The sequence below is a fragment of the Cytobacillus sp. FSL W7-1323 genome (assembly GCF_038595015.1).
Lineage (GTDB): Bacteria > Bacillota > Bacilli > Bacillales > Cytobacillaceae > Cytobacillus > Cytobacillus kochii.
The window spans coordinates 807,400-865,070 of record NZ_CP151998.1; the positions used below are offsets into that span (position 1 = coordinate 807,400).

The 57,671-nt window shown below is 37.1% G+C and carries 59 protein-coding genes (1 of these 59 running past the window's edge); 44 read left to right on the top strand and 15 right to left on the bottom strand.

Annotated elements, in window-relative coordinates; translation table 11 throughout:
• A protein-coding gene (locus MKX67_RS04220) for an acyl-CoA thioesterase/bile acid-CoA:amino acid N-acyltransferase family protein (protein ID WP_341054334.1) crosses the window boundary here: on the top strand, nt 1-548 show its 3' end. It extends 745 nt beyond the left edge of the window; the window shows 548 of its 1,293 coding nt (coding positions 746-1,293); its start codon lies off the left edge, out of view; it ends in the stop codon at nt 546-548.
• Nucleotides 549-895: 347 nt separating this feature from the next.
• On the opposite strand, the gene MKX67_RS04225 is transcribed toward MKX67_RS04220, so the two are convergent.
• Nucleotides 896-2,244, bottom strand: a protein-coding gene (locus MKX67_RS04225; RefSeq protein ID WP_224935613.1) for an IS3 family transposase whose coding sequence is annotated in 2 segments (ribosomal slippage) — nt 896-1,800 and nt 1,800-2,244 — 1,350 coding nt in all. Because the reading frame shifts where the segments join, the coding sequence is not laid out codon by codon here.
• Nucleotides 2,245-2,663: 419 nt separating this feature from the next.
• Between MKX67_RS04225 and MKX67_RS04230 the strand changes: the two genes are divergently transcribed.
• From MKX67_RS04230 to MKX67_RS04245, 4 genes are all read left to right on the top strand, one after another.
• Entirely contained in the window at nt 2,664-3,137 is a 474-nt protein-coding gene (locus MKX67_RS04230; protein ID WP_095370516.1) for a DUF2975 domain-containing protein, read from the top strand.
• Between the two features lie 9 nt (nt 3,138-3,146).
• Nucleotides 3,147-3,374 (top strand): helix-turn-helix transcriptional regulator, encoded by a 228-nt coding sequence (locus tag MKX67_RS04235; protein ID WP_095370515.1) that lies wholly within the window; start codon nt 3,147-3,149, stop codon nt 3,372-3,374.
• Between the two features lie 120 nt (nt 3,375-3,494).
• Nucleotides 3,495-3,707: a helix-turn-helix transcriptional regulator gene (locus MKX67_RS04240; RefSeq protein WP_095370514.1), complete on the top strand. Its 213-nt coding sequence runs from the start codon at nt 3,495-3,497 to the stop codon at nt 3,705-3,707.
• Nucleotide 3,708: 1 nt separating this feature from the next.
• Complete coding sequence (locus MKX67_RS04245) at nt 3,709-4,083, top strand: permease (protein ID WP_307314954.1); 375 nt, start codon at nt 3,709-3,711, stop codon at nt 4,081-4,083.
• 146 nt (nt 4,084-4,229) lie between these two features.
• Here the strand turns inward: MKX67_RS04245 and MKX67_RS04250 are convergent, their stop codons facing one another.
• A complete protein-coding gene (locus tag MKX67_RS04250) occupies nt 4,230-4,673 on the bottom strand; it encodes a hypothetical protein (RefSeq protein WP_342488902.1) in 444 nt (147 codons plus the stop codon).
• Nucleotides 4,670-5,590, bottom strand: a complete 921-nt coding sequence (locus tag MKX67_RS04255; protein WP_342488903.1) for a hypothetical protein — start codon at nt 5,588-5,590, stop codon at nt 4,670-4,672. Before MKX67_RS04255 ends, MKX67_RS04250 begins: the two co-directional genes overlap by 4 nt.
• A 697-nt stretch (nt 5,591-6,287) precedes the next feature.
• On the opposite strand from MKX67_RS04255, the gene MKX67_RS04260 reads away from it, so the two are divergent.
• Together MKX67_RS04260 and MKX67_RS04265 are read left to right on the top strand one after the other, a co-directional pair.
• A complete protein-coding gene (locus MKX67_RS04260) occupies nt 6,288-6,836 on the top strand; it encodes a GNAT family protein (protein ID WP_322910110.1) in 549 nt (182 codons plus the stop codon).
• Nucleotide 6,837: 1 nt separating this feature from the next.
• Nucleotides 6,838-7,683: a GNAT family N-acetyltransferase gene (locus MKX67_RS04265; RefSeq protein WP_342488904.1), complete on the top strand. Its 846-nt coding sequence runs from the start codon at nt 6,838-6,840 to the stop codon at nt 7,681-7,683.
• 10 nt (nt 7,684-7,693) lie between these two features.
• On the opposite strand, the gene MKX67_RS04270 is transcribed toward MKX67_RS04265, so the two are convergent.
• Together MKX67_RS04270 and MKX67_RS04275 are read right to left on the bottom strand one after the other, a co-directional pair.
• A complete protein-coding gene (locus MKX67_RS04270) occupies nt 7,694-7,825 on the bottom strand; it encodes a hypothetical protein (protein ID WP_267892255.1) in 132 nt (43 codons plus the stop codon).
• An 80-nt stretch (nt 7,826-7,905) separates the two neighbouring features.
• Nucleotides 7,906-8,520, bottom strand: a complete 615-nt coding sequence (locus MKX67_RS04275) for a TetR/AcrR family transcriptional regulator (RefSeq protein ID WP_095370507.1) — start codon at nt 8,518-8,520, stop codon at nt 7,906-7,908.
• Nucleotides 8,521-8,679: 159 nt separating this feature from the next.
• Between MKX67_RS04275 and MKX67_RS04280 the strand changes: the two genes are divergently transcribed.
• Entirely contained in the window at nt 8,680-9,840 is a 1,161-nt protein-coding gene (locus tag MKX67_RS04280; RefSeq protein WP_307315371.1) for an ABC transporter permease, read from the top strand.
• 18 nt (nt 9,841-9,858) lie between these two features.
• A complete protein-coding gene (locus tag MKX67_RS04285; protein WP_342488905.1) occupies nt 9,859-11,352 on the top strand; it encodes an FAD-dependent monooxygenase in 1,494 nt (497 codons plus the stop codon).
• Nucleotides 11,353-11,441: 89 nt separating this feature from the next.
• Here MKX67_RS04285 and MKX67_RS04290 read toward each other — a convergent pair whose 3' ends face one another.
• Complete coding sequence (locus tag MKX67_RS04290; protein WP_095370505.1) at nt 11,442-11,747, bottom strand: antibiotic biosynthesis monooxygenase; 306 nt, start codon at nt 11,745-11,747, stop codon at nt 11,442-11,444.
• Nucleotides 11,748-12,394: 647 nt separating this feature from the next.
• Here MKX67_RS04290 and MKX67_RS04295 point away from each other — a divergent pair.
• The 15 genes from MKX67_RS04295 (at nt 12,395) to MKX67_RS04365 (ending at nt 27,152) form a co-directional block, all read left to right on the top strand.
• Nucleotides 12,395-14,041, top strand: a complete 1,647-nt coding sequence (locus tag MKX67_RS04295; protein WP_328198440.1) for an ABC transporter substrate-binding protein — start codon at nt 12,395-12,397, stop codon at nt 14,039-14,041.
• A 15-nt stretch (nt 14,042-14,056) separates the two neighbouring features.
• Nucleotides 14,057-15,070: an ABC transporter permease gene (locus tag MKX67_RS04300; RefSeq protein ID WP_342488906.1), complete on the top strand. Its 1,014-nt coding sequence runs from the start codon at nt 14,057-14,059 to the stop codon at nt 15,068-15,070.
• On the top strand, nt 15,063-16,751 hold the full coding sequence (locus tag MKX67_RS04305) for a dipeptide/oligopeptide/nickel ABC transporter permease/ATP-binding protein (RefSeq protein ID WP_342488907.1): 1,689 nt from the start codon (nt 15,063-15,065) through the stop codon (nt 16,749-16,751). Before MKX67_RS04300 ends, MKX67_RS04305 begins: the two co-directional genes overlap by 8 nt.
• On the top strand, nt 16,748-17,542 hold the full coding sequence (locus tag MKX67_RS04310; protein ID WP_328198443.1) for an ABC transporter ATP-binding protein: 795 nt from the start codon (nt 16,748-16,750) through the stop codon (nt 17,540-17,542). The genes MKX67_RS04305 and MKX67_RS04310 overlap by 4 nt, the downstream gene beginning before the upstream one ends.
• Nucleotides 17,543-17,545: 3 nt before the next feature.
• Nucleotides 17,546-18,181 carry a phosphate starvation-inducible protein PhoH gene (locus MKX67_RS04315; protein ID WP_342488908.1) on the top strand — a complete coding sequence of 212 codons (636 nt, stop codon included), beginning with the start codon at nt 17,546-17,548 and terminating at the stop codon, nt 18,179-18,181.
• Nucleotides 18,178-18,786 (top strand): hypothetical protein, encoded by a 609-nt coding sequence (locus MKX67_RS04320; RefSeq protein WP_095370501.1) that lies wholly within the window; start codon nt 18,178-18,180, stop codon nt 18,784-18,786. Before MKX67_RS04315 ends, MKX67_RS04320 begins: the two co-directional genes overlap by 4 nt.
• Nucleotides 18,787-18,788: 2 nt before the next feature.
• Nucleotides 18,789-19,436 carry an ABC transporter ATP-binding protein gene (locus MKX67_RS04325; RefSeq protein WP_342488909.1) on the top strand — a complete coding sequence of 216 codons (648 nt, stop codon included), beginning with the start codon at nt 18,789-18,791 and terminating at the stop codon, nt 19,434-19,436.
• The gene (locus tag MKX67_RS04330; protein ID WP_328198446.1) at nt 19,426-20,301 is read left to right on the top strand and encodes a permease-like cell division protein FtsX; all 876 of its coding nucleotides are present in this window, start codon (nt 19,426-19,428) and stop codon (nt 20,299-20,301) included. Before MKX67_RS04325 ends, MKX67_RS04330 begins: the two co-directional genes overlap by 11 nt.
• Nucleotides 20,294-21,244, top strand: coding sequence for a hypothetical protein (locus MKX67_RS04335; RefSeq protein ID WP_095370498.1), 951 nt, complete (start codon nt 20,294-20,296; stop codon nt 21,242-21,244). The genes MKX67_RS04330 and MKX67_RS04335 overlap by 8 nt, the downstream gene beginning before the upstream one ends.
• Before the next feature lie 13 nt (nt 21,245-21,257).
• On the top strand, nt 21,258-22,136 hold the full coding sequence (locus MKX67_RS04340; protein ID WP_322910102.1) for a hypothetical protein: 879 nt from the start codon (nt 21,258-21,260) through the stop codon (nt 22,134-22,136).
• Nucleotides 22,137-22,639: 503 nt separating this feature from the next.
• On the top strand, nt 22,640-23,041 hold the full coding sequence (locus MKX67_RS04345; RefSeq protein WP_342488910.1) for a hypothetical protein: 402 nt from the start codon (nt 22,640-22,642) through the stop codon (nt 23,039-23,041).
• A gap of 6 nt (nt 23,042-23,047) precedes the next feature.
• Complete coding sequence (locus tag MKX67_RS04350) at nt 23,048-23,296, top strand: hypothetical protein (RefSeq protein WP_322910100.1); 249 nt, start codon at nt 23,048-23,050, stop codon at nt 23,294-23,296.
• 175 nt (nt 23,297-23,471) lie between these two features.
• The gene (locus tag MKX67_RS04355; protein ID WP_322910099.1) at nt 23,472-24,572 is read left to right on the top strand and encodes an endospore germination permease; all 1,101 of its coding nucleotides are present in this window, start codon (nt 23,472-23,474) and stop codon (nt 24,570-24,572) included.
• Entirely contained in the window at nt 24,550-25,992 is a 1,443-nt protein-coding gene (locus MKX67_RS04360) for a spore germination protein (protein WP_095370493.1), read from the top strand. Before MKX67_RS04355 ends, MKX67_RS04360 begins: the two co-directional genes overlap by 23 nt.
• Nucleotides 25,989-27,152, top strand: a complete 1,164-nt coding sequence (locus tag MKX67_RS04365; RefSeq protein WP_322910098.1) for a Ger(x)C family spore germination protein — start codon at nt 25,989-25,991, stop codon at nt 27,150-27,152. The genes MKX67_RS04360 and MKX67_RS04365 overlap by 4 nt, the downstream gene beginning before the upstream one ends.
• A gap of 152 nt (nt 27,153-27,304) precedes the next feature.
• Here the strand turns inward: MKX67_RS04365 and MKX67_RS04370 are convergent, their stop codons facing one another.
• Nucleotides 27,305-28,177 (bottom strand): glucosaminidase domain-containing protein, encoded by an 873-nt coding sequence (locus tag MKX67_RS04370; protein WP_224934533.1) that lies wholly within the window; start codon nt 28,175-28,177, stop codon nt 27,305-27,307.
• Between the two features lie 225 nt (nt 28,178-28,402).
• Between MKX67_RS04370 and MKX67_RS04375 the strand changes: the two genes are divergently transcribed.
• From MKX67_RS04375 to MKX67_RS04410, 8 genes are all read left to right on the top strand, one after another.
• Nucleotides 28,403-30,415: a methyl-accepting chemotaxis protein gene (locus MKX67_RS04375; RefSeq protein WP_095370489.1), complete on the top strand. Its 2,013-nt coding sequence runs from the start codon at nt 28,403-28,405 to the stop codon at nt 30,413-30,415.
• A gap of 569 nt (nt 30,416-30,984) precedes the next feature.
• Nucleotides 30,985-31,380 carry a hypothetical protein gene (locus MKX67_RS04380; RefSeq protein WP_342488911.1) on the top strand — a complete coding sequence of 132 codons (396 nt, stop codon included), beginning with the start codon at nt 30,985-30,987 and terminating at the stop codon, nt 31,378-31,380.
• Between the two features lie 31 nt (nt 31,381-31,411).
• Nucleotides 31,412-33,079, top strand: coding sequence for an FAD-binding dehydrogenase (locus MKX67_RS04385; protein WP_342488912.1), 1,668 nt, complete (start codon nt 31,412-31,414; stop codon nt 33,077-33,079).
• A 157-nt stretch (nt 33,080-33,236) separates the two neighbouring features.
• The gene (locus MKX67_RS04390) at nt 33,237-33,566 is read left to right on the top strand and encodes a GNAT family N-acetyltransferase (RefSeq protein WP_342489256.1); all 330 of its coding nucleotides are present in this window, start codon (nt 33,237-33,239) and stop codon (nt 33,564-33,566) included.
• Between the two features lie 503 nt (nt 33,567-34,069).
• The gene (locus MKX67_RS04395) at nt 34,070-34,702 is read left to right on the top strand and encodes an HNH endonuclease family protein (RefSeq protein WP_307314891.1); all 633 of its coding nucleotides are present in this window, start codon (nt 34,070-34,072) and stop codon (nt 34,700-34,702) included.
• 29 nt (nt 34,703-34,731) lie between these two features.
• Complete coding sequence (locus MKX67_RS04400) at nt 34,732-34,974, top strand: hypothetical protein (RefSeq protein ID WP_095370485.1); 243 nt, start codon at nt 34,732-34,734, stop codon at nt 34,972-34,974.
• Between the two features lie 109 nt (nt 34,975-35,083).
• Nucleotides 35,084-35,779: a hypothetical protein gene (locus tag MKX67_RS04405; protein ID WP_341098609.1), complete on the top strand. Its 696-nt coding sequence runs from the start codon at nt 35,084-35,086 to the stop codon at nt 35,777-35,779.
• A 50-nt stretch (nt 35,780-35,829) separates the two neighbouring features.
• Nucleotides 35,830-36,207, top strand: coding sequence for a hypothetical protein (locus tag MKX67_RS04410; RefSeq protein ID WP_322910092.1), 378 nt, complete (start codon nt 35,830-35,832; stop codon nt 36,205-36,207).
• Nucleotides 36,208-36,900: 693 nt separating this feature from the next.
• On the opposite strand, the gene MKX67_RS04415 is transcribed toward MKX67_RS04410, so the two are convergent.
• From MKX67_RS04415 to MKX67_RS04425, 3 genes are all read right to left on the bottom strand, one after another.
• A complete protein-coding gene (locus MKX67_RS04415) occupies nt 36,901-38,025 on the bottom strand; it encodes an MFS transporter (RefSeq protein WP_342488913.1) in 1,125 nt (374 codons plus the stop codon).
• 67 nt (nt 38,026-38,092) lie between these two features.
• Complete coding sequence (locus MKX67_RS04420; RefSeq protein ID WP_322910090.1) at nt 38,093-38,623, bottom strand: TetR/AcrR family transcriptional regulator; 531 nt, start codon at nt 38,621-38,623, stop codon at nt 38,093-38,095.
• Nucleotides 38,624-39,041: 418 nt separating this feature from the next.
• Nucleotides 39,042-39,455, bottom strand: coding sequence for a VOC family protein (locus MKX67_RS04425; protein ID WP_095370479.1), 414 nt, complete (start codon nt 39,453-39,455; stop codon nt 39,042-39,044).
• A gap of 174 nt (nt 39,456-39,629) precedes the next feature.
• Between MKX67_RS04425 and MKX67_RS04430 the strand changes: the two genes are divergently transcribed.
• Nucleotides 39,630-40,154: a dihydrofolate reductase family protein gene (locus tag MKX67_RS04430; protein ID WP_307314872.1), complete on the top strand. Its 525-nt coding sequence runs from the start codon at nt 39,630-39,632 to the stop codon at nt 40,152-40,154.
• 32 nt (nt 40,155-40,186) lie between these two features.
• On the opposite strand, the gene MKX67_RS04435 is transcribed toward MKX67_RS04430, so the two are convergent.
• Nucleotides 40,187-40,570, bottom strand: coding sequence for a nuclear transport factor 2 family protein (locus MKX67_RS04435; RefSeq protein WP_307314869.1), 384 nt, complete (start codon nt 40,568-40,570; stop codon nt 40,187-40,189).
• A 390-nt stretch (nt 40,571-40,960) separates the two neighbouring features.
• Between MKX67_RS04435 and MKX67_RS04440 the strand changes: the two genes are divergently transcribed.
• The 3 genes from MKX67_RS04440 to MKX67_RS04450 all read left to right on the top strand — a co-directional run bounded on the left by MKX67_RS04440 (nt 40,961) and on the right by MKX67_RS04450 (nt 44,529).
• Complete coding sequence (locus MKX67_RS04440; RefSeq protein WP_307314868.1) at nt 40,961-42,424, top strand: Msr family ABC-F type ribosomal protection protein; 1,464 nt, start codon at nt 40,961-40,963, stop codon at nt 42,422-42,424.
• Nucleotides 42,425-42,437: 13 nt separating this feature from the next.
• Nucleotides 42,438-43,355, top strand: a complete 918-nt coding sequence (locus MKX67_RS04445; RefSeq protein WP_328198463.1) for a macrolide 2'-phosphotransferase — start codon at nt 42,438-42,440, stop codon at nt 43,353-43,355.
• A 229-nt stretch (nt 43,356-43,584) separates the two neighbouring features.
• Nucleotides 43,585-44,529 carry a hypothetical protein gene (locus MKX67_RS04450; protein ID WP_157733787.1) on the top strand — a complete coding sequence of 315 codons (945 nt, stop codon included), beginning with the start codon at nt 43,585-43,587 and terminating at the stop codon, nt 44,527-44,529.
• Nucleotides 44,530-44,726: 197 nt separating this feature from the next.
• Here MKX67_RS04450 and MKX67_RS04455 read toward each other — a convergent pair whose 3' ends face one another.
• Entirely contained in the window at nt 44,727-45,431 is a 705-nt protein-coding gene (locus MKX67_RS04455) for a polysaccharide deacetylase family protein (RefSeq protein WP_342488917.1), read from the bottom strand.
• A gap of 130 nt (nt 45,432-45,561) precedes the next feature.
• Between MKX67_RS04455 and MKX67_RS04460 the strand changes: the two genes are divergently transcribed.
• Nucleotides 45,562-47,244 carry a hypothetical protein gene (locus MKX67_RS04460; protein ID WP_095370472.1) on the top strand — a complete coding sequence of 561 codons (1,683 nt, stop codon included), beginning with the start codon at nt 45,562-45,564 and terminating at the stop codon, nt 47,242-47,244.
• A 390-nt stretch (nt 47,245-47,634) separates the two neighbouring features.
• Nucleotides 47,635-48,396 (top strand): TerC family protein, encoded by a 762-nt coding sequence (locus MKX67_RS04465; RefSeq protein ID WP_095370471.1) that lies wholly within the window; start codon nt 47,635-47,637, stop codon nt 48,394-48,396.
• Between the two features lie 94 nt (nt 48,397-48,490).
• Here MKX67_RS04465 and MKX67_RS04470 read toward each other — a convergent pair whose 3' ends face one another.
• Together MKX67_RS04470 and MKX67_RS04475 are read right to left on the bottom strand one after the other, a co-directional pair.
• Complete coding sequence (locus MKX67_RS04470) at nt 48,491-50,194, bottom strand: HAMP domain-containing sensor histidine kinase (RefSeq protein WP_342488921.1); 1,704 nt, start codon at nt 50,192-50,194, stop codon at nt 48,491-48,493.
• The gene (locus MKX67_RS04475; RefSeq protein WP_095370469.1) at nt 50,191-50,898 is read right to left on the bottom strand and encodes a response regulator transcription factor; all 708 of its coding nucleotides are present in this window, start codon (nt 50,896-50,898) and stop codon (nt 50,191-50,193) included. Before MKX67_RS04475 ends, MKX67_RS04470 begins: the two co-directional genes overlap by 4 nt.
• Nucleotides 50,899-51,043: 145 nt before the next feature.
• Here MKX67_RS04475 and MKX67_RS04480 point away from each other — a divergent pair, with 145 nt between their 5' ends.
• From MKX67_RS04480 to MKX67_RS04505, 6 genes are all read left to right on the top strand, one after another.
• Nucleotides 51,044-51,721 carry an ABC transporter permease subunit gene (locus tag MKX67_RS04480; protein WP_095370468.1) on the top strand — a complete coding sequence of 226 codons (678 nt, stop codon included), beginning with the start codon at nt 51,044-51,046 and terminating at the stop codon, nt 51,719-51,721.
• A complete protein-coding gene (locus MKX67_RS04485; protein WP_289432908.1) occupies nt 51,722-52,627 on the top strand; it encodes an ABC transporter ATP-binding protein in 906 nt (301 codons plus the stop codon).
• 239 nt (nt 52,628-52,866) lie between these two features.
• The gene (locus tag MKX67_RS04490) at nt 52,867-54,177 is read left to right on the top strand and encodes an NtaA/DmoA family FMN-dependent monooxygenase (RefSeq protein WP_095370466.1); all 1,311 of its coding nucleotides are present in this window, start codon (nt 52,867-52,869) and stop codon (nt 54,175-54,177) included.
• Nucleotides 54,178-54,192: 15 nt separating this feature from the next.
• Nucleotides 54,193-55,176 (top strand): ABC transporter substrate-binding protein, encoded by a 984-nt coding sequence (locus tag MKX67_RS04495; protein WP_095370465.1) that lies wholly within the window; start codon nt 54,193-54,195, stop codon nt 55,174-55,176.
• A 281-nt stretch (nt 55,177-55,457) separates the two neighbouring features.
• Nucleotides 55,458-56,225 carry a hypothetical protein gene (locus tag MKX67_RS04500; RefSeq protein ID WP_322910084.1) on the top strand — a complete coding sequence of 256 codons (768 nt, stop codon included), beginning with the start codon at nt 55,458-55,460 and terminating at the stop codon, nt 56,223-56,225.
• Nucleotides 56,168-56,845 (top strand): hypothetical protein, encoded by a 678-nt coding sequence (locus tag MKX67_RS04505; protein ID WP_322910083.1) that lies wholly within the window; start codon nt 56,168-56,170, stop codon nt 56,843-56,845. Before MKX67_RS04500 ends, MKX67_RS04505 begins: the two co-directional genes overlap by 58 nt.
• Nucleotides 56,846-57,155: 310 nt before the next feature.
• Here MKX67_RS04505 and MKX67_RS04510 read toward each other — a convergent pair whose 3' ends face one another.
• Nucleotides 57,156-57,401, bottom strand: coding sequence for a ferredoxin (locus tag MKX67_RS04510; RefSeq protein WP_095370463.1), 246 nt, complete (start codon nt 57,399-57,401; stop codon nt 57,156-57,158).
• Nucleotides 57,402-57,671 lie beyond the last annotated feature (270 nt).

The following is a 57,671-nucleotide window of genomic DNA, read 5'->3' on the forward strand; positions in this document are numbered from 1 at the left end:
CACCTAGTGCTTATGTAACTGCGGGTATGAAAAATGGGATTTTTGCACCGATACCCTCATGGACAATGGAAAAACGGCCATTACCATATATAAGGTTTAAATATCGCTTTTCCACCATGTTCACTTTACTTAAAAACTGGATATTAAAACAACCCATTTCCTATCTTTCGATTTGGGATAATACGTTGAATGAAGAGGGTGGGATTAGGGAATCAAGAATTCCCGTTGAGAATATAAAAGCCCCTGTAATGTTCATTTCAGGGGAAGATGATCAACTATGGCCATCAGCAAGGTATGTAAAAATGATGGAAGAGAAGTTAAAGCACGCTAAAAATAATTCTAGTCAGAATCGTTATTTGTATTATAAGGGTGCAGGCCACTTTATATCTTTTCCGTACAGCTTCGTCAACCTTCCTGCCAATGTATTAATGAACGTTGGGGGAGGCATGACAATGACTTTTGGTGGTACTAAATCAACCAATGCAGCAGCCGCAAAAGATTCTTGGAGAAAAATATTAGATTTTCTCAATGAGTCTAAAGACGTTTAATACGATATACTTTAGTGACCAGAAGTTTAGAAAAACCTTGATGCTAATAATCCAGACATAAAAGAAAGTCACACCATCATGATTGGTTGCGTTATAAAATGATAGGGTGAAAGAGTATAAAAACAAAAAAGAGTTTATTTACTCATTTTTTAAGGATTATATAAACAGAAAAAAACTTTAACAAGGGGCTGGGACATAACGAAATGAGCTAACCTCAAAAACGAACAATAATTATGGTCTATAAGACATCATTTGCAAAAAATACGTTCCATTGTGCTACAGAGACTGGAGGTGTTGAGCCTCCTCAGCATTGCTGTAGTGACCCCTAAAAGTTAGACACAGTTATTTCATGAGGCAACTTGTTCAAAATGAGTTCGGTATTGTACCGGACTCATTTTCAATTTTCCCTTTAACCGTTTCCTATTATAGTATTCTATATATTTTTCTAATTCTAGTTTAAAGTGGTTCACACTTTCAAATTCCTTAAAATAAAGCAATTCTGACTTCAGTATCCCAAAGAAGTTTTCCATTACAGAGTTATCGTAACAGTTACCTTTACGTGACATACTCTGTTTAACCCCTTTTGCTTGAAGCAAGTTGCGATATTGGTTCATTTGATAATGCCATCCTTGGTCGGAATGCATGAGTAATTGATGCCTTTCTGGTAAGGATTCTAATGCTTTTTCTAACATGTCCGAAACTAATGAATACGTTGGTCGAGAACCGATGGTATACGTAATAATTTCACCATTAAATAAATCTAATACAGGCGATAGATACAGCTTTTCACCAAATAGCTTGAATTCTGTAATATCTGTTACCCATTTTTCATTCGGTGCGTCCGCACTAAATTGACGGTCTAAATGATTTGGCGCTATTTTACCGACTGTGCCTTTATAAGATTTATACCTTTTCATCCGCACTAGGCATCTTAAACCCAGCTCTTTCATGATTCGTTGAACCTTCTTATGATTTACTTTTTTCCCACGATTCACTAGCTCATCCCGAATACGACGGTAACCGTAACGACCTTCATGTTCTTCATAAATGGCTTGGATTTCTCCTTTTATATCGGTGTCTGGATCAAGTCGATTCATTCGTTTTACTAAATTATAATAGGTGCTGCGTGGAATGCCAGCGAGTTTTACGAGTGACTTCACCGAATACTTATGCCTTAACTCATAGACTACTTGTGCTTTGTCTTGTTTGGTGATTTTTCCTTGTTTTGAACTAAGGCATTCAACTTTTTTAAATACTCATTTTCCATTTCCAGTTGTTTTATTCGATTTTCTAGTGCTTCAAAAGAACGGTCAGTAGAACTTTGTTTATTTGAATCTTTTTTCATGGATAGACGCCCCTGTTCCTGTGACTGAAGGGCATCTATCCCTTGTGTTTCAAACTTTCTTTTCCATACAGCTAGAGTGGAATGCGCTGGGATATTAAAAATAGCTGCCGTTTCACATAGAGAAGTACCATTTTCAGTCATATATTGTAGTACTTCTAGTTTAAACATTTGTGTATAACTTGTACAACGTTTCACCAATGCCTCTGCACCATTGTAGTTGTATTGTCTTACCCATTTAACAATCGATTTGTGATCTATTCCAATAGATTCTCCAATTTCTCTGTAACTTTCTTTTCCGCTTAAATAGCGAGTCACGGCTTGTAGCTTCATTTCCGCAGTAAATTTGGACAAAAAAACTGCACCTCCAATAGTTGTAGATAGTGTCTAACAATTGGGGTGCAGTTCATGCCTGCGGGGCCTCAAGCTCTCCCTCTACTTCCCGCAGGAGTCGAGTGCCTTCCGTTTCATTCCACTATTACTTCACATAAAAGGATAAATTACAAAAACCTGAGTGATTAGATGTTGGATACTACTAGTTATTCGGATAATCCTTAGCTAGAATACTTATGTCCCAACCCCCTTATCCTTGTAACTCAAATTTAAACAACTTTATTATCTCGATACATTGAATACTTTTGCTTGCAATAGTGGATATTCATGTTTAGCTATTTCATATTCCAAAAACATAGGACGGTAAGGAATAAAAATTTATTGTTTTTCAATAAATAATAAGGTAAGATAGGCATAATTAGAATTAGTGAGGTGTGTTTATGAGACAAGGGAAAGTGCTCTTTTTAAAAGTGGTGATTGTGATTCTTGGCTTGATTGTGTTAGGGATCTGCATCGGCTTGCCTTTTTTAGCAAAAGAAACAGCAGAGCTGAATCCAGCATATGCTTATTTAAAATATCCCGTATTATTTGGAATGTACCTAACTGCAATCCCGTTCTATTTTACTTTGTATCAAGGATCTAAGCTGTTAAGATATATTAGTGTTAATGAAAGTTTTTCTGAGCATTCCGTAGCTGCACTAAGAGCTATTAAATATTCCTGTGCTAGTATTAGTGTAATCTATCTAATTGGTATGATATTTTTATTTACGCAAGATGCCCTTCATCCAGGAGTGGCTTTGATGGGATTTGCTATTATATTTGTAACAACGATTCTTTCGATTTTTTCCGCAGTCCTTCAAGAACTTTTATATAATGTATTAAAAATAAAGTCAGAAAATGATTTGACCATCTGAGGTGAGAATGTGGCCATTATCGTCAATATCGATGTAATGTTAGCAAAAAGAAAAATGAGTGTAACAGAATTATCAGAACGAGTAGGCATCACGATGGCGAATTTGTCCATTCTAAAAAATAGTAAAGCAAAAGCAGTAAGGTTCTCCACGTTAGAAGCAATTTGTAAAGCATTAGATTGCCAGCCTGGTGATATACTTGAATATCAAGAAGATAAACAGACCGATTCTGCTACATAACTCCACTATCACAAGCGACTTTTCTTAAGGAAAGTCGTTTTTTTAAAATAAGAAAATGTAAAGTTACCTTGACGTTAAGTTAGCTTTACTATAAAATGGCTATAATTAGGAGTGGTACATATGGAGAATCGTTTAATGCACTATAGAAAAGAGTTTGGTTATTCCCAAGATCGTTTAGCTTCCACTTTAGGCGTTTCAAGGCAAACAATTATTTCAATTGAAAAAGGAAAATATAACCCCTCCTTACCACTCGCCTTTGAAATTGCTCATTTATTTCAAGCAAAGATAGAAGATATTTTTATATATGAAAAGCCATTGAAAGGAGAGGAGTAAAATGGAAGGTTCAAGAAGAATATTTATTGTTATTGGATCTTTTCATCTCATCATTTCGCTATTTTTACTGACTGTATCGATTTTAGCGACAGAACTGACCATGACTTTCTTGATGCCCCTTGCGATCGCAATTATGTGCTATTGTTTAGGTTATTTATATCCAGAATGGAAGCAAAAGGATGAACGAATGCGTTTAATCCGGACAAAGGGGTTATCAGCTTCTTTTATCGCTCTTTTGCTATACTATTTTGTTTTTAGCGGATTATTGCAATTCAGTGTCATCAGTATAACAGCCATACAATTGTTAAACTTGCTAGGTGCCCTAATGATTATCACCGTTTTTCTAAGCTTTGTTATTTTTGCAAAAATCTATTAATCAATGAAAGTGGTGAAACGATGAATGTCTTTTTCCCGTTTCTCGTCTTTATGATTGCTTTCCTCTCAATTGCATTTTTAATTAGAAAAGATAAAAACGAGCAAAAGAAATTAACGAAGAGGGGATGGGTGAAATTCGGTTTATTATTAGCTGTTGTTTTTGTTCTTGTTGCTTCCTTTGTTCTTAAGTGAGTCACAAACCTCATTTGCGAGGCGCTCATTTTCTTTTCTCACCTTGAGAGACTCGCAAACCTCATTTGCGAAGCGGTCAGTTCCTTTTCTCTTACTGAGAGACTCGCAAACTTCATTTGCGAGGCGCTCATTCTCTTTTCTCATCTTAAGTGACTCACAAACTTCATTTGCGAGGCGCTCAGTTCCTTTTCTCTTACTGAGAGACTCACAAACTTCATTTGCGAGGCGCTCATTCTCTTTTCTCACCTTGAGAGACTCGCAAACCTCATTTGCGAAGCGCTCAGTTTCTTTTCTCCTACTGAGAGACTCGCAAACCTCATTTGCGAAGCGTTCATTCTCTTTTCTCATCTTGAGAGACTCACAAACCTCATTTGCGAAGCGCTCATTCTCTTTTCTCATCTTGAGTGCCTCACAAACTTCATTTGCGAGGCACTCAGTTCCTTTTCTCTTACTGAGCGCCTCACAAACTTATTTGCGAAGCGCTCATTCTCTTTTCTCACCTTGAGAGACTCGCAAACTTCATTTGCGAGGCGCTCAGTTCCTTTTCTCTTACTGAGAGACTCACAAACTTCATTTGCGAAGCGCTCATTCTCTTTTCTCACCTTGAGCGCCTCACAAACCTCATTTGCGAAGCGCTCATTCTCTTTTCTCATCTTGAGAGACTCGCAAACCTCATTTGCGAGGCGCTCATTCTCTTTTCTCATCTTGAGAGACTCACAAACCTCATTTGCGAAGCGCTCATTCTCTTTTCTCATCTTGAGAGACTCGCAAACCTCATTTGCGAAGCGGTCAGTTCCTTTTCTCTTACTGAGAGACTCGCAAACTTCATTTGCGAAGCGCTCATTCTCTTTTCTCATCTTAAGTGACTCACAAACTTCATTTACGAGGCGCTCAGTTCCTTTTCTCTTACTGAGAGACTCACAAACTTCATTTGCGAGGCGCTCATTCTCTTTTCTCACCTTGAGAGACTCGCAAACCTCATTTGCGAAGCGCTCAGTTTCTTTTCTCACCTTGAGAGACTCGCAAACCTCATTTGCGAAGCGGTCAGTTCCTTTTCTCTTACTGAGAGACTCGCAAACTTCATTTGCGAAGCGCTCATTCTCTTTTCTCATCTTAAGTGACTCACAAACTTCATTTGCGAGGCGCTCAGTTCCTTTTCTCTTACTGAGAGACTCACAAACTTCATTTGCGAGGCGCTCATTCTCTTTTCTCACCTTGAGAGACTCGCAAACCTCATTTGTGAAGCGCTCAGTTCCTTTTCTCTTACTGAGAGACTCACAAACTTCATTTGCGAAGCGCTCATTCTCTTTTCTCACCTTGAGAGACTCGCAAACTTCATTTGCGAAGCGGTCAGTTCCTTTTCTCAACTTGTTTCGAACTAAAGAAGTGTGACTGCCTTCTAAATGCTCAATGAAAACCTTAAATGGATGAAATAGATCAATTAGATAATTAGCAGCGATAAAAGATTTTTAGAAATTGGAGCCACAATCATTTTCATAGTGTACTATTATATTATTATTCGATATCAACTGGAGGTAAGAATGAAAAAACAGCGATTGTATGGTATCCGCAGTTCAGTGAATACGAATTAAGTGTGGTACAATCTGTGTTAATGCAAGGAAATAAACAGATTATTACTGTGGGAGTGAGCGAGGAACCGGTTCGAGGTGAAGCTGGATTAGTCTGTGTTCTGGATATATCTATTGTTTTAGAAGAAGAGCGGTTACTACAATTGATTAAAACAAGCTTTTTAAACATGACTATAAAATTGGGAGCATTTCAAGTTCTCCTCATTTATTGGCATCGGCAGGTGGGCTGAAGCGGAGAAATTATATAGTCGGTTTACCGCTTGAATATCTAGAAAATTCTGATGTGTTTAATGAAACGAAATTTATCGCAAACGGATTAATACAGGATGGGTCGTTATTAACGCCAAAGGCTCAAGTTTCAACACATGCGGTTTACTTTTCGGTTCTATGTTAGGTCTAACCTTTAATTAAAGGTGGTATGGTAATGGAAGGTTTTCCTGAATTAGAAACAAGTCGTTTAAAATTATTAGAAGTAAAAGAAGTATATGCTTGGGAATATTATGCGGTTTTATCGAATGAAAAAGTGACGAGATATTATGGTATGGATACTTTGACGGATTATAACCAAGCAGTAAATATGATTAAACTCATGAAGGAGACTTTTCAGAAGCAGCGGGGAATCAGATGGGCAATCGTACTGAAAGATTCTGAGAAACTAATTGGTACAGTTGGCCTTAACTTATTGAATAGAGGTCAGTCTAGAGCAGAAATCGGTTATGAGCTCCATCCAGATTTTTGGAGAAAAGGGATAGCAAGTGAGACTCTAGAAAAGGTATTACAATACACATTTGAAACATTACAATTAAATCGTGTTGGTGCAATTACTTTTCCTCAAAATAAAGCTTCGATTGAATTGCTTAATCGTTTCAGATTTCAGCAAGAAGGCATACTGAGACAATATCTCTATCAGAATGGAGAGTCACATGATGCTTGTATTTTTTCCTTATTAAAAAATGAATGGATGACAAGATAATATGAAACTACAAATGTTGACCCACCAAGACATTGATGGCATCATTCGACTATCACAATCTGTTGGCTGGGATTATGATCAAGCTGAAGTAACGACTATTTTAAATTCAAGTAAGGTTTTTGGACATAAAAATGAAGCTAATGAGGTAGTGTCGTCTGCAGCAATTATTCCATACGGGGAGAAGGCTGCTTCGATTGGTATGGTGATTGTTCATGAGGAGTACCGAGGAAAGGGGTTAGCAAGGGCCTTAATGAAGGAATGTATTGGCCAAGTAGATGAGCAAACAATCATTCAATTAATCGCAACTGCCAATGGGCGGCCGGTGTATGAAAAAATCGGTTTCCACATGGCAGGGGCAGTAAAGAAATTGATTGCGCCAACTCATTTTTTAAACAATCATAAGCTTATATCCTCGCCACAAGTGGTGCCATTTCAGCAAAAGGATTTTCAAGAAGTGGTTGCCCTAGATGAGAAAGCCTTTGGTGCTCATCGAACACAGTTCCTCTCGGAGAGAATTAGACAAAGTAAAGATTGCTTAATCCTTAAAAGTAAGGAAGGAAAGATAACCGGGTACGGTCTTTCAATTTTTGGTCCAGTTTATACGATTCTTGGCCCAATCGTTGCACCAGATACCCACTCAGCATTTCAAATCATCAGTCAGCTTAAGAAAAGAGAAGGAAATGGCGTAAGGATAGATATTTTATCACAACAAAACGAGCTGCAGGAATTGCTAGTAGCAGCCGGTTTTGAGTTGATTAATGAGCCACCAATGATGATGTTACATTCAAATAAGATACCAACAAGAACGGATCAACTATTTGCCATTGCCTCGCAGGCTTTTGGATAAATAATTTAGGTTATTCTTTCTTTTCCTTTTCCTTCAATAACGCAATCATTTCTTCATGCAATTCATTAGATTTAGCTAATTTACGTTCTATAGAAAATAAAGTAGCCATGACAAAGATAAACCCTATTACGGCAATGAACATATGGATTGCTCCTTTTTTACACCTATTTTATAATGGGACAGGTTTAGATATATAGTGAAAAAGGTAGGGTTTGTAAGGAGTTATTGCTTTTTAATCCCAGCAGCATAGAATGGTCCATTCAGGGTAATGGTGGATAATATATGAGCTATTTCTTCAGGTGTTTCATTCTTATCCCCAAGTAACCATTGTTGCAGGACACCAATATGTGCTGAAGCGATATAAGATATTAAGTATTCTCTTGGAACAAGTAGTTGATCTTCTTTAATCAGTGGCCCATTGGGGTCATCGAATAGCTTTTTGAACATAAATTTTTTTACCTTTGTTTGGAAAGAAAGATCACCTTTTGGTCCTAAAATGGCTTTCAGAAAGTCTTTATGGTGTTCAATGTATTGGAAAATACCTATGATTAGTGAAAACGAACCACCAGGGTATTGATTGACTTGTTCATATACTTTAGGGATGTTTTTCTGAGCAATCTCAGATAATCCAAGCATAATTTCTTCCTGACATTTATTCATCAAATCGTATTTATCCTCATAATGTGCATAAAAGGTTCCTCTATTGATTCCGGCTCTTGTTGTAATATCTTTCACTGTTACTGCTTCAAAACCCTTTTCTTCAATTAATTCCGCGATTGCTTTTCGAATAGCTTGTCTTGTGCGTGTTACCCGTAAATCTTGATTCTTGTTTGTCAAAAAAATCCCTCCATAAGCGACAGATTATAAGAATAGGTTCCATAAAGAACAGATTCTCTCTTTTTGATTATTGAATGGCCAACCTCTTGATATTTATAATTATAACCAACAACGTGTTGTTTAATATTATATCTTAAAAAGGAAGGCGACCATATGAAAATTTTTAAAGATAAATTAACATTGGCTACACCCATTCTCGCATTTGTTATAATGTTTATCTTTTCACTGACGTTATTTCCAACAGTTAATCCCACACCTGAAAACTTACCTGTTGCGATAGTCAATGAGGATGAAGGGATGGAAGTAAATAATCAAGGATCTATCAATATAGGGGAGACGATGGTTGAAAACATCAGGGAAGCGGGTAGTAGTACAGATGATGATGAAGCTGCAGTGAAGTGGGTCGAGGTTAAGAACAAGGAAAAAGTAGTAGAAGGTCTCGATAACCAAGAATATTATGCTGCTCTTGTCATACCAAAAGATTTCAGTGAAAAACAAGCTTCATTAAAAACAAATCATCCAGCAAATCCTGAAATCGATATCATCATTAATCAAGGGATGAATGCCGCTGCCTCCTCTATGGCTAATCAAATGCTTAATCAAATGGTTGATCAATTAAATCAGCAGTTACGTGCGCAAATTTTTGCGGAGTTAAAAACGGCAGATACAGCTGTTTCTGTTTCACAAGCAGAGGTGTTAGCTGAACCGATTGCAGTGAATCATCAGAACGTGAATGCGGTTGGAGAAAACAGCGCAAATGGTAATGCACCAGTCTCTTTATTCCAGCCACTTTGGATTGCAGTCATGGCAATTGCAGCAATTTTGTTTATTGCTGTGAACAAAATGACCGTACATTCACGTAAAGAAAATATTACTATAAAAGTGGGCCAAATTGTAATTGGTCTGTTTGCTTCTTTAATCATTGGATTTGGTCTGCCATGGTTAGCGGAAGACTTAGTTGGTATGAACATTCCATCATTTATGGACACGGCGTTATTTTTATCAGCTACATCCTTCTGTTTCTTTTTAATGATCTTAGCTGTTTTATCTTTGTTAGGCATTAAGGGTATTGCTATTTTCGCGCTTCTATTATTCTTTGGCGCCCCATTATTATCTATGGCCCCTGAGATGATGTCTTCATTCCATCAAACTTGGATCTATTCTTGGTTACCAATGAGATTTCTAGTAGAAGGATTGAGGGAGTTATTCTATTTTGGGCAATCGTTCTCATGGGATTTGATTTCCGTCCAGTTTTGGATTGGTTTAGTCAGTATAATAGTGATTTTCTTAACAGCACTAAAGTTGAAGCCCAAAAAATAGTGAGATGAGGGAGTACTTGTGAATAATCAAGTGTTAATTGTAGGCGCAGGTCCGACCGGGTTAGCTTTAGCATTAGGCCTTACTAAACAAAACATTCCATGTAAAATTATCGATAAGAATAAGGGCCCTGGTGAGGAATCGAGAGCAATGGTCGTTCAGGCAAGGATTCTTGAATTTTACGAACAACTTGGTATTGCTGATAATGTTATTGATAGAGGAATTAAAATTAAACATTTACAATTCTTCGAAAATTTCAAACGTAAAGCAAAATTAAATGTGGAAAACATGGGGGAAGGGCAAAGCCCCTTTCCATATATTTTAAGCTTGCCGCAAGATGAACATGAAAAGGTACTCATTGAGTTACTTGCTGAACATGGTGTGGAAGTAGAATGGCAAACCAAACTAGAATCTTTCACGGATGGTGAAAATGAGGTATGTACTCTTCTGAATAAGGAAGGACAGAAGTCAGATGAAGTGTTTCAATATGTTTGCGGTTGTGATGGCTCGCATAGTACAGTGCGAAAGGCTTTAGGTTTTGATTTTATTGGAGGTTCCTATGAACAACTCTTTTATGTGGCAGATGTCTATTGTGAATCAAATGAAATAAACGGTTTTCAGATGCGATTATTTGACGAAGGATTTTGTATTATTTTTCCTATTCGTACCACCGGTTCATTTCGTTTAATTGGTATTGTCCCAGAACTATTGAAAGAGAAGGACGGATTACAATTTTCCGATATAGCTCCGTATTTACAAGAAAAATTGTCTATGGTGATAACAAAAGTAAACTGGTTTTCCACTTACAAAGTCCATCATCGTATGAGTGAGCATTTTCGTAAAGGGAGGATATTTATTGCTGGTGATGCCGGTCATGTTCATAGCCCCGCAGGTGGACAGGGGATGAACACAGGTATTGGTGATGCGATCAATCTTTCATGGAAATTGGGTGCTGTCATTGATGGAAGAATGGATTCGTCTGTTCTTGACTCGTATGAAGAGGAGAGAATGGCTTTTGCGAAAACATTAGTCTCAACCACTGACCGCTTATTCTCCATCATGGTCGGAAAAGGCAGGTGGAATCAGATGATACGAAGTATTGTGCTACCTACGCTCATTCCTAAATTAACGAAGTTTACTACTGTTAGAAATATGTTATTCAAAGTGGTTTCACAAATACGGATTCATTATCGTGATTCTATGCTTTCAACTGGCAAAATTGGAAAAGTAGCTGCTGGGGACCGCCTACCATGGGTGGCATTTACTACTGGTACTAACTATGATCTGTTACATTCTTTTAACTGGCAAATTCATGTATATGGAGATGTAATATTTAACACAAAGTCTGTTGATATACCTATTACTTTTTTTCCATATTCAAAGATTGTGGAAAAAGCCGGTATAAAAGAGGGGACAATCCTTCTGATTCGTCCTGATGGTCATGTGGCAGTAGCTTGTGAAGAGGGAGTCAATGAAATCAACGCATACGTTAAAAAATGGCATGTGAGAATCTGATTCCTCGAGGTAAAGTTTTTATTGAAAATAGTATAGCCCCTAACGCTTTTAAAAGGTGAGGGGCTATAGTGAGTTTTGTTATATCATTGTTATACCCCTTTTCCAGCAACAAATTCAAAAGTGCTGACCACTTCTATATTTACAATAATTGGCTTCGCTCGCTTAATTAGGTTTTGAAAAACCTCTAGTGTAAGTGACTCTTCGTGGGCCTCTTTACTCGACCACACTTCATATACATAAACGATATTTTCTTCTTTTTTTGCCGTATTAATAAGATAAATTTGACAAGGCTGATGGCGTTCCATTTCTTCAGATGCTTGTAATAGAAGATTAACTAATACATCACCTTGGTTATCTTTCGTCATAAATTTCGTAAATTGGCTATACTGGTTCATGTATATCCCTCCTAATCGTCTCATACTTCATATAGTTCTGCCTTCATAAAACAAAACCCTTGAAAAGATTGGAAATATATTTGTATTTATCTTTGGGAATTCCTGAGGTTTATGTAGGTAAAAAAGAATCGGAGCCAATGGGGTATTCTTTCAGAAAATGAAACAGATTAAGAACTAATAAGCAAGGAAAGGAGAGGATGAGCAACGTAAAAGGAAAAATCGAAGCTAATAAGAAGTTAGACAATTAAAAAGAGGAACTTGAATCCTTGATTATGATAAAGAGTTTCAGTATCAGGTTTATCCACTAATCAAAAAACTTTCCTTTTATAATCATAGGACAATCCACTATTGCAATGCACCGCTACTTCAAGCAAATTCCCCCTAGATTCCTTCAATAAGAATTCCTTCTCTAAATAGTTTTAACAATATTTTGAATATTAACCAAAAAATTATAATGATAAAATTTCCAGTTGAGAATAGACTGAGAATATTTTTCTAAAACAAAGTCAATAAAACTCTATATTTAAAAGGTTTATTGAATATTATTCCATTTAAATGATATTGATAATCTTTCTCAACTATGATAATCTACTTATTGAAAAATGATATTAATATATTTTATATAAAAGAGAGGGGAAATAGGGAGGATGTTTAAGAAAGTATTAGGTCTTATTAGTCTTGCTGTACTAATGATTATCGCTGGATGCAGCTCTAGTGAGTCATCATCTGAAGGAAAGGCTAGTAGCGAGGATAAAAATAATGTAGAAGTAGAGGAATTGAAAATCGGGGTCCCAAGTGATGTAGGTCCCTTGAATATTTATACAGGAAACATGGATTGGTTAACAGATCTTGTGTACGATAAATTATTTTCTCCATCCCCTTATGTAGATGAGCCACAACCATGGTTAGCAGAATCAGCAGAGCAGTTAGATGATACAACTTGGCGTGTCAAAATTCGTTCTGGTATTAAGTGGCATGATGGAGAAGACTTTACGGCTGAAGATGTGAAGTTTACATATGAGTACTACCGTGATGGACCACCAAACCGTCACACGCACCATGTAAGTGAAGTGCCAAAGGTTGATACTATTGAGATTTTAGATGATGGGGAAACATTAGAATTCAAATGCGCTTATGCTTGTCCTTCAATGGCAACCATCACATTTGCCGACTTACCAATCTTACCAAAACATATTTGGGAAAATGTTGAGAATCCACGCAAACATACGGATTTAGCTATTGGAACAGGCCCTTTCAAATTAACGGCATATGAACCAGATCAATACTATCAATTCGAGGCAAATACTGATTATTTTATGGGTGCACCGACTGTGAACAAGTTGAGTATGCCAATCATTAAAGATTCAACAGCGATGTTCAATGCTTTGACATCTGGTGAGATTGATACAACGACAAGAACTGTACCAGCTGAATTACAAGAAACTTTACAAAAAACAGACTCTATGAAGTTGGCAAGTACATCGCCGCTATCAATCGTACAATTTGGATTGAATTATGAGATGGAACCATTTAACTCAGAGGAGTTCCGTCAAGCAATCTCTCTTGGCATTGATCGTGAGAGTATTGTCAGTACAGTTCTTTTAGGACAAGGAAGAGCGGGTGAAAAAGGGTATCCGCATCCAGATTCACCATGGACAAATCCCGAATTATCAACACCATTCAATGTAGAAGAAGCTAACAACATGCTAGATGAACTTGGATATGAAGATAGCAATAATGATGGCTATCGTGAAACACCAGAAGGAGAAAACTTAAAACTTGATATTAGTGTTTCTTCTGCAGAGCCATTATATATCCGTACAGCAGAAATGTTACAAACTCAAATGAAAGAAATCGGTATTCAGTTCGAAGTGAAAACAATGGATCCAACAACTTATACAGCGGCTGTATCTGAAGATGACTTTGATTCTTATGTAAGTTTAATTGGTCCTCATGGTGTAGCTGACCCGGATCAGTTCATTATGTCTCATCGATCTTCTTATCTTTGGACAAAAGATCTACCTTATCCAGAAATGGATGAGTTAGTATCGAACTGGATGAACGCGACTACAATCGAAGATCGTAAAGCAATCTCTTTTGATATGCAAACACTATATAATGAGCAACCAACTGCGATTGCCCTTTATTATCCAGAAGAAATCTATGCGTATAACGCCGATGTATATGATCAATATGTTGAGTCTTTAGGCTTTGGTATTATAAATAAATTCAGCTTTTTACCAGAAGAAGCACGTAAAGTTTCCTCCACTACACCAGTGCAAGTAGTAGAGTAAGGAAGTTAGATAGAAATGAAGCATTTGGCGAAGGTGAAAAACAAAATAGGTCAATATATATTAGTGATATTTGTTACTTTAACGATAAATTTTGCTTTGCCACGTCTCGCTCCGGGTGACCCGTTATTATATTTCTTTGGTGAAACAACAATCAATGAATTAACAGCAGAACAAAAACAAGAGGCCCTACATTCATTGGGCCTCGGTGGTTCTTTATGGGAGCAATATTGGACGTACTTAAAAGGCGTTTTCACTTTAGATTTTGGCACTTCAATAAAATATGGTGTCGCGGTAACAGAAGTGTTAGCAGAACGTATTCCATGGACATTATTGTTAGTAGGGACGGCTTTAATTCTTAGTCTTGTAATTGGTGTAAGTGCGGGAGCATATTCGGCATGGAACCGAGGGAAGAAACGTGATTTAACCATATTAACCGGCATGCTGACATTGGAATCTATTCCTGGATTTTGGATCGGGATGATGTTTCTATCGATATTCGCTGTCCAGCTTGGTTGGTTTCCTACTTTCGGAGCGGTTTCAATGGTACAGGATGGTACCACTTGGGGTTATATCAAGGATGTCGTCAGCCATGCCATATTACCAGTGATTACGATTACGTTAGCTACAGTCGGCTCTAATTATTTACTCACTCGCTCCAGTATGTTGGAATCATTAGGGCAAGATTATATGACCGTGGCTGAAGCGAAGGGAATTAAGAAACGAGCACTTGTGTTTAAGCATGCATTAAGAAATGCTTTGTTACCAATTTACACCCATTTCACATTAAGTGTGGGAACACTACTTGGTGGAGCGGTTGTCATTGAAACGGTCTATTCATACCCTGGGATTGGCCGCTTGTTGTATGAAAGCGTAACGGCTAGAGACTTCCCTATGCTACAAGGTGTCTTTTTACTTGTGACAATGGGTGTCATATTGGCCAATTTAATTGCCGATTTAACGTATCCATTATTTGATCCGCGTGTGCGGAATAGGAAGGAAGAGAAGGGAGAGGAGATCACTCATGCGTAAAACAACAAAGTGGATTGGCTTAACGGGTTTAGTTTTATTCTCAGCCATGTTGGTATTTGCCCTTTTTGGACCTATGCTTATTCCTTACGATGCCTATAAAGCATCTGGACCTCCCTTTCAATCTCCTAATCTTGAACATTTATTAGGTACAAATGATATGGGGCAAGATATATTGGCGGAGTTGGCTGTTGGCGCTAGGACTTCGCTCTTTATTGGTATTGCCTCTGCTATTCTAGCAGTTTTTATCGGTGGTTTAATAGGTGTGTTAGCTGGATATATAGGCGGTAGATTTGAAACAGTAGTATTACGAGTAATAGATATCGTTCTTACCTTACCTTTCCTGCCATTAATGATTGTTGTAGCAGTTTATATGGGAGCTGGGATTTTTACTTTAGTGTTTGTTATTACATTAGTTATGTGGGCAGGTAAAGCGAGACAAATTCGCGCACAAACCCTTTCTATCAAACATACTGGCCCTGTTTTAGCAGCAAAAACAATGGGCGCAAGCCACTTTTATATATTTTATAAACATATTTTACCTGGCGTGGTACCAATTTTTATCCCTCAGTTCGTAACAGGAGTGAATGCAGCTATTTTAATGGAATCGTCTTTAAGCTTTTTAGGAATGGGTGATCCGTTAACAAAGAGTTGGGGAAGTATTTTATTTTATGCGAATAGCCGAAGTGCTTTTTTAACAGAAGCTTGGGTGTGGTGGATTATTCCTCCAGGCGTATGTATCGTGATTGTTGTTTTAGCCTTTTCATTGATGGGCTACTACTTAGAAGAAAGATTCAATCCACGTTTAGGCGATTATTCTGTAAGAGAAAAAAGGAAGAAACAACCTGTCAAAACAAAAGAACATAAATCTTCAAAAGGTATTCTGCTGTCTGTTGAGAGTCTTACAGTTGCATATCCAAAATCAGGTGATTATCGCTCTGTTGTTGATGATGTTAGTTTCGTAGTTAAAAATGGTGAAGTGCTAGGTATTGTTGGTGAGTCAGGAAGTGGCAAGTCAACCATTGCTACAGCGATTATTCAACAATTAAAGAGACCGGCGAAAGAGTCAGGTGAGATTTACTTTGAAGGTAACCTCATACAGCATTTTGATGATGAAGGGCTTAGACAAATACGAGGGAAGGAGATTGGCTATATTGCACAAGCGGCCATGAATGCACTAAATCCGGTTATTCGTATTGATAAGCAGTTGCAAGAAGCCGTCAGAGCCCATTATCAATTAAGTAACAAAGAAATGGATGTGCGTGTTATTGAAGTGTTACAACAGGTTGGTTTGGATGAGAAATGGCGCTTAGCCTATCCGCATGAATTATCAGGTGGAATGAAGCAGAGAGTAATCATCGCGATGGCTTTAATTAATAAGCCCAAACTCGTTATTGCAGATGAACCAACAACAGGACTTGATGTCATTGTCCAGGTGGAGATTGTGCAATTATTACGCAAACTACAAAAAGAGTTAGGTATTTCAATGATTTATATCTCCCATGACCTTCCTTCCGTTTTGAGCGTGACGGATCGACTTATGATTATGAAGGAAGGGCGAAAGGTAGAAGAGGGGCCATCTGTTGAGTTGTCTAAGTTATCCACGATCCCTTATACGAGAGTGTTAATCGATAGTATACCAACGCTATATCCGAAGAAAGAAACAGTGGAGGTGAGCCGATGAGTGCGGATTTATTACGCATTAATTCTTTAAAGAAATCATTCTATCGTTCATCTTCTTTGCAAACGAAAGTATTATCCAATGTCTCTTTTTCCATGAAGGAAGGGGAAATTGTCGGTTTAATTGGTGCAAGTGGGGCAGGCAAGAGCACGATTGGTCGTATAATAAGTGGCTTAGAAACAGCAGATAGTGGAGAAATCCTTTTTGCTGGTGATGACCTAACTAAAATGAAGACGAAAGTACGTCGTCAATTAGCGAAAGATATTCAAATGGTCTTTCAAGATCCATATGAGGCATTGTCGAGCCGAATGAAGATTCATGAGATTGTTGGAGAGTCCCTACATATTTTACAAATTGAAAAGGGCAATCTTGAGCAAAGAACCCAATTAGTTAAAGAGGCCCTTCGTAGTGTGAATCTCGACCCAGACTATTATATGAATCGTTATCCACATGAATTATCCGGTGGAGAAAGACAAAGAGTGGGGTTAGCAAGAGCATTTGTGTGTAAACCGAAACTGATATTAGCTGACGAGCCGACCTCTATGCTAGATACATCTTTACGCCTGGATTTAATTAGGTTAATGAAAAGGATGAATCAACAAGAAGGTACATCCTATTTATTTATTACACATGATATTGCGTTAACACGTGACTTTTGCGATCGATTGATTGTTCTAAAAAATGGAGAAATCGTTGAAACTGGAGAAACGTTAGATGTCATTATGAATCCAGTACATCCTTATACGAAAACTTTAATAGAAGCCTTATTAATACTAGAAAATCATGGAGGTTAAAAAATGACTATTCAATTTATCTCATTAAACGCTGGTGGTGTTTTTGCCCAAACTCGTTTAGAAAATCAAGATTCAACTGGCTTTACACATGTAGATATTTACCAGTTACCATATACAGACTTCACTCCTTATGCATGTTTAGTTATTGGGGGTATGTGTGATCAGGACTTTTTATTAGAGCATAAGGACATAATTTCATCATTTTTAGATGAGGGGAAAATTGTCATATTCTCAGGCAATCTAGTCACGGATTGGTTACCAGGCGGTCGCCCGTTTGTGCCGAAGGAGATTAAGAGTTTTCAAGATTATGCAGTCAATATTGAATCAGCTCACCCAATTTTTGAAGGAGTACTAGAGGATGATATGACTTTTAATAAAGGAGTTGCTGGATTTTTTGCTCGCGGTCATCATCCGTTACCAGAAGGGGCAGAGGTGCTTCTTACATTGGATGGAAAAGAACCGATTACATATATCGATCGACAAAGTACAAACGGGACGATTCTTGTTCATGTAGGCTTTGATTTATTCGGCTATATGGGAAGTAATGATCTAGAGAAAACTACGTCACGCATTTCTCCGCAATTAAGAAAATGGGTAGAAGAGGAATATAGTAAAACAATTCAGGGGGTACAATCATGAGAAAGATTGCTGTTGTTTACGGAGGAAGTTCGCAGCACCACCGCACATACAAAACGTCTGAGTTCGCTAAACATTTCCATCAATTAATCCCTATTAGAGAATTAGCAGAGGCATCGTTTGAAGAAATCGATGTTTTGCTCATTCCATCACAAACGCATTTAGGACTCTTAAAGGAAAATGTCGAGAAAATTCATGCCTATGCAGATAATGGTGGGATTGTTGTGACGTTTGGTCCGCAAGGCTTTGATTGGTTACCTAAACATGATTGGGAATTCCGAATTACGAATTTTTGGTGGTGGTTAGAGAAAGATGCGAAAAGCGGTCTTGTATTAGCAGGAGAAAACCATGATCTATTCAAAAATTATTTAACATTATCTGATGCAACATGGCATCAACACGGTGTGTACTGGCCACCCGAAGGCAGTGAAGTATTAGTAGCGACAGAAGATGGTGGAGCGGTATTTTATATTGATAAAGTAAGTTCGAAAGGAACATGGATTAATACGACGCTCGATCCTGATTATCATTACGGTTCTTATTTTATGCCGGCAACAGAACGGTTTTTAAGGGGATTTCTTCCTTGGCTTGAGGAAGGTAAGATTTAATCGTGATTGTATTAAATCGTGTATCAAAGAGTTATGGAGACAGAAAGGTTTTACAGGATGTCCAATTTCAGCTTCAATCGAATGAGTTCGCATTTTTAAAAGGGAAATCTGGATCTGGAAAAAGTACGTTAATTAAATTACTTTACAGAGAAATAGAGAGAGATAGTGGAGACATTCTGATTGATGGGCAAGAGATTGGACAAATGAAGAAATATGAATTAAGGAGAAAAATGGGTGTGGTTTTCCAATCCTTTGAATTATTAGAGCGAAAGACAGTGTTAGAAAATGTCATGCTCGCAGGAAAGATTTTAGGAAAACCACAAAAGGAGATAGAAAACGAAGCGGTTCGTCTTCTAACAAGAGTAGGACTGGCAGACCATCTCCACCATTTTCCGAAGCAATTATCAGGAGGGCAGCAACAACGCACAGCTGTTGTTCGTGCCTTATTGAATAAACCAAAGCTCATTCTAGCTGATGAACCAACTGGTAATCTTGACAGAGAAACTTCTCTCGAAATATTAACCTTGTTAAAAGAGCTACATGAAGAAGAAGGTGTATCGATGTTGGTTATCACTCACTCTGAACAACTGATTCAACAAATGAATGAGAAGTCATGTGTGATTGAGGGAGGTAAGGTTTATGAGCTTTGAATCACTCCGCTATATATGGGACGATGTCCAATCTGGACTGAAGCGCAATAAAGGTGCATCGCTTGCATCTATTATTCTTATCTTTGTAGCTGTCACTTTAATCGGTTGTCTGCTTTTAATGAGGCTTGCTCTTGAAGATACTATCACTTATGTGGAGTCGCAAATCTCAATGAAGGTGTACGTGGAGAAAGGGTATGATACCGAACAACTATCTTCTGTGCTTGTAGAGAATGATTTTATTCAATCTGTCGAAGTAGAAACAGGCGATGAAGTGTTAGCTGGTCTCTCACATTTTTTTATGAATAGAGAGCATTTGTTGGATTCCTTTACCAATGGGGCGATGAATGATGCTATTAAAGTCCATGTGACAGATGCAAGTCTAATAGAGGAAGTGGCTCGGTCTTTAGATGGTATGCAGGGCATTGCAGAGGTCATCTATCCACAAGAGATGGCTCAGACACTGTACGAGTGGATTAAGAAAGTTGAAACATATGGTAGTATCATTGCTATCATACTTTTAATCATTGCTTGTATGGTTGCCTACATTGCCTTTCATCTAGCATTATATCAAAGAGAAAAAGAAATTCGTGTAAAGCTATTAGTAGGAGCGAATCCTGCTCATGTTAGATTACAATTCTTAATTGAAGGGTTTTTATTAGGGTTAGTGGGTGGTATCTTGAGCATTTTCTCTACCTTTGCTCTATTTGAACTTGTCCTACATCCAATTGAACAAGCTGTGCCTTTTTTAATACAGTTAGATAGCTCTAATCGGATCATCGTCTTTAGTTTGCAATGTATTGTAAGTATAGTGATTGGCATTGGGGCAAGTTTTCTTGCAACAAGAAAGTTGATTCGTGATGTTTAAAAAAGTCATACTCACTATTATGCTTGTTATGGGACTCGCACTTCCTGTTTATGCTCACTTGACAGGCGCTTTTGCTGACTTTCTTGCCATTGTCTATGATGAATCAACGATTGATAAGCTAAAGGATGAGATGAAGGCAACAGAGAAGGAAATTGCTGCACTAGAGCCACAGGTAGAATCACTAGAAACAGCATTTAAGCAAGATCAAGGACTAGCCGTTGATCAGCTGCAATTTTATAGTGATGTTGGTCTAGATACATGGCTAGCTATGACTGAAAATGGTGAAGATATAGTTGATATCCAAGGGAATTATTGGCTGATAGAGCAGCAGATTGATGCGTATTTAGAGGAATTAAATACACTCTATCTGTCGTTTAAGCAACTAGAGGCAGCAAAGAATGCGTTAGAAGGACATCAAGAGTTGTTAGGGATGATTGAGAAAAATATCCAAGCTAGAGCGACCTATTTAGCGGAAAATGAAGGGTTAGGATTAGAACAGATCGCTAACTATTTAGATATTGATTGGACGGCTGAAATAGAGGATCATATTATTGCCGGTATTGAGCGCGATAATAAGCGAATTAATGAGGAGTTGACTCATTGGGTAGTGGCTCAACCTGATGGTACGTATAGATTGTCAGGAGAATGGTTAAATACTGAAAGTGATTTATCCTATTATTTTCGGGCGGATCATGTGTATATGGTTTACGAGCGTCCAGAGGGACATGTTATTTTAATCGGGCAAGTCTTACAGAATAAGGATGGACAATCCGCAAGCTTGATATTAGAAGAAGGCTTTTATAATGGATTTTTCTTACCGAAAGAGTTATTAGAAGAATTGATTCCATTTACCTTATCCTATGAAACTTTAAAAAACTTAGATGGCGTGGAACAACCATATCTTACACAAAAAGATGGTTATCTACAATTACAAACCAAATAAGGAGAGAAAAGAGATGTGGAAGAAAATCGTCAGTATATGTGCGGTGTTATTTATACTGATAACGTCACAAGCTCATGCACATGTGATGAATGCTGATAATGCTTATAATGATTTAAATTATACAGAGGCAAAAGGTGAGATATTGTTTATTACCGCTTTAGGGATGACGAATAGTCAAGATGAAACTGCCACTTTCAGACCAAATGACAGTTTGACGATGGAAGAATTGGCTGAGTTTGTCGCAGCATATTACCACCTTGAAGGGGAAAATACGGCCCAACAAGTAGTGGAAAAAGGATGGATCTCTTCACTCAAGGGGAACGCGACATTTGCTGATGTAAATGAAGCTTTCTTTGCAGGTGAACTGGCAATTGAAAATGGTTCTGAGGGCTTAACAAGAGAAGCATTTGCTATGTTTATTAGTGAACACGGAAGTTCGCTAATAGAGGAGGCTGGCTTTACTGAAGGGCCAGTTGGTCAAGTTGAAGCTGTCGAACAAAAAGAGATAAGTGTTGATGGGAAAGATACTCACCAATATCATATTCAAATAGGTGATGAAACAATCATACTTGCTGCTCACCCATATGTAGATGCACCATCTGTTGATCCTACTGTTTGGGAAGGAATGTATGTGACAACTTCATTACTAATGGAAGACCCTCATGATAACGGTGAAGAGGTGACACAGTTCTTATCTATATCTGAAGAGCAGCCTGTACAAGAACAAGTAGTTGAGGAAGAAACATCTTCTATTGATGAAGAAAGTAAGAAAGAAAAAGCTGAAGTAGTTGAAGAAGAGAAAGGTAATCATTATGCCAATTGGTTGTTTATCGGCTTAGTTGCTGTTGTCGTTCTTATCGTTGTCGGTTTGTATATGAAAAAAAGGAAATAGTTAGAGAGGGATTATAACCGTAACAAGAAACTGATTAAACGTTTCTGTTACGGTTTTTTATTTGTTTAGAGGTGGTGATAAATTAGTGATATTTGAAGAATTTAAAAGATATTAAGTCGTTCTTATCATTTGTTCACACAAGTTAAAGAGTTGGGTATTTAAGATATACGCATTATTCAAAGTGAAGAAAGAGATTGAAAGCCGAGTAGAAGAAAGTTGTTGCATGTCACTCAGAAGAAAAAATTCAAACGAGAGGGAAGCAAAAGAGGAGAGCGAGTCACTCAGATGAGGAAACCAAAACGAGAGCGAAGGAAAAGGCGATAGCGGGTCACTCAGATGAGCAAACCCAAACGAGAGCGAAGCAAAAGGGGAGAGCGAGTCACTCAAATGAGCCAACCCAAACGAGAGCGAAGCAAAAGGGGAGAGCGAGTCACTCAGAAGAGCAAACCGAAACGAGAGCGTAGTAAAAGGCGATAGCGAGTCACTCAGATGAGCAAACCAAAATGAGAGGGAAGCAAAAGGAGAGAGCGAGTCACTCAGAAGAGCAAACCGAAATGAGAGCGCAGCAAAAGGAGATAGCGAGTCACTCAAATGAGCAAACCCAAACGAGAGCGCAGCAAAAGGGGAGAGCGAGTCACTCAGAAGAGCAACCCGAAATGAGAGGGAAGCAAAAGGAGAGAGCGAGTCACTCAAATGAGCAAACCCAAACGAGAGCGAAGCAAAAGGGGAGAGCGAGTCACTCAGAAGAGCAACCCGAAACGAGAGCGAAGCAAAAGGCAATAGCGAGTCACTCAAATGAGCAAACCGAAACGAGAGGGAAGCAAAAGGAGATAGCGAGTCACTCAGAAGAGCAAACCAAAATGAGAGGGAAGCAAAAGGGGAGAGCGAGTCACTCAGAAGAGTAAACCAAAATGAGAGCGCAGCAAAAGGAGATAGCGAGTCACTCAAATGAGCAAACCCAAACGAGAGCGCAGCAAAAGGAGATAGCGAGTCACTCAGAAGAGCAAACCAAAATGAGAGCGCAGCAAAAGGAGATAGCAAGTCATACACAAATCCGAAAACAGAAAAGAAAGCGTTGCAAATGTAGTTTGCGCGTGACCCTGGTTCAAAAAATCATTCCCTTCAGCCACACAAGTAATTTCACTTATTGCTGCAATTAGTCTTCTGTTTAGGCCTCTCCTCTGCAATGTAACTCCAGTTTTTTTGTGATTGAACAATTAAAGCCACCAAAAAACATGTATCTTCCAACTGAATATTAATTTAAGTTTATAGGAATAAGCTAGCCAATTAAACAAATAATACCAATATCTTATGGAAGATAGAGAGGGTGGATCAATGAAGTTTTCTCGCCTTCAACTTGCTTTTGTCATTATTTTATTTATAGGCATATCTAATCATGTGCTCATTTTACCCCATTTGTTGGGTTTGGCTAAACGAGATGCTTGGTTAAGCGTTTTAATCGCCTACGGTATTATGTTTGTTTGGATATTTTTATATAAGATCATCTTATCTAAAAATCAAGCTGGCGAACATACCTTCCTTTGGATGAAAAAAAGAGTTGGGACATTTCTTTCCTATAGTATTATGAGTTTGTTTCTCTTGTATTTTAGTGTTGCTGGTATTGTTTCATTTTTTGATTTGATCCAATCAGTGCATATTTTTTTCCTACCATTTACACCTATATGGATTGTCGCCCTACCCTTTATTTTGTTATGTGTGTGGGCAGCCAGTTCAGGCATCAAAACGATCATCTATACTTCGACCATTCTCTTGCCTATTGTATGGGGATTAGGTATGTTTGTCGCGATTGCCACATTAGAGGAAAAAGATTATTCCTATCTTTTGCCGTTATTTGCTGATAAAGACGCTTCTGTTATTGAAGGTGTAATCATCGTGCTAGGTGGGAGTGTGGATTTACTTATCTTCTTTATCATTCATCACTATTTTGAAAAGAAGATACCATACTGGTATTTAATGTTGTTATTAACTGTTTTAACGATGCTTATTATGGGACCAACCATTGGTTCATTAACATCATTTGGTCCAAGTATGGCTGCTAATATGCGGTTTCCTGCATTTGAACAATGGAGACTTGTATCAATTGGGGATTTAATATCCCATGTGGATGCTTTAGCTGTGTTTCAATTATTAAGTGGTGTAACCATCAGAGTCTCACTTTGTTTATTTCTTATTCCGGAAATAATCCATATTCAAAAAAAGTGGTGGAAGGTTATTCTCATAACTTTAACAGCTCTTATCTTATATGGCATCGTTTCCTTACAGACGAGCGATATTCTTGTTTTTCATATCATTAAACATTATTTTTACAAGGTTGCCCTATGTTTTGGGGTGGTTATGACCATTATTTTATTGTTCGTCAGCTATCTTCCTAGCCGAAAGGGTGAAAAAGAGTATGACCGTGGAAAGTCAATATAAACAATTAGATAAACTTTTAGATACCGGAAAGCTAAACAGTCGGCATTTAGAGGAATTATTTAATCAGACATCAGATATCCATTTGGTTACACAACAAAATGTCCTCACCTTATACGCTGATGGAATGATTAGTAGAGAACAATATAACCGTTATGTACATGCGATTGTGACTTATTTCAATGAAGGATACCGCTCGAAAGAAATGGCATCACAATGGCCAACATTTTTAAAAATTCATCAAACAAAGGATATGGTGAGTCATTTACTAGGTGGTTATGTCATCTTCTATGTAAACGGAGGCAGGAATTATTTTGCTATCGATATCGCTCAAATTCCACATCGCTCACCTGAAGATTCACAAACGGAGGTTGCCTTAAAAGGTGCAAGGGACGGATTTACGGAAGAATTACATACAAATATGGCTCTGATTAGAAAAAGAATTAAAACAGAAAAGTTAAAGAGTGAAGTCTTTCAAATTGGAAGTGAAACAGAAACAAAAACAGTGCTTGTCTATTTAGAGGGCAAGGCTAAGCAAAATGTGATTGATGAAGCGAGAAAAAGATTAGAAAAAGTTGATGTAGAAAGCCTTATTAGTGCGGGGCAACTTGAACAATGGATATCAGATAAGACATTTTCTCTCTTTCCTCTTTTAGATTATATAACGAGGCCGGATTTTGCAGCGCAATGTTTACTTAGAGGTCGATTTGTTATCATTGTTGAAGGGTCACCTACGGTATTAATAGGGCCGATGAACCTATTAGGAATAATCAAATCTCCTGAAGATGTTCACTTTCCTTATTATATTGTTGCCTTTCAAAGATTGCTTCGAGTAGTTTGTTTATTTATTGCTATATTCGTGCCGTCTTTCTTCCTTGCTATCTCAAATATTAATATTGACCAACTACCTTATCCTTTAATTGCAACCATCGTCATTTCGCGCCATGGATTACCCTTCTCCTTACCATTAGAATCGTTTCTCATTCTCCTTCTTTTTGAATTACTAAAAGAAGCGGGAGTTCGGATGCCGACTGCCTTAGGGCAAACGATTTCTATTGTAGGGGGTATAATTATTGGAGATGCGGCAATTAGAGCAGGGCTTGCTTCTCCAACATTGCTTGTTGTTTTCGCTGTGGCGGCAGTCGCCACTTTTACATTAGTAAATCAATCGCTTACTGGTACTGTAACGATCCTCCGATTATATACGATGCTTTTCTCTACTTTTTTAGGCGTTTATGGATTTGCCTTAAGCTTCATCAGTATTGTTGTTTACTTAACAAGACTTGAATCGTTTAAAGTGTCTTATTTAGAGCCGATAACATCTCTGAATTTTGGTGAGTTTTTGTCCGCTTTCATGGTCAATCCTTTTCGCAGAAGAAAGAATGAAAACTGGATTGCGAGTATAAGGAGAAAGAGCAAATGAAAAAGCTCTTCCTTTCGTTATTATGTCTCCTTCTCCTAGTGACATGTGCATCCTGTAAGTCTGACATGAAAGAAATACAGAATTTGAATTTTGCAACTGCCTTAGGTGTAGACTTTAAAGATGGGAAATACCAATTATATATACAACTTGTTGGACTTGATTCTGTCGCAAAAACCGAGGGTGAAACAAGCTATGCTCAAACATATATTTCTATATCTTCTGGAGAAACATTATTAGATGCGTATTTTGAATTATATAAATCTGAACAGGAAGTTATTATATTTTCGCATATTTCAACAATAGTTGTCAGTGAAGCGATTTTAAATCATGGTCTTGACCATGTGTTGGACGAGTTGACGAGATATTATGAATATAGGCAAACGCCTTGGATATTTGCTACCAAAGATCCAATCGATAAGGTGTTGTCCACACTAGGTTTATTTAAACAGTCTTCTCTAGAAACCTTATTACATCATCCGGATCGATCAAGTAAACAAAGTACAATGGTAAGACCGATCAAGCTTTATCAATTCTTTAGAGAAATATTTGAACCTGGGAAAACGACTTATTTACCTGGTATCACAATCACAGAGAGCCAATGGAGGAGTAACGAAAAGAAAGAGCCTAAATTGACTTATAGTGGCGCCTTTTTTATTAAAGATATTAAATATATAGGTTTTTTTAATTTAGATACAATTAAAGGCATAAGGTGGGTATCTAAGGGTACAGAAAGGTCTTCATTGAAAGTGCCTGATGGGGGAAATCAGGAAACGATTATTGTTATTGATAATATCAAGACGAAGAAGAAACTTGTAGATAGTAAAGAGGGCAAATATCAATTTGAAGTACAACTAGAAGTAAAAGCGAGTCTTGGGAATAAGGTAAATGACCAGACATATAACCAGTTACTTAGAGAAACAAAAGAAAACTTGTCAAAGGAAATTAAAGATCTATTCCAATTAGGGGTAGAGGAAGGCATAGACTTTCTTGACCTGGGTCATATTCTCTATCGTAATGACTTTAAAAGCTGGGAAAAGGACAAGGAAAATTACTTAGCTAAAAGTGAGGTAGAAGTAAGAGCAGATGTAACGATTCAACATGCAAGTGCATTTAAAAACAAACGGTTTGAAGAACTGAAAGAAAGAGGGAAGACAGACTAAGAACCTGGTTGAAACTTAAGTAGATTGGCTCCCCTATAAGTAGACAGAGATTATAAAGATGCTACTTATAAGGGAGTTTTATCAATATCTATTCGTACATGTTTAGTGTACGAATTTGTAGTTGTCGCCCATCCTTTTTTTCAATGGACATTTTATTGATATACTTTACTGTCAATCAATTGCAATTGGTGTTGCTGAATAATCTGCGCCAATTGGTCGCTATAGATTTTTTCGCCTTGTTCATTTTCAATTGTACTGTATCCAGCGTCTTGTAATGCTACTGCTTGCTCCATATAAGTTGTGCCATTGAATAGCCCATTTTTTTTGTAGCGATCGTGAGTGGCTAAGAACTCTCCGTGATCTTTTACGGAATCCTCCATTTGATCATATACCCTAAAAGCATCCTCAATTGTTTCATCATAGTACTCTTTCGTCTCTAGGTTTACTGATTCTCCGTCCCAATTATGGCTCTTGATGCCAAAGTAGTTATTATATTCGGATGAGAGGGTTGATCTACCCCAATCGGATTCAAGTATGGCTTGAGCAATCGTAATTGATGGCAGTATACGATAGGTTTCATAGTTTTCTATTGCAATTGCTTCAATATCATTGATAAAGTTTCGTTGCATTTTTTTTAGGTTATTATTGTCTGCTGCTTCAATTTGATCTGTTAATTGATTATAGTAATTTTTCACTTCTTCTTTTTCTTCTTGGCTGTACTCATTTTCGGTTAATACTCTATCAATCTCTTTTATTTTAAAATCATCATTTTCTTCGGTAATAAATTGATTTGTCAGTTGTTTTATTTCCTCATTACTTATTTCTTCAATGCCATACTTCACTTCTGCCATAGCTGAAACATATCGCCAATCAACTTGAGCCTTCCCACGACTCGTTTCGTCAACAACTGCTTGAACTTGTCCTGTTTGGTCAATGGAGATACTTTTTTCTTTATTCATAGCGATAAAGTAGATGCCCACTATAAACAAAACGAGTGTAAATAAAATCCACTTGCTCTTTTTCATTCGAATGTCCCCTTATTCCATATTACTTTCTACTAATATAACTTGAATCATGTTCATTCTTCCAGTGACACCTCTTTATAAGAGTAATAAACTAAATTTTCTGCCATTATAGATAAACATGAAAGGTTATCCTAGTCTGCCGATAAAAATAACAGGACAAAAGATGTGGTTATTTATTTTTGATAGGTCATTAATCACGCATTTTAGATAAAAAGGGGAATATTTATGGGCAAGTTATTCGATCGAAAGGGGAAGGAAAACTCATTCCTAAACCGCTTAACATCCACTATTCAATTTCAAATATTGCTGCCGTTCTTAGCGCTAATTATCATTGCAGTCATGACGGTAAGTTATGTTAGTTATTATTTTAGTATTAAAAATACGACAACGATCCTCAACCAAAAAGTAGAAGAACAATTAACGAGTTTAAATGATACTTTTGAGATGTTCTTTACTCAGAAACATCAAATCATGACTCGAATGACGATGAATGAGGACATCATTCCCTCAGAAGGTGACAATGACGAGGTATTAGCCTATTTCCGCGAAACACAAGAAACAACAGACTCTGTTATCAACCTTTATTCAGCTAGTGAGAGTACGGGTGAAGTGGTGATTTATCCTGAAGCTGATTTAGGGAATGATTTCCTTGCAAAGCAAAGAGATTGGTATAAGGAGGCAGTTAATGCAAAAGGTGATCCCGTATGGACAGCACCATACAAAGATGGTAGTACAGGGGAAACGATTATAACGATTTCTGAAGCCGTTTACCAAAATGATCAATTAGTAGGTGTTGTTGGGGCTGATGTACTTGTTGACACATTAATTGAGATGGTCAATAAAATGGACGTAGGTGACACAGGATATGGCATGATTGTCGATCCTTTTGGTAAATATGTTGCTCATCCTGATTCAGCACTTATTGGACAAGCCGCTTCATTAGATTTGTCCACAGACTCTAATGAACAATCACTTGGAAGTATTGAGTTAGAGGAGGAAATTGTTCATTATATTGAGAATCCTACAACCGGATGGACTATAGGCGGTATAGTCAAAACGAGGGATTTAGAAAAACAAGGGGAAGCAATCGTGTTACCTAATTTAATTACTATTGGTGTGGTTTTATTGTTAGCAATTGTTACTTCGTACTTCATTACCCGAGCTTTAACAAAGCCGATGCATGATGTAGTAGGCAGAATGAAAAGTATGGCAGATGGAGATTTTACTCATGAACCACTTCCTATTAAACATAAAAATGAGATTGGTCACCTTGTAATAGCAACGAATGAGATGAATCAACAAATAAAAACGCTTCTCGTTGATGTTCAAGATGTATCTCACACAGTAACAGCCAAAAGTGAGGAATTGAAATTAATTTCTGAAGAAGTAAAAGCAGGTACTTCACAGATTGCTACAACAATGGAGGAGCTTGCGTATGGTTCAGAAGCACAAGCGAAAAGTGCGAGTGACATTTCTTCCTTTATGAATGATTTTGTTGTAAAGATTGATGAGACCAATGCGAATGGTGAATGGATTCAAGAAAAGACAAAAGATGTTTTTGTTATGACGGAAAAAGGCACGTTAAATATGCAACAATCAACGAAACAAATGGAGACAATTCATGACATTGTCAGCCAAACAACAGCAAAAATGAAAACATTGGATCAGCAAACACAAGATATCACAAAGTTGGTTGCTGTGATAAAAGAAGTAGCTGAGCAAACGAATTTACTTGCATTAAATGCTGCTATTGAAGCAGCGAGAGCGGGAGAACATGGTCGTGGGTTTGCCGTTGTTGCAGAAGAAGTTCGTAAACTAGCAGAACAGGTGGCAGCATCTGTCCAAGATATCACATCTATTGTCATGACCATCCAATCTGATTCAAAAGAAGTCGTTGTTTCCTTGCAGACGGGATATACAGAGGTTGAAAAAGGAAAAGAGCAAATGGATGAAACCAATCAAACATTTGATGATATCCGCCTATCACTGCAAGAAATGGGAGAAAGTATTGCTCAAATTGCAGAAAATCTTAACGATATTACAGCAAATAGTCAAGAAATGAACGGTACAATTGAAGAGATTGCCTCTGTGACAGAAGAATCAGCAGCGGGCATTGAAGAAACATCTGCATCGGCAGAAGAAGTAAGCGGTTCGATGGAAAATGTGACTGAAAGTGCACAACACTTAAATAACTTAGCGACAAAGGTTCAATCATTAATTGGTCGCTTTAAACTTTAACATAGAAGAAGAAATCCTGTGAAAGCAGGATTTTTTTCTTTTTTTAACGAATGTTAGGGGTTGGTATATAGTGAAGTATTTTAAGGTTTATTAATAAAAATTTGTAAAAGGATGATATGAATGATTTTGATCGAGGAGGCTAAAAAAGTACTGAATATTATCGAAGTAACACTAATGTTGATATAGTATAAATTTCTGAATCTGTTTCCCGTGTAGGGAAAACGAGTATTCCGATATTGAAATCAACGTTTTATGGAATAAAGACCCTACGGATGATGAACGACTTTACCCAATAAAGAAAGAGGGGGTAAAGTTCTCGACTTTTTCCCATTTGAAGATGAAGAATGGTCCGAATCGTATATAGTCTCTAACGTAAAATATGAAATAAGTAATTTTCGCACGATAACTTTTCAGCGGATCATCGATGACTTTCTAATCAAGCAAGAAGCAGATATTGAAAAACAAGTATTACTTGCAAGCCTAAAAGTGGTATTCCACTCATTGGTAAAGACATATTTAAAGCTTCAAGAAGACAAATTGATAGATATCCAACAGCACTCACAATAAATTTGATTAAAGAGTATAAAGAAGTAACAAATAGCTGGCATAGTAGATATGGATTACTAGCGCGAAATGATTGGTATATGTTACAACAAGTTCTTTTTTCAGTTGAAAAGAATATTTTAATATTATTATTTGTATTGAATAAAGAGTTTATTCAACACCCTGGTTTTGTATGGTTAAGGAAATCGGTCAACGCATTGAAAGTTAAACCATCAAATTTTCTCGAGTGGATAGAGAAAATCCATATAGGGCAATTAACTATGAAAGATTTACAAGAACTTGAAAAAATATTAGTAGAAACATATAGATTAATAGAAAGAGCGTATCCCGAGATAGATTTAAATGAAGCGAAACAAAAAAGTATGTTAACTTGCCCTACAAACAATAAACAGTCATTATAACTAAATAAATGGATGAATGGAGGAAAGTTCAATGGATTACGATGTGATTGTGGTTGGCGCAGGATTAGCTGGTTTGGTGGCAACGGCAGAAATAGCGGATGGTGGGAAGCGGGTATTACTTTTAGACCAAGAGCCAGAAGCATCCTTAGGTGGCCAAGCATGGTGGTCATTTGGTGGACTGTTTTTAGTCAATTCCCCTGAACAGCGTCGAATGGGAATCCAGGATTCTAAGGAGCTAGCATGGCAGGATTGGCAGGGGACAGCTGGCTTTGATCGGATAGAAGATGAGGACTATTGGGGATTGCAATGGGCTAAAGCTTATGTTGAATTTGCAGCAGGAGAAAAGCGGGCATGGTTACACAAGATGGGGGTTCGTTTTTTTCCAGTAGTCGGGTGGGCAGAGAGGGGGGGACAGTTAGCTGATGGCCCTGGTAACTCTGTACCACGCTTTCATATTGTCTGGGGAACAGGTCCAGGAATCGTTGAGCCATTTGAACGCCGAGTACGGGAACATATGAAAAAAGGCTTGGTCCAATATCAACCGCGTCACCGTGTGGAGCAATTAATAACAGACGGTAGTATGATTGTTGGATTAAGTGGCTCCGTATTAAAGGCTAGCCAAGCGAAACGTGGGGAAGGAAGTAATAGAGAAGTAGTGGGTCGCTTTAAATATGATACAAAACTCGTCTTAGTCGCTAGCGGGGGAATCGGTGCGAACATGGAGCTGATTCGTAAAAATTGGCCAAGTAGACTTGGAGAGCCACCTCAACAGATGATTTCTGGAGTTCCGGCACATGTGGATGGAAGGATGCTTTCGGTTACAGAGGCAGCAGGCGGAAGGATTGTGAACCGTGACCGCATGTGGCATTACACAGAGGGAATTAAGAATTGGCAGCCTGTATGGGAGAACCATGGGATTCGTATTCTTCCTGGACCATCTTCTATTTGGCTTGATGCAAATGGAAAACGTTTTCAAGCGCCTAACTATCCAGGTTTTGATACACTTAGTACACTAAAGGCAATTAAAAAAACAGGCTATGACTATTCTTGGTTTATTCTTTCTCATAAAATAATTGAAAAAGAGTTTGCCTTATCTGGCTCCGAACAAAATCCAGATTTAACGGGTAAAAGCATTAGTAAAGTGATTGGCAGAGCATTAAAACGTGTACCAACGCCTGTAAAAGCATTTATGGATAAAGGGGAAGATTTTGTTATTGCTAGTCAACTAGGTGATCTTGTCACTGCAATGAATAAACTTTCTGGCAATGATTTGCTGCGTGTGGATGAAATTGAGAGACAAATTCAAGCAAGAGACCGTGAGATTGATCATGCTTTTACAAAAGATTTGCAAGTGACAGCTATTAGAGGAGCAAGAAACTATCTGGGGGATAAATTAATACGAGTGGCTAAGCCTCATAAAATTCTTGATCCAAAAAACGGCCCGCTTATTGCCGTTCGTTTAAATCTCTTAAGTAGAAAAACACTAGGTGGTTTGCAAACCGATTTATCAGCAAGGGTGTTAAATGAAAAGGGATCCCCTGTTCACGGCTTATATGCAGCAGGAGAAGTAGCCGGCTTTGGCGGAGGTGGAGTGCATGGCTATCGCTCATTAGAAGGAACGTTTGTTGGTGGCTGTCTTTTTACAGGAAAAGTGGCAGGCCAAGCAATCGTGGCAGCATTAGATAATGAAACGATATGAGGAGCTTATACGATGACATATAGACTGACAAGACTTGCTAATGATGACGCAAAAGAACTGTTCAAATTTGAAAAAGTGAATAAACAATTTTTTTAAGAAAAGTGTTCCACCTAGACCTGTAAGTTATGAGATATATGAGCAGTTCCTACAAGTCTTAATAGAATTATTAGGGGAGCAAGCTGAAAATAAATCATTATTCTATCTTATTAGAAATGAAACAGATGAAATTGTCGGTAGAATAAATATTGTAGATATAGACTGGCGAGAGAAAAAGGGTTATCTTGGCTATCGCATAGGTGAGACATACACTGGGAAAGGGATAGCGAGTCATGCATTGCAAATTCTTCTACAGCAAAATAAGAAAATCAATCAATTCTTGGCCAAAACAACGAAAGATAATATTTCTTCTCAAAAAGTATTAGAGAGAAATAACTTTGTCATGCAAGGAGAAGAGGGAAATTTTATTTACTATCAGTGGGATCGGTAGTTGGATACAAGTTACTAGGTGAGAGGAGATTACGGCATTTATGTTTGAAAAAATAGGAAGGGGTGAGGGAGTTGTATAAAGAGAAACCAATGCTCTCATATAAATGATAACCTATCGACCCCAATTTTAATAAGGAAGAACAAAAAGATTTGGTTCTCCGGGGATTTATACCATATATTCAACTGCTTTTCTTGTGGATTTTGTGTGTCAACATGACATACCCCTATTTCCCCACACATCATTCTAATTTGCTTATTATCTTTCGAAGAAGCACATCTTTCAACTCTAGTATGTAGTCTTCAAAGAAGTCCAATTAACAAAATATTAATAATATTGTAACTTCAATTGATGTTAATTATGATATACCATAAATAAGTAGATACATAATTATTTCAAAGTGATTATTGCTTGCTAAAACTCATAGAAAGTCCTATCTAAGATTGGTATTAGCAGCTCTTATTAGAGTGTTGATATAGACAACCATTATAATGAGGAGGAATTCTATGTTGAAAAAGTCGTTGCTGTTCTCTTTGTCTCTTGTTTTATCATTGCTTGTTTTTCAGTATGATTTATTACCTGCTTCTGCTTTGCCTCCAGATTTGCCATCCAAATCTACTACCCAAGCACAACTTAATTCGTTAAATGTACAAAATGAGGGATCCATGAGTGGCTATAGTCGAGAAAAATTCCCTCACTGGATTAGTCAAGGGGATGGTTGTGATACAAGACAAGTAATCCTTAAGCGTGATGCCGACAATTATAGTGGTAATTGTCCAGTGACTTCAGGTAAATGGTATAGCTATTATGATGGCATCACTTTCAATGACCCCTCACAATTAGATATTGACCATGTCGTTCCACTCGCAGAAGCATGGCGTTCTGGGGCAAGCAGTTGGTCAACTGCTAAAAGAGAGGACTTCGCCAATGACCTCAATGGACCACAACTCATCGCAGTATCAGCCAGCTCCAATCGTTCCAAAGGTGACCAAGATCCATCCACATGGCAACCACCTCGTGCAGGTGCAAATTGTGCTTATGCTAAAATGTGGATCAATACAAAATACAATTGGAGTTTGCATTTGCAGAGTTCTGAAAAAACAGCTCTTCAAGGAATGCTCAATAGTTGCTCCTATTAAACAATCAACCAATGAAAGGAGTCAATTAAATGGATACAATCTCATCTGTGTTTAAGGCAACTCATGGTGTTATGACTACTGAGGTTGGTGTCATCAGTGGGGATCTTGAATTACGAACGACATCTGACAAAGAAGGTAACCTCACTCTTGCGATTACTTATCTAGATGCGGATGAATGGTACACACTTCCAGGGGGAAACTATCAGTTACATGACACTCGGGACCATGATGTGATACACCGGATGTTAATTGCAGTATTAAACAGGCAATAATCATAAATGTAATGTGGCGTTCTTGAATGTGGAAGTCGGCGTGAAGGTATTCAAGCTTTAATTAAATTGAAGGATAGCCATATTCAATAAACCATGGAAAGGAGTACCGATGTTTAATTGGCTAACTGAAATAGAAGGACATCCTTGTTCAATAGATAAGGGAGAAATAAAAGATTTCAGAATGAGGAAAATAATTGTAAAGAAAAGTCCGAAAACGATGAGTGCTGTTTGTCAGTTATTCGCCGCCGTGGATATCATTAATGAAGAGTCTAGTATGATGGTCTATCCAATACCTGATGAACAGGCGAGATTGCTTGTGATGGAGATGGCTGCTCCTCATTATGAGGAAATAAAAGAAACCATTATTGCTGGACGGGTAAAGGAAATGAATTTATTTCATTTGAAACCAGAATCAAGGATCATTATAGAAAAGCATCTCCAAAAGAATGGGTATCCGGCTATCCAAGATTTATATAGAAGAAAACGAATAAAACTCTCAGATACACCACAAAAAATAAAATATTATCTCATCAATAAAGAGAAAATCGCACAATTAAGCTCAAGAGAAACGGAAGAAGTTTTCTCCTTTTTTCATGCAACCTTTTTTGTTCAACAGGAATCGATTCTCCTTCAGCCTACTGGTTGGCAACTAGAGGATGAGTTAATCACATCTTATACTATTCGCACTTTTAGTAGAATGGCTGGAGATCTCGTTCTTTGGGTAAATGAAAATTCGAATGATGTAGTTGGATTAGAAGTGTATCGTAATAAAATTCCACTTCCAATTGTTTCTAATTTAAGCTAATATGAATGAGATAATAGATAATAGATAATAGATAATAGGAGAAGATGCTTATGTTTAACCGTAATCGTAATAAAAACGTAGAAACAGTTGACCAAGAAGTGGAAATAGATAATATTTATACCATATTACCCCCTCCAGGTACGATTATTGCTGAAGCAACAGAAGAAGAAATGGAGCAAGCAGCCGAATTAGAAATACGTCATATGGCTTTTATGAGATTACAAGAGATGTATGTACAGTTCGATGGTTCTTCTTATAAAGAATTATTGCAAGATTTCCAAGAGTTCGAAAGAGATTCAACAAAGTTTTGGAGAACAGTAGCAAAAAGACTGGCTGTTCCTTATGAATGGCCGATTAGAATTGATCATGCCAATGGCCCCATTTATATAGGTGAACATGAGGTAGTTGTCGAAGAAGAAGAAGAATAAAATAACTTGTTAGAGATAACCTATTACCTTCATGGATAATAGGTTTTTTTTGCGGATGGCAGAAATAATCATAGTAAATGGACAACTAATCACTAGATTAATCAGGTCGCCTTACTTCTACATTTTATTGTGGAGGATTTTTAAGGGTTAGAGTAATCCAGTATTCTCAAATGTTGTATAATCATTCATTGTATGCATTTTGACGTTAGTTGATTAATTTTATTAAAATTAATGTTAATATTGTCTTATAAATGTCATTCAAAGTAAAAGTTGAATGTGTTACTGTATAAGGAGGAAACGAAAATATACAGGTTAATAGTATAAATATTAATAAATAAGAATAGGTGGGGGAAACAACAAAGAGTATGCATACGATAAAAATAACCAACAACAGAGGACAATTAGTTGAGTGTATAGAATACGAGCAGGAGAAAGATTTTCATAGAGTCTTAGAACAATTTAAAAATAACCCAATTTATAAGGAATGCTTATTGGAAGAATCTAAAGGACAAAGGGTAGCGAGTTTAAAAGTGGATAGTGTGAATGGTAACATCCATCCTAACTAAGCAACTCTAGAATTGAATGAAAGTTCTGAACAAAGAATAAGCATCAGTTATTGTTTGAGGCAACAATAACTGATGCTTATTCTTTATTTCGTGTAGCGGTGATTACCTATGAAAAAGCAGATCCTACTCATGACGTTGACTTCTTCTTCGTTGTGACAAACAAAGCGACTAAGCAAAAGGCGGCAAATATGTTGAAACTAAAAGGATAGGAAGTCATTTCAATGGATATACCGGCGAGATAGGAACCTAATGATTGCCCGATTCCCAGTGCGAAAAAGGATAAACTTACTCCTAAAGCCGGCAAAACGGGAAAAATCCTCGTGGCCCAGACAATACATAGTCCCGTGAGGAAAACGTAGGTACTGCCAAATAGACCAGCCGAAAGGTAAATAGCCACAGCGCTTGGAATTGTTAATAGAAAGATAGACGTTGCTAGTAAAAAGACAAGTAATCGGTAAGACAGGGACAATCCCAGTTTTTGAATAAAGTTTCCTGAAACGCCTCCAAGTATGCCAGCCAATCCTATGATAATCCAGAATATCACACTTTCATTGATTCCTAGTCCATAGCTTGAAGTTATGAAGCTTCTTGAAAAAGTCCAGTAAATTGAAGAACTTCCGCCGATTAAAAGGGAAGCAACTAATAAATATTTAGCTGTTTTTATAGCAGATAGATATTTAATATTGTTATCTGATAACGATTCCTTTTTCTCATCAGGAGGAAGAGAAAAATGATTCCAAATCAATACAAGAGCAGCAATAACAGCAAATAGTAAGTAAGCTAATCGCCAATGATCAGTAAATAAAATAACGATGGGTCCGCTCAAAATAATACCAAAGCTGGTTCCACTATTGATCCATGTGTTTCCTTGGTCGAGCTTTTCTTTTGATAAAGTGTTTTGCACCATTTGACTTAATGCTGGAGAAGCTAATCCACTACCTAAACCAGCTATAAATAGGCTTATATTTAAGTATAAAATAGATGGCGCACTAGCCATCCCTAGTAGTCCAAAAACGGCTGTAAAACCAGCAAAGAGATTCACTTTCCGGTAGCCAAAATGTTTAATCAATAAGGCTGAAAGTAATAAAGCAAGTGCATAGGCGATAAATGCAATGGAACTCCCTAGCCCAGCTTCACCTTCACTCATGCCCAATGTATTCGAGATATTTGGGAGAAATAAGCCATAACTTAAGCGGGCAAGTGCATATGTGACAGCAATCATTGCTAATCCAGGTAGTATTACTTTTCTCATGTTTATTCACCTCATTCAAATAGATATAACGTTCATTATATTTTCTTGAAATAAAGAGCGAGACCCTCTATTCCGAAAACAAACTCGATACTGAATGATGAAATTCTGTTGCTACAGTCTCTATAGCAAATACTTCTGCCAAAGCGGTAGCTCCTTCAAATAACAATTCAAGCCTTAGTGCCTCGTTGCTATTCAATCCTTTACTTGTGAAAAAATCAATGAGCCGTCTTTTATGTTGTTCAGTAAAACTGACAATCTCACCATTAAATGAAGGTTCTAAAGAATACTCCTCTCTAGCCCGCAGAAACATACAACCATTTGAACCGTTTATTCTTAACCAATTGATGTGTGCCTCGGCTAATCGAATAGCTAAGTTGCCCTGATTGGATAAGGCATTTTCTAAAATGTCAAAATATCTTTCTTCTCTTCTACGTAACACTTCTAAAATAAGCGCTTCTTTCGATGCAAAGTGGTTGTACATTGTCATAAGAGCCACATTAGATTCTTTAATAATTTGTTTTAAGCCAACTGTATGAAAGCCGTGCTGATCAAATAATTTCTCTGATTTTTCAAGTAATTGCTCTTTCTTTTTACTCATTTACCCACACATCCTTTAGATATAACGTTCATTATATAAATAGTAAACCATTAAAAGGGGTTTTTCAATTAAGCTGATTCGTTTGGATAAAGGAGGTAGGAACATAACAAAATGAGCTAAAATCAAAAACGAACAATTACAAATTATGATTTATAAAACTCCTTTTACCAAAAATTCCATTGCCCTCGCGTACACTTGCTTCCCGCGGGGAGGGGCTTGAGCCTCCTAGGGCATTACCTGCGGGATCACAAGCTCCCCCTCTATTTCCCACAGGAGTCGAGTGTCTTCCGCTCCGGTCCACTATTTACTTCATATAAAAAGATAAATTACAAAAAACCCGAATGATTAGCTGTTAGATATACCTAATCATTCGATAAATCCTTAGCTAGCATACTGATATCCTAACCTCTTTTCCTTCTTACTTTTCTTGCATTCTTTTTACATTCTCTGAATGATACGGTGAATCTTTTACTTCATTTACTACACTAAATGGATTACCATCTATATCGAAAAAATCGAAGAACGCCATCTCTCCCATATGTTGAATATCAGTCGTTATGACTCCATTTTTATTAAAATACTGATGAACTGTTACGATGTTATCCACGACAAAATTATAATAGGCGTTTTTTTGGTTATCTTGTATAGTGAATTCCGTCGGTTGTGGACGATTCACTTTGATTAAAGCTAACTGAGTTGACCCAGTAGGTAAATAAAATCCCGCGCCCCCTTCCCAAACGTCAATTTTCGTCGCACCTAAGTATTTTACGTACCATGAAGAAGATTTTTCAATATCTGACACAGGAATAAAAATGCTACCGACTTTAAACATAGGTTTCCTCCTAAAAAATTGGCTTAATTATAATAATAATACAAAAAGTGAAATATTTTAAATTTTTAAATATCAATTGATTTAAATATGTATGATTATCTATTCGGTGTAGATGATATGAATGAAGATGTATGTTAAAATATACGAACAATTGTTCTTTTTAGGAGGGTTATGATGAGAAAAGTAGTACTATATATTGCTCAAAGTTTAGATGGTTATATCGCAACAAAAGAAGATTCACTAGATTGGTTATTTAGTGTGGAGTCAGAAGGAGATAATGGCTACGGTGAGTTTATCAACGGTGTGGATACAATCTTAATAGGAAAGCGTACGTATGATTGGGTAATGGAACAAGAAAAGGGAGAATTTCCATACAAGGATAAGGAATGTTTTGTGTTCTCCCGATCAGTGAATGAAGATACGGAATATGTGAAATTTATTCATCCAGATATTAAAGCATTTACAAATCATTTGAAAAATGGTGAGGGAAAAAGCATATGGCTAATCGGTGGGGGTGACTTACTTTATACATTCTTACAGGAAAATCTTATAGATGAAATGATTGTTACTGTTGCACCAAGAATCATTGGTGAGGGCATTCCCCTTTTTAAGGCAGGTGATTATCAATTCAATCTTTCTTTAATAAGCACGAGAACCTTTAATCAATTTGTTGAATTACATTATGTTGTGGAAAGGTAATGTTTCGAGAATTAATGTTCTGTCAAAATCATTCAATCGTGTTTAATTAAAAAGGTTTTGACAGTATTAATTGTATTTTTCCCGGCACTTGTGAAGGTAATGATATGGCAAAAAGAAAATGTTGAACCATCTGACATAGTATAAGTGCCATCCGCTGACGCAAGTTTTCCATGGGTGATAATTCGCTCAATATGTAGAGATAAAACATGATTATTTTCAGTGTTAGCAAAGAAATGAAATAGGCTCTCTTTGCCAATGATTGACTGATGGTTCACTCGTTGCCATTGGATATCCTCTGACAAATAGTGAGAACCTTGGGAGGGATCTTTACGAGCAAAAGCATGTATCATTTCTTTAATCGTCTCTTTTTTTGGTGCATTGCTACAATCTTTTGGGTAAGTAAAGGTAAAGTCCATTATACTTTCACTCCTTTTTATGTATCTTACCGGATTTTTTGCCTGATTGACAAATCTATGGAGAACATAATATAGTTATTATTAATAAAAGAAGGGAGGATCATTAAAAATGACTGCAAGTATGAGATTACGCCACGTTACTTTGAACAGCTAATTGAATAATGTTCAAAGGCTCTGTTTTCATAAACAGGGTAAACGGGAGTAGTCTGCACATTTTTAATGGTTTTCATCGTGATAATTTCGAACAGAAAACGCAGATTGTCTGTGTTTTTTTGTTATCTCTAAAACAAATACCACCATATACGTTTACCCTAAACACAGACAACCGAGCGCGTCTGTGTTTTTTTATGATCACATTCCTTTAATCACTCAACTAAAGGAAGTGGCAGCGTGGGACAATTAACATTAGAAATAAAAAATATTGAGGTGACATATCTAGATCGTATTATTTTAGAGATTCCTTATTTATCAGTCTACCAGTATGATCGAATTGGGATTGTTGGGAAGAATGGTAGTGGTAAAACGACCCTATTAAAGCTTATGTATGGGGATATCTATCCTTTAAAAGGAAGTGTGAGTAAACAGATTGACTTTGGCTACTTTGAGCAAAAAGAAGTGCCGGAAACAAGGCAAGCAGACGGAGAGTTATTATCAAGGTTATCCGTACCAAATGAGGATGTGAATCATTTAAGTGGTGGTGAACAGACACGATTAAAACTTGCTCAACTTTTTTCCACCTATTATGAAGGATTGCTTATCGACGAACCGACAACCCATCTGGATAGTGAAGGCATAGATTTTTTAATAGATGAGCTTATGTATTATTACGGTTCGCTCATTATTATTAGTCATGATAGATACTTGCTCGATCAATTGGTAACAAAAATATGGGAAGTTGAAGATGGACACGTAACAGAATATGTGGGCAACTATTCTGACTATGAGTCACAGAAACAACTAGCTCACAATCAGCATATTCAAGCATTTGAACAATATAAGAAAGAAAAACAAAGATTAATTCAAGCAGCGGATGAAAAAATGAAGCAAGCAGAAAAAGTGAATCAAGCCAATCGTTCAATGTCGAAAAAAGAGGCAAAAGCAAAAGCGAACCGAATGTTCATGACGAAATCAAAAGATACAAGTCAAAGGAACATTCATCGTCAGGCGAAGGCAATAGAACAAAGAATAGATCAGTTAGGAGAGGTAAAGACACCGGAAGTTGATCGTGTGCACCACTTCCCACAATCAAAAATTCTTCAAATGCATAATAAATACCCAATAATGGGAGATAGAGTCTCTTTATCTGTTGATGGCAAACGATTATTAACACATGCCAGTTTCCAGTTCCCATTAAGAAAGATCATTGCCATTGAGGGAAGGAATGGTTCCGGTAAAACGGTTTTACTTAAACATATCGTCTCCAATGGGGATGGAATAGTTCTATCTCCTAATGTATCATTTGGTGTTTATCATCAGCATAATTATTTATTAGAAGGTGTACAAACGGTTTTAGCATTTATGAATGAAAACAGTGTATATGCTGAAAGTAAAGTTCGTACAGTCCTTCATTCTATGGGTTTTGAAGGGAATGACTTGCAGAAATCGGTAATGACCTTAAGTGGTGGAGAATCAACCAGACTTGTATTATGTCAGCTATTTTTAGGAAGTAATAATGTACTCATCTTAGATGAACCAACCAATTTTCTAGATATAAGAGCCATACAAGCATTGGAAAGTTTTCTTCATGCATATGAAGGGACTGTACTGCTGGTAAGTCATGACCGAACTTTCGTGAAAAGAGTGGCGGATCATATTTTTAAAATTGAAGAGCAACAAATAAAACAAGTGAAATAAAGGAGAGATAAAAATGGATAAAAAAGAAGTGAAAAGACTAGCTAACAAACATGGATTAATGATTGATGAGGAAGAAATTAAAATAAATGAATCAGGTATGGATTTCTTAGTTGCACATGTTGTGGATAAGGAAAATAATCAGTGGATATTACGTATACCACGCCGTGAAGATTCAATGACTCGTTCAAAACAGGAGCATGCGGTACTTGAAGTACTTTATAAACATACGAGCATTAAAGCACCGCATTGGGAGGTTTTTACGAATGATTGTATGGCCTACAAACAATTAGACGGTATACCAGCTGGCACAATCGATCATGAGATACAAAACTATGTTTGGAGCTTCGATAAGGAAAGTGATTTGACAAGGTATCACGCAACGTTAGGTGAAATACTGGCAGAACTTCACCGAACGCCGATCCCCTATGTGAAAGATATTGGTATTAAAATTTTTAATAGTTCCCAAGCAAAAGAGGAAATGAGTTCAAGAATGAATAAGGTAAAGGAGATTTATGGGGTAAGCGATGAACTTTGGAGACGTTGGCAGAAGTGGTTGGCGAATGATCGCCTATGGCCCAATCATACAGGATTGCTTCACGGTGACGTGCATCCAGGGCATATTCTTGTGAATAAAGAGAAAGAGGTAACAGGATTGATAGACTGGACTGAAGTAGCTGTCGGTGATGTATCTATAGACTTTACTTCTCATTATTTAATTTTTGGAGAAGAGGGGTTAGATGCAGTCATCTCAGCTTATGAAAAAGCGGGCGGCAGGACATGGCCATTTATGAAAGAGCATATCATCGAACTTGTCAGTGCAGCAGCCGTTGGAGTAGCTGAATTTGCTCAACTCTCTGGCTTGGAGGAAATGGAGAAGATGGCAAAAACGATGCTTGGTGTAGATGGGGATAATGAGGAGAGCAGCAAATAAATCCTAGAGATACTCAACAAGCGAGCAAAGACTGTGAAAAGATTTGCTCGTTTGTTTTTACTATCATTCGTTTGAAATCTACAATCGTCATTTGAAAACAGGGTGAAGCAACATACGACGATTATCCGTAGGTGATCCATAGTTGAACTGAACCATTAAGAATAATGAAGGTAATAGAAGAATAATGTCGAATCCCACATAGGAAGAACAGCAAATGGAGGTTTTTCGGGTGGCACATTTACTCTATCAACTCTGTATTCAGGGCGAGATCACACAAATCTATCAACAATTAATAAGAAAGGAGCATCGTACTGCAGAAGAGGAAGCCATGTTGAAAAGTTATCAACAGCGCTTCTTTCAGAAGAATGAACCTTTTCAACATGTTGATAAGTGGATAGCAAATGTAGTTAATTGTTATCACAGCTATTTTATAGATGTTTTAACTAGGAGAAAAGATGTTTCTCAAGCGGAAAGTGATCTATTAATAGGTTTAGGTAAATCAACATTTAGCCATGCTCAGTCGATGGAAGAAATAGAAGAAGAGCTGAGACAAATATTTAAAGAGAAAGGCTATTCATTCGTCGGAGGAAGGACATTTCCACATTATGGTCCATATATTTGGCAAACTACAGAAAGTAAAAAGGTAGATGTTGAACTTTTAAATGAAATAGAAACGGTTCAAGTATTTTTCCTCGATGATTTTTTGATGCTGGGTTGGCTAGACTATGCCACTTTTGGAGAAATAGGAGCAGGTGGATGGGCATCGAAGGAAGGGATCTATTGTATACTTCCTCGCTATAGAGAATATTTAAATGAAGATCAGTACCTCGTTTCATTTTTAAAGCATGAAGCTCAACATATCAACGATTATAAACATTATCCGAATTTAAGCGGGAAGGAGCTGGAGTATCGCGCAAAATTAATCGAGCTCATCTATTACTCAGACCATCGTTTGCTAGAAAGGTTAATCCATCAAGCCATAAATAATGATATTCCACATAACTATGCATCTTACCAAATCATGCAGCAACTATCTACATTCTTTTTCAAGAAAAATGAACAAAAAGATATGGATAAATGGTTGAATATACATTATAAGGAAATCTGTCAATATGGGAGAAAGCTATATTGTCAACATACAGATATATTGAAAGGGTTAAGAACAGGAGGTTAGAACAGTCTTTAAAAAGTTAGCTTATTTTATTATTTTATTTAGCTGGGGTGTATTATTTAGTTATTTTTATAACCTTTTGATGCCAAAGAGCTGGCTTTATCTAGTCATTGGTATACCAGCCCTTTATTTTAGTACAAGTTTTTTAATAGATAGAATGAAAGGTGAAAAAACTCCTTGAAGCGAAAGTTTTATAAACTTTATTCTAATGTTTGTAGGTCATCGACAGTAATAAATCGATAGCCTTCTTCTGTTAAAGCTTTTAAAATTTCTTCGATCACTTGAAGTTCGTCACCAGATTGATCATACATTGGATGAAGGAGAATAATAGAACCAGGGTGGATTGCTTCTAATACATAGTCGATTTTTTCCTCTGGTGTAGTGAAAAAAGTATCAGGTTCAATATTCCATGTAATCGTTTCTTTTTCTTGTTGCTTGAGATAATAAGGTAAGAATACTAATTTTTTGCCGTTTGGTGGTCTAAAGTCTATCTCGCCTTTATATCCCGCTTCATGGATGAGTTCATCGGTTTTATCAATTTCCTCTTTAATAAATGTCGGTGACTTGAAAATCATTCTTGCATGTGAAAATGTATGATTACCAACTTGATGATCAGCTTCAATAATTGCTTTCGTTTCTTCGGGAAACTTCTCTATATCTTGACCAATCAGAAAGAAAGTGGCCTTTGCATTGTATTGTTCCAATAAGTGAAGAACCTGTTCCACATTTTTAGTTGGACCATCATCGAAAGTAAGAGCAACTACTTTTTCATCGGTTTCAATGCTATTTGTTATGTTTCCGAATAATTGATATGATCTTGCATTCATTAATTCATAGCTACCGAATAAAAGCAAACAAAGTAACAGTAACGACAAAGGGATTTTAAGATATGTTTTTTTTCTCACATTACTATTTCCTCACATTTTAGATTTCATTAGTCTTGATTATAACAAAAAAATGAAAAAGGACTGAAACTATTTCCGTGTAGATCCGTATAACATAGTAGAACATTGCAAAAACGAAAGGGGATACTCCATGGGAGAACTATTTATATTCTCACTTATAATCGCTGTGGTAAGCGCAGTTATTTTGTTTCCAATCTTATCTTTATTTCAAAAGGGGGAAGAAAAGAAAAAAAGCCCTTCAATTAACGGGTTCCTTTTTATCTTCATTCTCCTCTTTATTATTATCTTTAGTATTTACTACTTCACTAATTTAGATCGCAATATGAATGGTCTTGTTATCGGTTTAACAGTGTTAGCTGTACTTGGCGGTTTCTTTGCTAAAGGTATAGAACGTAAGGTTAAATTAGTACTAGGTTTAATAGGTATCATAGCTATCGCTTATATGTCTTTCGCATTTGTCTTTAATGCAGATAAGAAATTTGAAAAAGCACAAATGCAGGTCGAAGAAGAAATTGAAACATTTGATGAGAATGAAACACCAGCAAGTGTGCCGCCTGATTTTGCTCGTAATAAAATGAAGAAAGCTTTTGGGCAAGTGCCAAACACGAGCTATTATGAACTTGGGAGTTTACAAATACAAAAAGTAGATGGGCAATATGTGTATATTGCACCAGTAGAATTTTCCGGTTTCTTTAAATGGATACAAGGTGATACTACACCAGGGTATTTTACTGTAAGTGCAACAGACTCTAGTGCCAATCCAAAGTTTATTAAATCGGAAATGGCTTATACACCATCTTCCTTCTTAAACAAAGATATTTATCGCCAGATTCGAATGCAATACCCTGATTATATTTTCTATGGTGATGTGCAATTAGAAATTGATGATGATGGTAAGCCTTTTTATATTCGCACCTATGGTGAATTTATTAGCGCAAGAAACGGTTTTAATCCATTGGGGATAGTGATGGTTGACCCGTTAACAGGAGCTGCTAAGCAATATAAATTAAAAGATGTACCTGCTTTTATTGACGGAGCTGTTTCGCCGGAGACAGTTAGCTTGCATAATAGCTACTTCGGAAAATATGTGAATGGCTACTGGAATAGTTTATTTGGAAAATCTGATGTGAAGTTACCATCAGATGAAGGTACAGAAGCGAATGTGAGTCCTATTTTTGATGAAAAAGGCGATATGTATTATTTCACTGATTTCACCAGTCCGAAAGAGGGCGTTGACTCTATGCTAGGATATTCTTTGACGAACTCTCGAACAGGTGAAGCGACTTATTATACGGGGAATCTTGAAGAGTCTTATATGGATTCTCAAGGGGCATTACAAATTATCGAAAAGAAATTCATTGAGAAAAAATGGTATGGTAAAATGCCAATCCTATATAATTTCTATGGTGAAGCAAGCTGGTTAACACCGGTATTAGATACAAATGGCTTCTTGCAAAACTATTTTATCGTTTCAGCTGCGAATCCGGAAATTGCTGTTTATGCTAGTACACCAAATGATGCATTGAAGCAATATAAAACAGCTCTACAACGTGGTAGTGGAAGTGTTGAAGGAAGCTCTAGTGCTGAAGAAGTCCAATTAACAGGAAAAGTAGTTAGGGTATATAAAGAAAGAGTAGGGGAATCAACAAACGTATCCTTCCTTTTGGAAGATGGTAAGAATTTCATTGCCTCTACTGAAAACAATCCGCTAGCGATCTATTTGCAAGAAGATGATGAAGTAGAGATGACCTATTTAAATACAGGTGAAATGTTTTTACCTGTTAAAGAAATGACCATTAATGGATTAGAATAACAATGCTTTACTTAAAACGTGCACAATTCTGTTATGAAAACAGAATTTGTGTGCGTTTTTTTATTTGGTAGCCAATTTCATCTATTTAACCATTGTCTAACTATTTTTTACTCTTTCTTTAGTGAGGATGGTTTTTCACCCGTTATTTACTAAATTATTTTATGAATAACAAATTTATAGAGGATTAATAGGTTGAAATCGAGGAATTTAGGAAAAATAAGTATGCAGTAACTGCCTGAGACATTATAAAAGAGATTTGCCGTTTAGAGAAGAGAACATGGGACTCCGCCCATCCTGAACAGCTCGCTATGGGATTTCTTTGTTTTGCTACTGCTTCATGTGTGAACAAAATTTTGTTACGCATCATGCAAAAAAGGGGAGTCGAAAGGATTGGAATTGTTATTACCATATTTAGGTGTATTAATCGTTATCATCTGTCTTGAAGGATTACTTGCTGCTGATAATGCGGTCGTATTAGCATTAATGGTCAGTCATTTACCTGAGAAACAACGGAAAAAAGCCTTATTTTATGGCCTAGTTGGTGCAATGGTTCTTCGTTTCGGGTCATTATTTATTATTTCTTTCTTAGTGAACGTCTGGCAAGTTCAAGCCTTAGGTGCGATATATTTATTAATCATGTCAATTAAAAATCTATATACTTGGTTGAGAATGAAAAAGAACAATCATTCTCAACAACAGGAAGAAGTCATAGAAGAAGCTACTCAGAAAGAGTTTTGGTGGACTGTATTTAAAGTAGAATGTGCAGACTTAGTCTTTGCCATTGATTCTATTTTAGCTGCCGTTGCTTTAGGTGTAACCTTACCTGAAACAGATTGGGGTCATATTGGTGGACTGAACACAGGGCATTTCCTTGTTGTATTTATTGGTGGACTGATCGGTGTCCTTCTCATGCGTTTTGCTGCTAATATCTTTGTTGATTTACTTCATAAACGTCCGAACCTTGAGGGGGCCGCTTATCTGATTGTCGGTTGGGTAGGTGTGAAGCTACTCGTAATGGTCCTTTCACACGAAGACATTGCTTGGTTACCAGAAGGATTTGCCCATTCAGCCCTTTGGCAAATCATATTTTATGGCATATTACTTGCGATCGCAGTAATAGGTTGGTTTTCTTCTAGTAAAAACCCAGCATGAGTTGTGTTTATAGAGGATGTTTTAAGTACATGCTAAAAAAGAAAAGCAGTGGATATAATGAAGTATTCATATCCACTAAGAAATTTGTTGTGTCTTAATTAATGGGAAGGATAATCCTCACTTTTGTCCCCACACCGACATCACTGTGTACTTTAATTGACCCTCCATGAAGTTTGACGAGTTGTTTAGTGATTGCCATTCCTAATCCGGTACCAGTAGAAGAATCAGTCGTATTTGTCCCACGATAGTAGCGATCAAACAAGTTATCTAATGTTTCATCGTCCATACCAATTCCATTATCCTCAATGGTAATGATGACCAATCTCTCTTCTAACGTCTGCGTCGTAATCGTTATAGTCGTTCCTTTTGGGTTGTATTTCACAGCATTCATAATGAGATTATCTAAAATTCTTTGGAACCATTTAGGATCGAGAGAAATAATCAATTGCTTTGTTTCTGATTGCAGATCAAAAGTATAGGCATACTCATCTTGCATATTCATTGTCTGAATAATTGTCCTACGTATCGTTTCGTTCAATTCTATTGATTCTTCTATAATAGGTAAACTGTTATTCTGTAAACGATAAGTTAAAGTTAGGTCTTCGATAAGCTCCATCATGTAATGGGATTTCTCATCGATTGTGTCAATGAAATGTTTTTTTTCATCTAGGCTCCATTGATATTGATCGGAATTTAACATTTTTGTGTAACCTACAATAGAAGAAAGCGGTGTTTTCAAGTCATGTGATAAGCCACTAATCCAGTCTTCTCTTGTTTTAGCTTGTTTTTTTCGCATTTTTTCATTTTCTTCTAGTTGGATGGTTACAGCAGAGAGTGTTTCCATTACTTCTTTATAAAGTCTATATTTATGCTTAATAACTCCAGACTTATTATAGAGCTTTTGTTGATGTCTAATATTTGTAGGAGACGTATATTGTTTATTCCCTAAATTTTCAATCCATTGGATCACTGTCGTTACAGGTGATGCGAACTTACGCGAATATAAAAAGCCACTAATAATAAAAGTGAGTAATAAAGCGATTAGGAGAGCGATCAGTGGATATTTTAAATGATATATAAACGTTGTTGCTTCAACATCCTCTTTTATCGGATTAGGGACAGAGACAATGAGTGTCTTATTAGATTCCTGATTGGAAATACTCTTTGTCAAAAAGCTATTATTGTTACCTAATTGATAAAGTTCTTTAATAGACAGTCTCTGCTCATTGTTGAAGGTATTCAAGACTGTCCCATCCAGTGTAGATAAAAACACGGATCCATCTACACTCATTACTTCATGTTGAAGATCCCTTGGTAATTGCAATTCATCTGTTGTCCAGTTCATATGTGAGGCGATTTCATCAATGAGCTTCTCAGCTTTATTTCTTTGCCCAAACATGACAATGAGTGGCTGTTCACTATCATTATATAACTGCCAACTATAATATCGATCGTAATCCTCCTTATGATCTATCAAAGCTGAGAAGTTCATTTCTAACTCTTTAGGCGAGTATAAATGCTTTATTAGCTGCCCTTTATTATCAAATATTAATAACCATCCAGATTGCTTTTTTACTAGCTCTTTTAACTCTGATTGGATGGTGACATGCCCATTGTTTAGTTGTATTTGATCCTCTAAAAATAGTTCGTCAGCTTTCCCAACATTCCCTTCAATCTCCGCCTTTGATAAATAATAACCAAAGAAAACAGTAAAGGTTAAAAGAATAAAAGAAATGAAGATAAAATAAAAAAACAACTGCAAAAGAAATTGAGTAATAAAACGTCGATGAATACTCATTTTGGGGTATCCCTACTAACAAACTTATAGCCAAGCCCTCGTACAGTCACAATCCATTTTGGATCACTAGGATTGTCTTCGATTTTCTCTCTTAACTTTCGAATATGAACCATTACCGTATTATCTTCTCCTAAGTAAGGCTCCCCCCAAACTTGCTCATAAAGCTGTCCTTTACTGAATAGTTGATTAGGGTGCTTACATAAGAAAACGAGTAATTGGAATAATTGAGCTGAGAGATCGATTTTTGTCTTGTTCTTATATACTTCACCTGAATGAATGTTGATCTCAAGGGAGCCAAAGTTGAATTGCTTTAATTTTTTTGATGGTAAATGAGTTTGTTGTCTACGTAAATGGGCAAGTATCCGTGCCACGACTTCAAGTGGATTAAAGGGCTTAGTAATATAATCATCAGCGCCTAAGGCAAAACCTGATAACTTATCTAGATCGGATGCTCTCGCCGTTAGAAAAAAAATGGGTGCATTAGTGATCGCACGTATACTTGGACAGATGTCAAAACCACTTTTACATGGAAGCATCACATCTAAAAGGATTAAATCATACTCGTTATTTTCACATAATGATAAAGCATCTTCTGCTGTGCCAGTCGTATGTATATGGTTAAAGCCTTCTTTTTTTAAAATCGTCACTAACATCGTACAGATTGACTGTTCATCGTCTACTATTAATAGTCTGCTATCATACAATTTCTATCATCCCCTAGCTAGTATTCCGCATATATCATATCATTTTTAAGAAGCGATTGTGGAAATTTAAGGTAGAATTAAGGTGATGTTACTCATTAGGTAAGGTGAGTCTATTATAGTAGTTCGTAAGGAGGGAATAACATTGATGGCAATTACAAAGAAGGAATTCTTTCAATTATTCAAAAGTGTGAAATCGATTATTATGATTGTTGTTCTTTTAGTCAGTTCTTATTATTTTGCAAAGTATACGGAGCAATTAGTACCAATTCTGGAGTTAGAACAAACTTCAAGTTGGTATGCGGGTGGTCTACTGATAATCTTGCTACTTTTTGGTCCATTATTCGTGATGTCATTATCACATGATGTCTTAAATCGAGAATTGAGTGAGCGTACGATGCGCTTTCTTGTCACGAAGACATCCAAAGCAAATATTCTGTTTGGTAAATTTTTAGGAGTATGGATTTTTTGGTTTGTCTGTTTTACTGTCTGTTATGTAATAACGTTGTTTTATTCTAAGTCATTTGATGGGCGATTATTTTTGGAAACAGTAAGTTTATTAACTTACCTTGTCGTTATTACATTATTGTTATCAATTGTCATTAAGAGTCCACAATATACAATGTTTATTGGTGTGATTTTTGGGATGGCCTTTTCAATCTTTCAAATGGTTATATTAGAATCTACAGCATGGTATAGCTATCTAAAATATTTGATGCCGCTATTCTATATGCAAGACGAAGATTTTAAGTTTCTTATCGTTTTTTTACAAGCTGCTGTTATGTATAGTATGACTTATTTTATTTTTAAAAGGACGGATTGTTAAATGAATGTGATAGAAACGAGAGATATAGTAAAGCGCTTTGGTAAAGTCGATATTGTAAAAGGGATAAACTTAAAAGTAGAAGAAGGAGAGGTTTTCGGTTTTCTTGGTAGAAATGGGGCAGGAAAATCTACTTTTATAAATATATTAACAGGTATTCTTCGACCAACTTCTGGCTCATTTAGTATTCTAGGAGAAAAGGTACCAAATGAAGAAGTGAAAAAAAGAATCGGAGTATTGCCTGACTATACGGCATTCTATCATCATATGAATGCAATTGCTCATTTAAAATATTTTGCCAATATTTCTGGAAAAAAAGTGACGACTGCAGAATGTTTACGTGTCTTAAAATGGGTTGGACTTGGTTTAGATGCGAATAAAAGAGTGGGTAAATACTCATTTGGGATGAAGAAAAAACTAGGGTTAGCTCAAGCGATTATTCATGATCCGGAAGTATTATTTTTAGACGAACCAACCTCGGGATTAGATGTTGAATCTGCGATAGAAATTCAACAATTAATCATTAAGTTAAAGGAAATGGGGAAAACGATATTTTTAACTTCGCATAATTTATATGAAGTTGAAAAGCTCTGTAACAGAATTGGAATTATGAAAGATGGCAAGCTACAGAAACTTGGTACAATTGCTGAACTTAAAGCGTATTACCGGTCGAAGCTGATTGTGACAATGAAACATTCAATTTTTCCGCAAGATCAAGAACATACGGTCATCCAATGGTTAAATAATATGAGTGAAGAGATACAACGAGAAGATGAGAAAACAATAATAACTTTAGAAAAGGAGGAACAAATTGCTCAAATTGTAAGAGCTTTTAACCAATATAAAATTGATATTTTTCGTATTGAGGTAGATGAGCCTAGCCTTGAGGAAGTATTCTTAGAAGGATAGACCGGATTTTAAGTATCATAAAGGTAGCCTATAAAACCATTCTTGGTTCGGGCTACCTTTTATTTTTTACATTTGAGCTAAAGAAAAAATTAACAAATAATTTCAAAATAACACTAGATTTTTTTTTCATTCCATCCTATAATGAAAATGATTCTCATTATCAAACAGAATCTCTGAATGAAAATCGTTTTTTATATGGGAATGTTAGTGGCAGCAACTGTAGGGAAGGTTGAATAGTAATGAGTGAGAAGCATCTTTGTATAGGGTTATCATTATCACCTACTTGGTTAAATGGCTGGGGTTGGCGCAAAAAAGATAGTAGTGCAGAACGTATATTTTCTGCTGATTTTTACATAGAGCTGACGAAAAAAGCAGAAGAAGCAAAGTTGGACTTTGTATTCAAACCAGATGCATTATTTTTGCATCCAGAAAGAGTCAATATATCACCAGCGATGGGAGGATTAGATCCGACATTGTTGATGACGATGCTAGCAGAGCACACAAGTCAGATTGGATTGGTCACAACTGTTTCGACTACTTTTAACCCACCATACGTGATTGCAAGGCAATTACAGACTCTTCATCGATTAAGTGAAGGAAGAGCAGGGTGGAACATTGTCACTTCTATTGAAGGTGGAGATAATTTTGGCCATAAGAATATGCCTTCTTCAGAGGAAAGATATAATCGTGCGAAAGAGAGCGTAGATGTTATTCATAGGTTGTGGAGGAGTTACCCTGCTGAAGCTTTCTTAGTTGATCGGGATGAAGGGATATTTGCTGATAAAGATAAAATTCATCCAATTGATTATCAAGGTGATTTCTATGATGTGAGAGGACCGCTGAATTTACCTGCTCATCTTGCTGGAGAATTACCATTATTTCAAGCAGGTGCTTCTGATGCTGGGCGTGAGTTTGCTTCTGGTGTAGCATCAGGAATCTTTGCTGCCACACCTACAATCGAATCAGCGATAAGTTATCGTCAAGATTTGCGCAATCGTGCAAAGTCAAAAGGTAGAAAAGCTGATGATATTGTTGTATTACCAGGATTATCACTTTTCTTAGGAAATACAACTGCTGAAGCAAAAGCGCTTTATCGTGATGCTTTTGCACATCTAAGTCTGGAGCAACAATTGGCAATGGTACGGCGTATACTGGGCCTGGATCTGAGTGGATTTGCTAAAGATGACAAAGTAACTGCAGCGCACATACCGCATAATGATCGACAAGTGTATAGCAAAACACATGCAGGACTGTTAAAAGATTACATTATCAAAAATGAACCAACAGTTCAGCAATTACTATCAAGGCCAGAGGTTATCAGTTCGGCTCATTGGATAATCATCGGCACAGTCGAGGAGGCTGCACAGCAGATTGAATACTGGCTGGATAAAGGAGCAATGGATGGTTTTATTGCTTTACCAGGTGGTTCAATAAGGTCACTACAACTATTTTTCGATAAGCTGCTACCATTACTTGTAGAAAAAGGATTGTTCAGAGAAGAGTATGAAAGTAATACATTTATAACAAATCTAACAAAGAAGAAGAACTAGAAGGAGAGAATAATAGTGAATAGAAAGTGGATGTTAGCTAGTTTAATGATGTTCATCATGTTAGTATTAGCCGCTTGTGGTGGAGGTAGTAGTGAAGAGTCAAATGCTTCGAACAAAGAGGAAGATGATGCAAAAACCGAAGAAAGCAGTGAAGATGGTACAAAAACAATTGAGTACTTAGGTAAATCATACGAAATCCCTGCTAATGCAGAGCGAATCGTAATTACTGGTGCCATGGAAGCAATGGAAGATGCGTTAGCATTAGATGTACATCCAGTGGGTGCTATTTCAGTTGGAGGAGAATTTCCTGAAATTTATACTTCTATCACAGATAAAGCTGAATCTATCGGTGAAAAAAGACAACCGAACTTTGAAAAAGTGCTTGAGTTACAACCAGATGTTATTTTAGCAACATCTAAATTCCCTGCAGATGTAACAGAGAAATTAGAGAAAATTGCTACGACTATTCCTGTTTCTTATATCTCTACTGATTGGGAAGCAAACTTAAAGTTAATGGGTGAGATTTCTGGAAAAGAAGATAAAGCAGAAGAAGTATTAAATGCATATAAAGAAGATGTAGAAACTGCAAAAGCATCTATTGCTGGAGAATTAGAAGGTAAAAAAGTAGCAGCTGTACGTATCCGCGCAGGTCAAGTATTTGTTTATCCACAAGATGTATTCGTCAATCCTGTTTTATATAGTGAATTAGGATTAGAAGTACCAGCAGAGATTGAAGCAGCAGAGAACCAAGCACAACTTTCAATTGAGCAGTTAGCAGATATGAATCCAGACCACCTATTCATCCAATTTGCTGAAAGTGAAAATGCAGAGGCGAAAAACGCTTTAGAAGATTTACAAAACGATCCTATTGTGAAAAACATTACGGCATTTAAAGAAGATCAAGTATATGTAAATACGATTGATCCACTATTAGAAGGCGGCCCTGCAAATAGCCGTGTTGAATTTTTAAAAGCATTACAAGAAGATTTATCTAAATAATATCGCAGGAATAAGGAATATCATCAAAAGATGATAGTACTCTAGCAGTTATTGTCCCATATACACACCATCCATATTTTTTTTCGCTCTCGCCTATGGACCCCCTTTCCGACGTGCTGAGCTATATATCCATTATGGACAATAATTGACTAGATTACCTTTTTCTATATAGAATTTCGAGGCCACCCAATATTTTGGGTGGCCTCATTTGTCTCTGCCGGTATTTAATCATTTTCTAAAAAGAAGGCGTGTTTGCAAGTCACTCAGAAAGGAATCCGGGGATGAGTGCCTCGCAAAAGGTGTTTGCAGGTCACTCAGAAAGAAACTCGGGGATGAGCGCTTCGCAAAAGGTGTTTGCAGATCACTCAGAAAGGAAACTGCGGATGAGCGCCTCGCAAAAGGTGTTTGCAGATCACTCAGAAAGGAAACTGCGGATGAGCGCCTCGCAAAAGGTATTTGCAGATTACTCAGAATGGAAACTGCGGATGAGTGCTTCGCAAAAGGTGTTTGCAGGTCACTCAGAATGGAAACTGCGGATGAGTGCTTCGCAAAAGGTGTTTACAGGTTACTCAGAATGGAAACTGCGGATGAGCGCCTCGCAAAAGGTGTTTGCAGGTTACTCAGCAAGAAACTCGGGTATGAGCGCCTCGCAAAAGGTGTTTGCAGGTCACTCAGAAAGGAACTCGCGGATGAGCGCCTCGCAAAAGGTGTTTGCAGATCACTCAGAATGGAAACTGCGGATGAGCGCCTCGCAAAAGGTGTTTGCAGGTCACTCAGCAAGAAACTCGGGGATGAGCGCCTCGCAAAAGGTGTTTGCAGGTCACTCAGCAAGAAACTCGGGGATGAGCGCCTCGCAAAAGATGTTTGCAGGTTACTCAGCAAGAAACCCTGAGATGAGCGCCTCGCAAAAGGTGTTTGCAAGTCACTCAGCAAGAAACCCTGAGATGAGCGCTTCGCAAAAGGTGTTTTCAAGTCACTCAGAAAGAAACTCGTGGATGAGCGCTTCGCAAAAGGTGTTGGCAGATTACTCAGCAAGAAACTGCGGATGAGCGCTTCGCGAAAGGTGTTAGCAAGTCACTCAGCAAGAACCCCGGAGATGAACGCCTCGCAAAAGGTATTTGCAGATCACTCAGAATGGAAACTGCGGATGAGCGCTTCGCAAAAGGTGTTTGCAGATCACTCAGAATGGAAACTGCGGATGAGCGCCTCGCAAAAGGTATTTGCAGATCACTCAGAATGGAAACTGCGGATGAGCGCCTCGCAAAAGGTGTTTGCAGGTTACTCAGCAAGAAACTCGGGTATGAGCGCCTCGCAAAAGGTGTTTGCAGGTCACTCAGCAAGAAACTCGTGGATGAGCGCTTCGCAAAAGGTGTTTGCAGGTCACTCAGAAGCAAACCTAGAGTTGAGCGCTTCGCAAAAAGTGTTTGCAGGTCACTCAGAAAGGAACTCGTGGATGAGCGCCTCGCAAAAGGTGTTTGCAGGTTACTCAGAAAGGAATCCGTGGATGAGCGCTTCGCAAAAGGTGTTTGCAGGTCACTCAGAAGCAAACTCGGAGATGAGCGCCTCGCAAAAAGTGTTAGCAAGTCAACTCCGAAAGAAACCCTGGAATGAGTGCCTCGCAAAAGGTGATCTGAGTATAATTTTTATCTTTGGAACAAGTTCCAAATAAATGAGCCCGTAATTAATAGTTTCTTACTATAGAAAAATTATATAATGATATTAATTTATTATTACTTATTTTACTATATTTACAATTATATGGATTATTAATCATTACAATGGTAAAGATCGTTGCCCTTAAAAAATTATTCGAAAGTATAAGCGACGAAAAACAGACAGTATCTTGAATCTACCAAGAAATAATTCGCCATTTAAATAAGACCACAAAAAATATTAGCAAGGTTTATATATTACGAAGTGAGCGAACTATTTTACAAGAATAAAACCCGAGTACGCAAGGTACCCGAGCAATTAATTCTTTATGATTCAACGGGCACACCGTTAAATGGTGTATCACTCAATTTGATCGAATCTGTTGGACATCCATCGATGGCGTCTTCAACGTCAAAGAGGAGATCTTCAGGTATTGGTTCATTTCCTTGGTTATCATCGAGAATGACAAAAGAGATTCCTTCGTCATCATAATCATACACATCTGGAGCGGAAGCACCGCAAGCGCCACAAGCAATACAAGTTTCTTTGTCTACAATCGTATATTTGGCCATGATATAACCTCCAATAAAAGTTTAGATACTAATTATAACTAAAAAAATACGGTTAACTTAATAATGTTATATACGGAATGATAATTGGATAATTATGATTTGTCAAATATTTTAGAAATAAATAATTTACGGTTATAACCTTAATTACCAATGTTTTTGACTTATTATAATTATATTACCTCTATTTTAAAATATCTGATTTTTATTTACATTTAAAAAATTATGTGATAATTTAAGTGAAAATAAATATAACTTTTTTACGGTTGTAAA

Excerpts from the sequence above, each read along its gene's own strand:
- MKX67_RS04365 (WP_322910098.1), top strand. The coding sequence starts at position 25,989 with ATGAAAAAGCTCTTCCTTTCGTTATTATGTCTCCTTCTCCTAGTGACA.
- MKX67_RS04370 (WP_224934533.1), bottom strand. The coding sequence starts at position 28,177 with ATGAAAAAGAGCAAGTGGATTTTATTTACACTCGTTTTGTTTATAGTG.
- MKX67_RS04265 (WP_342488904.1), top strand. The coding sequence starts at position 6,838 with ATGAAACTACAAATGTTGACCCACCAAGACATTGATGGCATCATTCGA.
- MKX67_RS04445 (WP_328198463.1), top strand. The coding sequence starts at position 42,438 with ATGGATAAAAAAGAAGTGAAAAGACTAGCTAACAAACATGGATTAATG.
- MKX67_RS04485 (WP_289432908.1), top strand. The coding sequence starts at position 51,722 with ATGAATGTGATAGAAACGAGAGATATAGTAAAGCGCTTTGGTAAAGTC.
- MKX67_RS04270 (WP_267892255.1), bottom strand. The coding sequence starts at position 7,825 with ATGTTCATTGCCGTAATAGGGTTTATCTTTGTCATGGCTACTTTATTT.
- MKX67_RS04480 (WP_095370468.1), top strand. The coding sequence starts at position 51,044 with ATGGCAATTACAAAGAAGGAATTCTTTCAATTATTCAAAAGTGTGAAA.
- MKX67_RS04240 (WP_095370514.1), top strand. The coding sequence starts at position 3,495 with ATGGAGAATCGTTTAATGCACTATAGAAAAGAGTTTGGTTATTCCCAA.
- MKX67_RS04245 (WP_307314954.1), top strand. The coding sequence starts at position 3,709 with ATGGAAGGTTCAAGAAGAATATTTATTGTTATTGGATCTTTTCATCTC.
- MKX67_RS04385 (WP_342488912.1), top strand. The coding sequence starts at position 31,412 with ATGGATTACGATGTGATTGTGGTTGGCGCAGGATTAGCTGGTTTGGTG.
- MKX67_RS04315 (WP_342488908.1), top strand. The coding sequence starts at position 17,546 with ATGACTATTCAATTTATCTCATTAAACGCTGGTGGTGTTTTTGCCCAA.
- MKX67_RS04460 (WP_095370472.1), top strand. The coding sequence starts at position 45,562 with ATGGGAGAACTATTTATATTCTCACTTATAATCGCTGTGGTAAGCGCA.
- MKX67_RS04395 (WP_307314891.1), top strand. The coding sequence starts at position 34,070 with ATGTTGAAAAAGTCGTTGCTGTTCTCTTTGTCTCTTGTTTTATCATTG.
- MKX67_RS04375 (WP_095370489.1), top strand. The coding sequence starts at position 28,403 with ATGGGCAAGTTATTCGATCGAAAGGGGAAGGAAAACTCATTCCTAAAC.
- MKX67_RS04360 (WP_095370493.1), top strand. The coding sequence starts at position 24,550 with ATGACCGTGGAAAGTCAATATAAACAATTAGATAAACTTTTAGATACC.
- MKX67_RS04260 (WP_322910110.1), top strand. The coding sequence starts at position 6,288 with ATGGAAGGTTTTCCTGAATTAGAAACAAGTCGTTTAAAATTATTAGAA.
- MKX67_RS04340 (WP_322910102.1), top strand. The coding sequence starts at position 21,258 with ATGTGGAAGAAAATCGTCAGTATATGTGCGGTGTTATTTATACTGATA.
- MKX67_RS04510 (WP_095370463.1), bottom strand. The coding sequence starts at position 57,401 with ATGGCCAAATATACGATTGTAGACAAAGAAACTTGTATTGCTTGTGGC.
- MKX67_RS04230 (WP_095370516.1), top strand. The coding sequence starts at position 2,664 with ATGAGACAAGGGAAAGTGCTCTTTTTAAAAGTGGTGATTGTGATTCTT.
- MKX67_RS04490 (WP_095370466.1), top strand. The coding sequence starts at position 52,867 with ATGAGTGAGAAGCATCTTTGTATAGGGTTATCATTATCACCTACTTGG.
- MKX67_RS04305 (WP_342488907.1), top strand. The coding sequence starts at position 15,063 with ATGCGTAAAACAACAAAGTGGATTGGCTTAACGGGTTTAGTTTTATTC.
- MKX67_RS04405 (WP_341098609.1), top strand. The coding sequence starts at position 35,084 with ATGTTTAATTGGCTAACTGAAATAGAAGGACATCCTTGTTCAATAGAT.
- MKX67_RS04355 (WP_322910099.1), top strand. The coding sequence starts at position 23,472 with ATGAAGTTTTCTCGCCTTCAACTTGCTTTTGTCATTATTTTATTTATA.
- MKX67_RS04435 (WP_307314869.1), bottom strand. The coding sequence starts at position 40,570 with ATGGACTTTACCTTTACTTACCCAAAAGATTGTAGCAATGCACCAAAA.
- MKX67_RS04350 (WP_322910100.1), top strand. The coding sequence starts at position 23,048 with ATGAGAGCGCAGCAAAAGGAGATAGCGAGTCACTCAAATGAGCAAACC.
- MKX67_RS04430 (WP_307314872.1), top strand. The coding sequence starts at position 39,630 with ATGAGAAAAGTAGTACTATATATTGCTCAAAGTTTAGATGGTTATATC.
- MKX67_RS04300 (WP_342488906.1), top strand. The coding sequence starts at position 14,057 with ATGAAGCATTTGGCGAAGGTGAAAAACAAAATAGGTCAATATATATTA.
- MKX67_RS04310 (WP_328198443.1), top strand. The coding sequence starts at position 16,748 with ATGAGTGCGGATTTATTACGCATTAATTCTTTAAAGAAATCATTCTAT.
- MKX67_RS04290 (WP_095370505.1), bottom strand. The coding sequence starts at position 11,747 with ATGAACCAGTATAGCCAATTTACGAAATTTATGACGAAAGATAACCAA.
- MKX67_RS04420 (WP_322910090.1), bottom strand. The coding sequence starts at position 38,623 with ATGAGTAAAAAGAAAGAGCAATTACTTGAAAAATCAGAGAAATTATTT.
- MKX67_RS04250 (WP_342488902.1), bottom strand. The coding sequence starts at position 4,673 with ATGAGAAAAGAGAATGAGCGCTTCGCAAATGAGGTTTGTGAGTCTCTC.
- MKX67_RS04295 (WP_328198440.1), top strand. The coding sequence starts at position 12,395 with ATGTTTAAGAAAGTATTAGGTCTTATTAGTCTTGCTGTACTAATGATT.
- MKX67_RS04400 (WP_095370485.1), top strand. The coding sequence starts at position 34,732 with ATGGATACAATCTCATCTGTGTTTAAGGCAACTCATGGTGTTATGACT.
- MKX67_RS04320 (WP_095370501.1), top strand. The coding sequence starts at position 18,178 with ATGAGAAAGATTGCTGTTGTTTACGGAGGAAGTTCGCAGCACCACCGC.
- MKX67_RS04345 (WP_342488910.1), top strand. The coding sequence starts at position 22,640 with ATGAGAGGGAAGCAAAAGGAGAGAGCGAGTCACTCAGAAGAGCAAACC.
- MKX67_RS04470 (WP_342488921.1), bottom strand. The coding sequence starts at position 50,194 with ATGAGTATTCATCGACGTTTTATTACTCAATTTCTTTTGCAGTTGTTT.
- MKX67_RS04425 (WP_095370479.1), bottom strand. The coding sequence starts at position 39,455 with ATGTTTAAAGTCGGTAGCATTTTTATTCCTGTGTCAGATATTGAAAAA.
- MKX67_RS04410 (WP_322910092.1), top strand. The coding sequence starts at position 35,830 with ATGTTTAACCGTAATCGTAATAAAAACGTAGAAACAGTTGACCAAGAA.
- MKX67_RS04330 (WP_328198446.1), top strand. The coding sequence starts at position 19,426 with ATGAGCTTTGAATCACTCCGCTATATATGGGACGATGTCCAATCTGGA.
- MKX67_RS04415 (WP_342488913.1), bottom strand. The coding sequence starts at position 38,025 with ATGAGAAAAGTAATACTACCTGGATTAGCAATGATTGCTGTCACATAT.
- MKX67_RS04500 (WP_322910084.1), top strand. The coding sequence starts at position 55,458 with ATGAGTGCCTCGCAAAAGGTGTTTGCAGGTCACTCAGAAAGAAACTCG.
- MKX67_RS04335 (WP_095370498.1), top strand. The coding sequence starts at position 20,294 with ATGTTTAAAAAAGTCATACTCACTATTATGCTTGTTATGGGACTCGCA.